This is a genomic window from Variovorax raffinosi, from assembly GCF_051216615.1.
GTDB lineage: Bacteria > Pseudomonadota > Gammaproteobacteria > Burkholderiales > Burkholderiaceae_C > Variovorax.
On sequence record NZ_JBPJZR010000008.1, the window covers coordinates 113,921 to 171,107 of the forward strand.

At 65.3% G+C, this 57,187-nt stretch carries 50 protein-coding genes and 1 tRNA gene (2 of these 51 cut by a window edge); 15 read left to right on the plus strand and 36 right to left on the minus strand.

Annotated features, from left to right (window positions below):
• From ACSFB7_RS23050 to ACSFB7_RS23065, 4 genes are all read right to left on the minus strand, one after another.
• Positions 1–617 carry the 5' portion of an ABC transporter substrate-binding protein gene (locus ACSFB7_RS23050; protein WP_435474723.1) on the minus strand. The gene continues 532 nt to the left of window position 1, outside the view, so the window shows 617 of its 1,149 coding nt (coding positions 1–617); the start codon lies at positions 615–617; its stop codon lies off the left edge, out of view.
• A gap of 102 nt (positions 618–719) precedes the next feature.
• On the minus strand, positions 720–1,916 hold the full coding sequence (locus ACSFB7_RS23055) for an ABC transporter substrate-binding protein (RefSeq protein WP_435474310.1): 1,197 nt from the start codon (positions 1,914–1,916) through the stop codon (positions 720–722).
• 67 nt (positions 1,917–1,983) lie between these two features.
• Positions 1,984–2,691, minus strand: coding sequence for an ABC transporter ATP-binding protein (locus ACSFB7_RS23060; protein WP_435474312.1), 708 nt, complete (start codon positions 2,689–2,691; stop codon positions 1,984–1,986).
• Positions 2,691–3,461 (minus strand): ABC transporter ATP-binding protein, encoded by a 771-nt coding sequence (locus ACSFB7_RS23065; protein WP_187110959.1) that lies wholly within the window; start codon positions 3,459–3,461, stop codon positions 2,691–2,693. Before ACSFB7_RS23065 ends, ACSFB7_RS23060 begins: the two co-directional genes overlap by 1 nt.
• A gap of 322 nt (positions 3,462–3,783) precedes the next feature.
• Between ACSFB7_RS23065 and ACSFB7_RS23070 the strand changes: the two genes are divergently transcribed.
• On the plus strand, positions 3,784–4,980 hold the full coding sequence (locus ACSFB7_RS23070) for an AGE family epimerase/isomerase (protein ID WP_435474314.1): 1,197 nt from the start codon (positions 3,784–3,786) through the stop codon (positions 4,978–4,980).
• Positions 4,981–5,088: 108 nt separating this feature from the next.
• Here the strand turns inward: ACSFB7_RS23070 and ACSFB7_RS23075 are convergent, their stop codons facing one another.
• From ACSFB7_RS23075 to ACSFB7_RS23090, 4 genes are read right to left on the minus strand one after another with little or no spacing between them, the layout of a single operon-like run.
• Positions 5,089–6,654 (minus strand): DHA2 family efflux MFS transporter permease subunit, encoded by a 1,566-nt coding sequence (locus ACSFB7_RS23075; protein WP_435474316.1) that lies wholly within the window; start codon positions 6,652–6,654, stop codon positions 5,089–5,091.
• A gap of 36 nt (positions 6,655–6,690) precedes the next feature.
• A complete protein-coding gene (locus ACSFB7_RS23080) occupies positions 6,691–8,025 on the minus strand; it encodes an HlyD family secretion protein (RefSeq protein ID WP_435474318.1) in 1,335 nt (444 codons plus the stop codon).
• 43 nt (positions 8,026–8,068) lie between these two features.
• Positions 8,069–9,544, minus strand: a complete 1,476-nt coding sequence (locus tag ACSFB7_RS23085) for an efflux transporter outer membrane subunit (RefSeq protein WP_435474320.1) — start codon at positions 9,542–9,544, stop codon at positions 8,069–8,071.
• A complete protein-coding gene (locus tag ACSFB7_RS23090; protein WP_435474322.1) occupies positions 9,537–10,073 on the minus strand; it encodes a MarR family winged helix-turn-helix transcriptional regulator in 537 nt (178 codons plus the stop codon). The genes ACSFB7_RS23085 and ACSFB7_RS23090 overlap by 8 nt, the downstream gene beginning before the upstream one ends.
• A gap of 76 nt (positions 10,074–10,149) precedes the next feature.
• Between ACSFB7_RS23090 and ACSFB7_RS23095 the strand changes: the two genes are divergently transcribed.
• Positions 10,150–11,934, plus strand: coding sequence for an ABC transporter transmembrane domain-containing protein (locus tag ACSFB7_RS23095; RefSeq protein ID WP_435474324.1), 1,785 nt, complete (start codon positions 10,150–10,152; stop codon positions 11,932–11,934).
• A gap of 21 nt (positions 11,935–11,955) precedes the next feature.
• Here the strand turns inward: ACSFB7_RS23095 and ACSFB7_RS23100 are convergent, their stop codons facing one another.
• From ACSFB7_RS23100 to ACSFB7_RS23225, 26 genes are all read right to left on the minus strand, one after another.
• Positions 11,956–12,420 (minus strand): DUF1178 family protein, encoded by a 465-nt coding sequence (locus ACSFB7_RS23100; RefSeq protein ID WP_435474326.1) that lies wholly within the window; start codon positions 12,418–12,420, stop codon positions 11,956–11,958.
• Positions 12,421–12,427: 7 nt separating this feature from the next.
• Positions 12,428–13,042, minus strand: a complete 615-nt coding sequence (locus ACSFB7_RS23105) for an NUDIX domain-containing protein (protein ID WP_435474328.1) — start codon at positions 13,040–13,042, stop codon at positions 12,428–12,430.
• A 9-nt stretch (positions 13,043–13,051) separates the two neighbouring features.
• Positions 13,052–13,357, minus strand: coding sequence for a DUF2818 family protein (locus ACSFB7_RS23110; protein WP_435474330.1), 306 nt, complete (start codon positions 13,355–13,357; stop codon positions 13,052–13,054).
• A gap of 13 nt (positions 13,358–13,370) precedes the next feature.
• On the minus strand, positions 13,371–14,858 hold the full coding sequence (nuoN, locus tag ACSFB7_RS23115) for an NADH-quinone oxidoreductase subunit NuoN (protein ID WP_435474332.1): 1,488 nt from the start codon (positions 14,856–14,858) through the stop codon (positions 13,371–13,373).
• A 24-nt stretch (positions 14,859–14,882) separates the two neighbouring features.
• Positions 14,883–16,358 carry an NADH-quinone oxidoreductase subunit M gene (locus ACSFB7_RS23120; protein ID WP_435474334.1) on the minus strand — a complete coding sequence of 492 codons (1,476 nt, stop codon included), beginning with the start codon at positions 16,356–16,358 and terminating at the stop codon, positions 14,883–14,885.
• A 25-nt stretch (positions 16,359–16,383) separates the two neighbouring features.
• Positions 16,384–18,417 carry an NADH-quinone oxidoreductase subunit L gene (nuoL, locus tag ACSFB7_RS23125; protein ID WP_435474336.1) on the minus strand — a complete coding sequence of 678 codons (2,034 nt, stop codon included), beginning with the start codon at positions 18,415–18,417 and terminating at the stop codon, positions 16,384–16,386.
• A 7-nt stretch (positions 18,418–18,424) separates the two neighbouring features.
• Entirely contained in the window at positions 18,425–18,733 is a 309-nt protein-coding gene (nuoK, locus tag ACSFB7_RS23130) for an NADH-quinone oxidoreductase subunit NuoK (RefSeq protein ID WP_093339357.1), read from the minus strand.
• On the minus strand, positions 18,730–19,389 hold the full coding sequence (locus ACSFB7_RS23135; RefSeq protein WP_435474338.1) for an NADH-quinone oxidoreductase subunit J: 660 nt from the start codon (positions 19,387–19,389) through the stop codon (positions 18,730–18,732). The genes nuoK and ACSFB7_RS23135 overlap by 4 nt, the downstream gene beginning before the upstream one ends.
• Before the next feature lie 38 nt (positions 19,390–19,427).
• Positions 19,428–19,949 carry an NADH-quinone oxidoreductase subunit NuoI gene (nuoI, locus tag ACSFB7_RS23140; protein WP_187110972.1) on the minus strand — a complete coding sequence of 174 codons (522 nt, stop codon included), beginning with the start codon at positions 19,947–19,949 and terminating at the stop codon, positions 19,428–19,430.
• A gap of 17 nt (positions 19,950–19,966) precedes the next feature.
• Positions 19,967–21,043: an NADH-quinone oxidoreductase subunit NuoH gene (gene nuoH / locus ACSFB7_RS23145; RefSeq protein ID WP_435474340.1), complete on the minus strand. Its 1,077-nt coding sequence runs from the start codon at positions 21,041–21,043 to the stop codon at positions 19,967–19,969.
• On the minus strand, positions 21,040–23,205 hold the full coding sequence (nuoG, locus tag ACSFB7_RS23150; protein WP_435474342.1) for an NADH-quinone oxidoreductase subunit NuoG: 2,166 nt from the start codon (positions 23,203–23,205) through the stop codon (positions 21,040–21,042). Before nuoG ends, nuoH begins: the two co-directional genes overlap by 4 nt.
• Positions 23,206–23,221: 16 nt before the next feature.
• Positions 23,222–24,562: an NADH-quinone oxidoreductase subunit NuoF gene (gene nuoF, locus ACSFB7_RS23155; RefSeq protein WP_435474343.1), complete on the minus strand. Its 1,341-nt coding sequence runs from the start codon at positions 24,560–24,562 to the stop codon at positions 23,222–23,224.
• Positions 24,562–25,110, minus strand: coding sequence for an NADH-quinone oxidoreductase subunit NuoE family protein (locus ACSFB7_RS23160; RefSeq protein ID WP_435474345.1), 549 nt, complete (start codon positions 25,108–25,110; stop codon positions 24,562–24,564). The genes nuoF and ACSFB7_RS23160 overlap by 1 nt, the downstream gene beginning before the upstream one ends.
• 10 nt (positions 25,111–25,120) lie before the next feature.
• Positions 25,121–26,374 carry an NADH-quinone oxidoreductase subunit D gene (locus ACSFB7_RS23165; protein WP_435474347.1) on the minus strand — a complete coding sequence of 418 codons (1,254 nt, stop codon included), beginning with the start codon at positions 26,372–26,374 and terminating at the stop codon, positions 25,121–25,123.
• A gap of 1 nt (position 26,375) precedes the next feature.
• Entirely contained in the window at positions 26,376–26,987 is a 612-nt protein-coding gene (locus tag ACSFB7_RS23170; protein WP_435474349.1) for an NADH-quinone oxidoreductase subunit C, read from the minus strand.
• 13 nt (positions 26,988–27,000) lie between these two features.
• On the minus strand, positions 27,001–27,480 hold the full coding sequence (locus tag ACSFB7_RS23175; protein ID WP_007837763.1) for a NuoB/complex I 20 kDa subunit family protein: 480 nt from the start codon (positions 27,478–27,480) through the stop codon (positions 27,001–27,003).
• 15 nt (positions 27,481–27,495) lie between these two features.
• On the minus strand, positions 27,496–27,855 hold the full coding sequence (locus ACSFB7_RS23180) for an NADH-quinone oxidoreductase subunit A (RefSeq protein ID WP_041943881.1): 360 nt from the start codon (positions 27,853–27,855) through the stop codon (positions 27,496–27,498).
• Between the two features lie 67 nt (positions 27,856–27,922).
• A tRNA-Leu gene (locus ACSFB7_RS23185) sits at positions 27,923–28,007 on the minus strand.
• 119 nt (positions 28,008–28,126) lie between these two features.
• A complete protein-coding gene (gene secG / locus ACSFB7_RS23190; protein ID WP_435474351.1) occupies positions 28,127–28,537 on the minus strand; it encodes a preprotein translocase subunit SecG in 411 nt (136 codons plus the stop codon).
• 39 nt (positions 28,538–28,576) lie between these two features.
• Positions 28,577–29,341, minus strand: coding sequence for a triose-phosphate isomerase (gene tpiA, locus ACSFB7_RS23195; protein ID WP_435474353.1), 765 nt, complete (start codon positions 29,339–29,341; stop codon positions 28,577–28,579).
• Between the two features lie 13 nt (positions 29,342–29,354).
• Positions 29,355–30,353, minus strand: coding sequence for an NAD(P)H-quinone oxidoreductase (locus ACSFB7_RS23200; protein WP_435474355.1), 999 nt, complete (start codon positions 30,351–30,353; stop codon positions 29,355–29,357).
• Positions 30,354–30,442: 89 nt separating this feature from the next.
• Positions 30,443–32,761, minus strand: coding sequence for a polyribonucleotide nucleotidyltransferase (pnp, locus tag ACSFB7_RS23205; protein ID WP_435474357.1), 2,319 nt, complete (start codon positions 32,759–32,761; stop codon positions 30,443–30,445).
• A gap of 205 nt (positions 32,762–32,966) precedes the next feature.
• Entirely contained in the window at positions 32,967–33,233 is a 267-nt protein-coding gene (gene rpsO / locus ACSFB7_RS23210) for a 30S ribosomal protein S15 (RefSeq protein ID WP_093128570.1), read from the minus strand.
• Positions 33,234–33,323: 90 nt separating this feature from the next.
• Positions 33,324–34,253, minus strand: coding sequence for a DMT family transporter (locus ACSFB7_RS23215; RefSeq protein ID WP_435474359.1), 930 nt, complete (start codon positions 34,251–34,253; stop codon positions 33,324–33,326).
• Between the two features lie 89 nt (positions 34,254–34,342).
• Positions 34,343–35,512 carry a pyridoxal phosphate-dependent aminotransferase gene (locus tag ACSFB7_RS23220; protein ID WP_435474361.1) on the minus strand — a complete coding sequence of 390 codons (1,170 nt, stop codon included), beginning with the start codon at positions 35,510–35,512 and terminating at the stop codon, positions 34,343–34,345.
• Between the two features lie 27 nt (positions 35,513–35,539).
• Positions 35,540–36,823, minus strand: coding sequence for a branched-chain amino acid ABC transporter substrate-binding protein (locus tag ACSFB7_RS23225; RefSeq protein WP_435474363.1), 1,284 nt, complete (start codon positions 36,821–36,823; stop codon positions 35,540–35,542).
• 124 nt (positions 36,824–36,947) lie between these two features.
• Between ACSFB7_RS23225 and ACSFB7_RS23230 the strand changes: the two genes are divergently transcribed.
• Entirely contained in the window at positions 36,948–37,319 is a 372-nt protein-coding gene (locus ACSFB7_RS23230) for an Hsp20/alpha crystallin family protein (RefSeq protein WP_435474365.1), read from the plus strand.
• Between the two features lie 188 nt (positions 37,320–37,507).
• Positions 37,508–38,263: an alpha/beta hydrolase-fold protein gene (locus ACSFB7_RS23235; RefSeq protein WP_435474367.1), complete on the plus strand. Its 756-nt coding sequence runs from the start codon at positions 37,508–37,510 to the stop codon at positions 38,261–38,263.
• Here the strand turns inward: ACSFB7_RS23235 and tsaD are convergent.
• A complete protein-coding gene (tsaD, locus tag ACSFB7_RS23240) occupies positions 38,202–39,260 on the minus strand; it encodes a tRNA (adenosine(37)-N6)-threonylcarbamoyltransferase complex transferase subunit TsaD (RefSeq protein ID WP_435474369.1) in 1,059 nt (352 codons plus the stop codon). The two genes, ACSFB7_RS23235 and tsaD, sit on opposite strands and share 62 nt — an antisense overlap.
• Before the next feature lie 113 nt (positions 39,261–39,373).
• Here tsaD and ACSFB7_RS23245 point away from each other — a divergent pair, with 113 nt between their 5' ends.
• The 10 genes from ACSFB7_RS23245 (at position 39,374) to cobA (ending at position 52,490) form a co-directional block, all read left to right on the plus strand.
• Complete coding sequence (locus ACSFB7_RS23245; RefSeq protein WP_435474371.1) at positions 39,374–40,654, plus strand: nitrate- and nitrite sensing domain-containing protein; 1,281 nt, start codon at positions 39,374–39,376, stop codon at positions 40,652–40,654.
• A 349-nt stretch (positions 40,655–41,003) separates the two neighbouring features.
• Positions 41,004–42,248 (plus strand): CmpA/NrtA family ABC transporter substrate-binding protein, encoded by a 1,245-nt coding sequence (locus tag ACSFB7_RS23250; RefSeq protein ID WP_435474373.1) that lies wholly within the window; start codon positions 41,004–41,006, stop codon positions 42,246–42,248.
• Positions 42,249–42,258: 10 nt separating this feature from the next.
• Entirely contained in the window at positions 42,259–43,203 is a 945-nt protein-coding gene (gene ntrB, locus ACSFB7_RS23255; protein ID WP_435474375.1) for a nitrate ABC transporter permease, read from the plus strand.
• Positions 43,200–44,009 carry an ABC transporter ATP-binding protein gene (locus ACSFB7_RS23260; RefSeq protein WP_394483632.1) on the plus strand — a complete coding sequence of 270 codons (810 nt, stop codon included), beginning with the start codon at positions 43,200–43,202 and terminating at the stop codon, positions 44,007–44,009. The genes ntrB and ACSFB7_RS23260 overlap by 4 nt, the downstream gene beginning before the upstream one ends.
• Before the next feature lie 29 nt (positions 44,010–44,038).
• Positions 44,039–46,495 carry a nitrite reductase large subunit NirB gene (nirB, locus tag ACSFB7_RS23265; protein ID WP_435474377.1) on the plus strand — a complete coding sequence of 819 codons (2,457 nt, stop codon included), beginning with the start codon at positions 44,039–44,041 and terminating at the stop codon, positions 46,493–46,495.
• Positions 46,496–46,509: 14 nt separating this feature from the next.
• Positions 46,510–47,289 (plus strand): type IV pili methyl-accepting chemotaxis transducer N-terminal domain-containing protein, encoded by a 780-nt coding sequence (locus ACSFB7_RS23270; RefSeq protein WP_435474379.1) that lies wholly within the window; start codon positions 46,510–46,512, stop codon positions 47,287–47,289.
• A gap of 9 nt (positions 47,290–47,298) precedes the next feature.
• Entirely contained in the window at positions 47,299–47,703 is a 405-nt protein-coding gene (gene nirD, locus ACSFB7_RS23275) for a nitrite reductase small subunit NirD (protein ID WP_435474381.1), read from the plus strand.
• A 15-nt stretch (positions 47,704–47,718) separates the two neighbouring features.
• A complete protein-coding gene (locus ACSFB7_RS23280; RefSeq protein ID WP_435474383.1) occupies positions 47,719–50,592 on the plus strand; it encodes a nitrate reductase in 2,874 nt (957 codons plus the stop codon).
• A gap of 186 nt (positions 50,593–50,778) precedes the next feature.
• Positions 50,779–51,684 carry a DNA-binding protein YbiB gene (ybiB, locus tag ACSFB7_RS23285; RefSeq protein WP_435474385.1) on the plus strand — a complete coding sequence of 302 codons (906 nt, stop codon included), beginning with the start codon at positions 50,779–50,781 and terminating at the stop codon, positions 51,682–51,684.
• Positions 51,681–52,490 (plus strand): uroporphyrinogen-III C-methyltransferase, encoded by an 810-nt coding sequence (gene cobA / locus ACSFB7_RS23290; protein WP_435474387.1) that lies wholly within the window; start codon positions 51,681–51,683, stop codon positions 52,488–52,490. Before ybiB ends, cobA begins: the two co-directional genes overlap by 4 nt.
• Positions 52,491–52,517: 27 nt before the next feature.
• Here the strand turns inward: cobA and ACSFB7_RS23295 are convergent, their stop codons facing one another.
• Positions 52,518–56,342, minus strand: coding sequence for a M48 family metallopeptidase (locus tag ACSFB7_RS23295; protein ID WP_435474389.1), 3,825 nt, complete (start codon positions 56,340–56,342; stop codon positions 52,518–52,520).
• A gap of 137 nt (positions 56,343–56,479) precedes the next feature.
• On the opposite strand from ACSFB7_RS23295, the gene ACSFB7_RS23300 reads away from it, so the two are divergent.
• Positions 56,480–57,187, plus strand: the 5' portion of a protein-coding gene (locus ACSFB7_RS23300) for a sterol desaturase family protein (protein ID WP_435474391.1). The gene runs 417 nt beyond the window's last position; only the first 708 of its 1,125 coding nucleotides appear in the window; it begins with the start codon at positions 56,480–56,482; its stop codon lies off the right edge, out of view.

Genomic DNA, 57,187 nt, shown 5'->3' on the forward strand with positions numbered 1-57,187 from the left:
AGCACCTGGGCCTTGGAGTTCTGCGCCTGCAGCAGGAACGAAGAGAAGTCGGAGGTGTTGAGCGGATGCTTGACGCTGCCCACCACCGTGCCGCCCTTTTCCTTCACGACGCGGGTGGCGTCGGCTTCGAGCGCCTGGCCGAAGGCGTAGTCGGCCGTCAGGAAGAACCAGCTCTTGTCGCCGCGCGCGATCACCGCGCTGCCCGTGCCCTTGGCCAGCGCCACGGTGTCGTAGGCGTAGTGCACGGTGTAGGGGCTGCATTGCTCGTTGGTGAGCGCCGAGCTGCCGGCGCCGTTCACGACGAAGACGCGCTTTTTCTCCTGCGCCACCTTGGCCATGGCCAGGCCGGTGCTGGAGGTGGTGCCGCCGAACAGCATCGTCAGGCCCTGCGTGTCGATCCACTCGCGCGCCTTGGAAGCGGCAATGTCGGCCTTGTTCTGGTGGTCGGCCTGCAGCAGCTCGATGGGCATGCCGTTGACCTTGCCGCCGAAGTCGTCGATGGCCATCTGGATGGCGATCGCGCCGTTCTTGCCCTCCACGTCCGCGTAGAGGCTCGACATGTCGGTGATGAAGCCGATCTTGAGCTTCTCCTGGGCCTGCGCGGCGCCGGCAGCCATGAGGCAGGTGGCGACGATGCAGGCGGAGGCGATGAGCGTGCGTTTCATGGAGTGATCCTCTTGTTTGTCTTCGGTGGAAAGGTCTGGCGCGGCTTCAGCCGTTTATTTCCAGAGGGCGCACTTGGTCTCGGCCTTGGTCGTGAAGACCTGGTCGCCCGGCAGCGTCTTGAGCACCTTCAGGTAGTCCCATGGCTTCTTGGATTCGGCGGGCGACTTCACTTCGACCAGGTACATGTCGTGGATGAAGCTGCCGTCGGCGCGGATCTGGCCCTTGCCGTAGAAGTCGTCGATCTTCATGCTCTTGAGCTGCGCCATCACCTTGTCGGAGTCGGTGGTCTTGGCGGCGGCCACGGCCTTCAGGTAGCTCATGGTGGCCGAGTAGTCGGCGGCCTGCACGTCGGTCGGCATGCGCTTGGTCTTCTCGAAGAAGCGGTTGGCGAACTTGCGCGATTCGTCGTTCAGGTCCCAGTACCAGCTGGTGGTGTGCAGCAGGCCTTCGGTGTTCTTCAGGCCCAGGCTGTGGATGTCGCTCAGAAAGACCAGCAGGCCGGCGGTCTTCATGGTCTTGTTGATGCCGAACTCCTTCGCGGCCTTGATCGAGTTGATCGTGTCGCCACCGGCGTTGGCCAGGCCCAGGATCTGCGCCTTGGAGTTCTGCGCCTGCAGCAGGAAGGACGAGAAGTCCGACGCGTTCAGCGGATGGCGCACGGCGCCCACCACGGTGCCGCCCTTTTCCTTCACGACCTTGGTGGTGTCGGCCTCGAGCGCATGGCCGAAGGCGTAGTCGGCCGTCAGGAAGAACCAGCTCTTGCCGCCACGATCGACCACCGCAGCGCCCGTGCCCTTGGCCAGTGCCACGGTGTCGTAGGCGTAGTGAATGGTGTAGGGGCTGCACTGCTCGTTGGTGAGCACCGAGCTGCCGGCACCGTTGTTGAAATACACGCGCTTCTTTTCTTCCGCCACCTTGGCGGTGGCCAGCGCCACGCCCGAATTGGTGCCGCCGAAGACCATCGTCACGCCGGCGGTGTCGATCCATTCGCGGGCCTTGGAGGCGGCGATGTCGGCCTTGTTCTGGTGGTCGGCCACCAGCAGCTCGATGGGCTGGCCCAGCGCCTTGCCGCCGAAGTCGTCGATGGCCATCTGGATGGCGGTGGCGCCGCCCTTGCCTTCCAGGTCGGCGTACAGGCTCGACAGGTCGGTCACGAAACCGATCTTCACTTTTTCCTGTGCCTGCGCTGCGCCTGCGCCCAGTGCGAGGATGCCGATGGCGGTGGCGATGAGGCCGAGTTTCTTGTTCATGCTGTTGTCTCCTGAAGGAATCTTTGTGGGACGGAAGGAACGGGTCTTGTGGACTTGTCTTTTCTTTTCAGACGCCGAGCAGCTCTGTGAGCACCGGCATCTTGGCTTCGAGTTCCGCCGCGCCGAATTTCTCGACGATGCGGCCGTGCTCCATCACATAGAAGCGGTCGGCCAGCGGCGCGGCGAAGCGGAAGTTCTGCTCCACCATGACGATGGTGTAGCCCTTGGCGCGCAGCATGGTGATCATCCGAGCCAGCGCCTGCACGATGACCGGCGCGAGGCCTTCGGAAATCTCGTCGAGCAGCAGCAGCTTGGCGCCGGTGCGCAGGATGCGCGCGACCGCCAGCATCTGCTGCTCGCCACCCGACAGGCGCGTGCCCTGGCTGTGGCGGCGCTCGGCCAGGTTGGGGAACATGGTGTAGATCTCTTCGACCGACATGCCCTGCCCTGCGCCCTTGAGTTCGGGCGGCAGCATCAGGTTTTCTTCGCACGAGAGGCTGGCGAAGATGCCGCGCTCTTCGGGGCAATAGCCGATGCCCAGGTGCGCGATGCGGTGCGTCGGCATGGCAATGGTCTCTTTGCCATTGACCTCGATGCTGCCCTTGCGCGCGCCCGTCAGGTCCATGATGGCGCGCAGCGTGGTGGTGCGGCCCGCACCGTTGCGGCCAAGCAGCGTGACGACTTCACCTGGCTGCACGACCATGTCGACGCCGTGCAGCACATGCGATTCGCCGTACCAGGCTTGCAGGCCCTTGATTTCGAGCGCGGCGGTCATCAGTGGGCTCCCTGCAGTTGGCCATCGGTGGTGCCCATGTAGGCTTCCATCACCTGTGGATTTGCGGAGACTTCGGCGTACGGGCCTTCGGCCAGCACCGCACCACGTTGAAGCACGGTGATGGTGTCGGCGATGGTGGAGACCACGCTCATGTTGTGTTCGACCATGAGGATCGTGCGTCCGGCCGACACGCGCTTGATGAGTTCGGCCACGCGGTGCACGTCTTCATGGCCCATGCCCTGCGTGGGTTCGTCCAGCAGCATCAGCTCGGGCTCCATCGCCAGCGTGGTGGCGATCTCGAGCGCTCGCTTGCGGCCGTAGGGAAGGTTCACGGTCTGTTCATCGGCGAGGTCTTCGAGGCCGACTTCAGCCAGCAGCTCGCGTGCTCTGGCATCCAATGGCTTGAGCGACTTCTCGCTCTTCCAGAAGTGGTACGAGGTGCCAAGCCGGCGCTGCAGGCCCAGCCGCACGTTCTCGAGCAGCGTGAGATGCGGGAACACCGCAGAGATCTGGAACGAGCGGATGATGCCGCGCCGCGCGATCTGCGCCGGGCGCTCGCCCGTGATGTCCTGCCCATTGAAGAGGATCGTGCCGGTGGTCGGCTCGAGGAACTTGGTGAGCAGGTTGAAGCAGGTTGTCTTACCGGCACCATTGGGACCGATGAGTGCGTGGATCGAGCCGCGCACCACCGACAGGTTGACCTTGCTGACCGCGGTGAACCCTTTGAATTCCTTGGTGAGCTGGCGTGTTTCGAGGATGACGTCGCTCATCTCGCGAAGTCGCCCGGGTTCGGCAAAAAGAAGTCGGTCATGCGGTCCATCTTGGCGCGCCACCATGGAGCGCGGACCGATTGTTCGTGGGCGCCTCCTGCTTGCATACTGGGGCAAATGCCTATGCTGCACTGCAACCTGCGCGAGCCGGGCTTTGTGCACGCACGCCGACTGTCGTCGTAACGACAATGACTCCACCCGCGCAAGAACATCCCGTGCTAGTGCCGCGCGGCTTGCGCCTTGTTGCGCTGCCAACGCCGTGTCTAGTCCGGGAAAGTCCAAGGCGAGCTTCGCGATGGCCTGCATAAACTGCACGAAGACCATGCCGAACTTTCGCTCTCCCGACTTCCTGACCGATCACATCCTGCACACGCTCTCGTTCTACGAGCCGCGCTGCATCGACACCTCGGGTGGCTTCTTTCACTTCTTCAAGGACGACGGCACGGTGTACGACCGGCGCACCCGCCATCTGGTGAGCAGCACGCGCTTCGTGTTCAACCATGCGATGGCCTATCGGCGCTTCGGCAATCCGGCGCAGCTTGCGGCGGTACGGCATGGCCTGGCGTTCGTGCAGCGCGCCCACGCACAACCCCAAGGCGGCTACGCATGGCAGATCGACTGGCACGAACAGCGCGCCACCGTGCAGGACGGCACGCATCACTGCTATGGCCTGGCCTTCGTGCTGCTGGCGCATGCGCATGCGCTGATGGCCGGCGTCGAGGATGCATACCCCGGCCTGGAACACACCTGGCAGTTGATGGAGCGGCACTTCTGGGAGCCGCTGCACCAGCTCTATGCCGACGAAGCCACCGCCGACTGGCGCGCGGGCACCTACCGCGGCCAGAACGCCAACATGCATGCATGCGAAGCCATGATGGCCGCCTTCGAGGCCACGCAGGAAACCCGCTACCTCGACCGCGCGCTGGCGCTGGCGCAATCGGTGACGGGCCGGCAGGCCGCGCTGGCCGACGGGCTGGTGTGGGAGCACTACCGAGAAGACTGGTCGGTCGACTGGGACTACAACCGCGGCGACAAGACCAACATCTTCAGGCCCTGGGGCTTCCAGACCGGGCACCTGACCGAATGGGCCAAGCTGCTGCTGCAACTGGAGCGCCACCTCGTGGCCGAGGGCCGTGAAGCCAGTTGGCTACTGCCGCGCGCCAGGCACTTCTTCGACACCGCCATGTTCCGTGGCTGGGACGCCGACAACGGCGGCCTGGCCTACGGCCTCGGCCCCGACGGCGTGGTGTGCGACGGCGACAAGTATTTCTGGGTGCAGGCCGAGAGCTTCGCCGCCGCCGCCCTGCTCGCGGTGCGCACCGGCGAGGCGAGCTACTGGGACTGGTACGACAGCATCTGGGCCTATAGCTGGGAACACTTCGTCGATCACCGGCATGGCGCCTGGTATCGCATCCTCACGCCGCAGAACGGAAAGATCAGCGACGAGAAAAGCCCGGCCGGCAAGACCGACTATCACACGATGGGTGCGTGCTACGACGTGCTGCGCGCCCTAGGGTGAATCGACATTCAAACGAGGCCGTTTGAATGCCGATTCACCCTAGCCATGTGAAAACCCCCAGGTCTTCTTGACGAAGCCTGGGGGTGATTGCTTTGCGTTAGTTGAGGCTCAGTGCGCGCCTGCTGCAGCGTCGCTGCTACCTGCACCGCCCTTTTGCGGCCGTGCCAGCCACACCAGCGGGATCAGCAACAGGAACAGGATCGCCGACGCATAGAAGATGTCGTTCGTCGCGAGCATGTAGGCCTGCTGGTCGACGATGCGGTTGATCTGCCCCAGCACCTGTTCGGTGCCGAACCCGTTGCTGGCAAGCCCGGCCATGGCACCCGTCGCCGCGTTGTTGCCCTGGTTGATCGCCTCCGACAGTTGCGCATGGTGCAGCGTCGCGCGGTTGTCCCACAGCGTGGTGGTGAGCGAAGTGCCCATCGCGCCGGCCGTGATCCGCAGGAAGTTCGACAACCCCGACGCGGCCGGAATGCGGTCGGGCGTGAGGCCCGACAGCGTGATGGTCACCAACGGAATGAAGAAGAACGCCATCGCGATGCCCTGGATGACCGTCGGGATGATGATCGTCACGAAGTCGGCCTGCGTGTTGAAGTTCGACCGCATCCACAGCACCAGCGCGAACACCAGGAACGAGAAGGTTGCATAGCGGCGCGGATCGATCTTGCCCACCGTGAGCCCCACGATCGGCGAGAAGAAGATCGCCAGCATCCCCACGGGCGCCATGATCATCCCCGCCTGCGTCGCTGTGTAGCCCATCCACTGCTGCAGCCACAGCGGCAGCAGCACCACGTTGCCGAAGAACAGGCCGTACGCCACGGCGGTTGCCACGGCACCCGACCAGAAGTTGCGGCGCTTGAACAGCGACAGGTCGACCACCGGGTGCTTGTCGGTCAGCTCCCAGATCAGGAAGAACGCGAAGCCGACCACGGCCACCACCGCCATCGTGATGATCTGCGGCGAATGGAACCAGTCGAGTTCCTTGCCCTTGTCGAGCATCAGCTGCATCGAGCCGACCCACAGCACCAGCAGCGCCAGGCCGATGGCGTCGATGGGCACCTTGTGCGTGGTGCTCTCGCGCTTGCGATAGAGCGTCCACGTGATGGAAGCCGCGACGATGCCGACGGGGATGTTGATGTAGAAGATCCACGGCCACGAAATGTTGTCGGTGATCCAGCCGCCCAGCAGCGGCCCCATCACCGGCGCGACCAGCGTGGTCATCGACCACATGGCCATCGCCAGGCCGGCCTTGGCCTTCGGATAACTCGACAGCAGCAGCGTCTGCGACAGCGGAATCATCGGACCTGCGACGAAGCCCTGCAGCGCGCGGAAGGCGATCAGCGTCGTCATGTTCGGTGCCAGGCCGCACAGCAGCGAAGCGACCATGAACAGGATCACGCTCGCCATGAACAGGCGGACCTGTCCGAAGCGCTGCGTCATGAAACCCGTGAGCGGCACCGCGATGGCGTTGGCCACCGCGAAGCTGGTAATGACCCAGGTGCCTTGCGTGGTGCTCACGCCAAGGTCGCCCGAGATGGCGGGCAACGACACGTTCGCGATCGACGAATCGAGCACGTTCATGAAGGTCGCCGCAGAAAGCGCGATCGTGCCCCAGACGCGGGCAGAGCCCTCGAGTGGAGCGTGCGCTATGTAAGCCGGAGCAGCGGTGGCCATTGCGCGAGCTGTCGTGGAGTTGGCAAGCCCGGGCGATCAGCCCGGCTGGCCTTGCACTGCCACCGATGCCGCGGCGGGCGCGGTCGCCGGTGCGGCCGAGCCCTTCGACGGGGCGGCGGCCGTGGCCGGCGCGCTGCGTCCGATGTTGGCTGCGACGATGCGCTCCACTTCGGCGTCGGCGCCGCGATCGAGCTGGCTGTACACCGCCGTCTGCGACAGCGCGGCGGCGCGCGGTGCGTCGGCGAGCATCTTGCCGCTCTTGGACGAGATGTCGATCTCGGCATCCATCGACAGGCCGATCCGCAGCGGGTTGGCCTTGAGCTGCTCGGGGTCGAGCGCGATGCGCACGGGCACGCGCTGCACCACCTTGATCCAGTTGCCGGTGGCGTTCTGTGCCGGCAGCAGTGCGAACGCGCTGCCGGTGCCCACGCCCAGGCCCGCGACCTTGCCGGTGTATTCGACCTTCTTGCCGTACACGTCCGCCGTGAGCTTCACGGGCTGGTCGATGCGGATGTTGCGCAACTGCACTTCCTTGAAGTTGGCGTCGACCCACAGTTGGTTGAGCGGCACGATCGACATCATCGGCGTACCAGCCGAGACGCGCTGGCCGAGCTGCACGGTGCGCTTGGCCACATAGCCGTCGACCGGTGCGGGCATGGCCACGCGCTGCGTGGCGAGGTAGGCCTCACGCACCTTGGAGGCGGCAGCCAGCACGCTCGGGTGCTGGGCCACGCTGGTGCCTTCGGTCAGCGACTGGTTGCTGACCAGGGCTTCCTTCGCGGCGACCACACCGGCCTGCGCCGCGGCGAGCGCGCTCTTGGCGGTGTCGAGCTGCGTTTCGGCGTGGTTGAGTTCTTCCTTCGACACGGCGCCGTTGCCCGACAGCGCGCGGCGGCGTTGCAGGTCATCCTGTGCCTTGGCGATGTCGCTCTGCGCCTTGACGATGTCGGACTGGCGCAGCGTGATCTGCGCGGCCAGCGAACCGTTGTTGGCGTACAGCGTGCGCACCTGGCGCACGGCTTGCGCCAGCGCGGCCTCGGCCTGCTCCAGCGCCACCTTGGCGTCGGCCGGGTCGAGTTGCACCAGCGGCTGGCCGGCCTTCACGAAGTCGGTGTCGTCGGCGCTGATGGCCATGACGGTGCCGCCGATCTGCGGCGTGATCTGGATGACGTTGCCCGACACGTAGGCGTTGTCGGTGTCCTCGTAGTGGCTGGCAACCAGCCATTCATAGAGGCCCCAGCCGCCGCCGGCGACGATCACCACGGCCGCCAATGCGGTCAGCGCGCGGCGGCGCTTGCCGTTGCCGGCAGGTGCTTCAGGTGCAACAGAGGCTGCGGATGCAGCGGGCGTCGGAGTGTTGTTATCGCTCATGGTGAAGTTCTTTCCGAAGACGAGGAAGACGGGTCAGTTCAATTCAGTTCAGGGCAGCCGTGGGGGCCGATGCGGTGGCCGTGCCCGGAGGCTGCCAGCCGCCGCCCAGTGCGCGCGCCAGGGCCACCTGCGTGTCGAGCGCACGTGCGGCGAGATCGACGGCCAGACGGCGTTGTGCGAGCACGGCGGTTTCGGCCGTCAGCACATTGAGGTAGTTGCCAAGGCCCGCGCGATAGCGCTGCACGGCGATGTCGTAAGCACCTTCGGCTGCGGTCTGCGCGGCGCGCTGTTCGGTCTGCTGGCGGGTGATCGACTGTGCGCTCGTGACCTGGTCGGCCGCATCGCGCACGGCATCGAGCACGGTGGCGTTGTAGCTTTCGATGGCCACGTCGAGGTCGGCCGACTTGCCGCGCAGGTTGGCGCGCAGCTTGCCGCCCTCGAAGATCGGCAGGCTGATGGCCGGGCCCACGCCCCACTGCTCGCTACCGGACTTCAGCAGCTTGCCGAAGCCCAGGCTCTGGAAGCCGACGAAGGCCGTGAGGTTCACGTTGGGATAGAACAGCGTCTTGGCATTGGCCACGTCGCTGGTGGCTGCTTCGACGCGCCAGCGCGCGGCGGCGATGTCGGCGCGACGGCCGAGCAGGTCGGCCGGAATGTTGGCCTGCAGCGCCATCGGCTTGACGCCGGCCAGCACGGGCGGCTTCAGCGATTGGGACACGTTGGGCTGGCCCACGAGCGCGTCGAGCGCATGTTGCTGCAGCGCGATCTGCTCGTTGAGCGCTTCGATCTGCTGGCGGGCTTCGGGCAGGCCGCCTTCGCTCTGGCGCAGTTCGAGGCGGGTGTCGAGGCCGGCGGACACGCGGTCGCGCACCAGCTTGAGGGTTTCGTCGCGTTGCGCCAGCGTGCGGCGAGCCACGGTGAGCTGGTCGTTCAGGCGCGCCCACTGGAAGTAGCTGCGCGCCACGTTGCTGGCGAGCAGCACGCGTGCTGCATCGGCGTCGGCGGCCGTTGCGTTGGCAGAGCCGATGGCTGCGTCGAGCGCGGTGCGGTTCTTGCCGAAGAAGTCGAGCTCCCAGCTCGCGCCCAGTTGCAGCAGGCCGATGTTCTGGATCGAGCCGCCCAGCGGTTCGGGGTAGATGTAGTTGCTGTTGAACTTCTGGCGGTTCAGGTCGAGCTCGCCATTGACCTTGGGCTTGAGGGCCGAGCCGGCGATGTCCGCCGAGGCTTGCGCGCGCACGAGGCGGGCGCGTGCCACCTGCAGGTTCGGATTGCCGGCCACGGCCTGGTCGATCAGCGTGTTGAGCTGCGTGTCGCCGAAGGCGAGCCACCATTGGCTGTCGAGCGCCGGCACCGCAACGGCGGCCGGGTCCGCGGCAATGCCGAGCGACGAGGCATCGCGCAGCTTGGCCTGCGAGCCGATGCCGGCCATGTCGGCACAGCCAGCCAGCGCGACCAGCAGCAACGCGGCGGCCACGACGGGGGTGCGACGCACAGCGCGCACGGCGAGGGAATCAGTCATTTTTATCTCCACGGGCCGCGAGGGCCTGCGCGTTGTCGAGGATGCGGCGCAAGTAGCCCTTGAGCTGCACCCATTCTTCAGTGGTAAAGCCTGCAAGATGTTCGTTCTGCACACGGCTGAGCACGTACGGCACTTCCTTGGCGGCGGCACGGCCTTCGTCGGTGAGTTCGATGTTGACCACGCGGCGGTCTTCGAGCGACCGCACGCGACGGCACAGGCCCTTGGCTTCGAGGCGGTCGAGCAGGCGCGTCATGGCGCCGGTATCGAGTTCACAGGCACGGGCCAGTTCGGCCACGGTGGTGGCCGCGCCGGTGTGCAATTTGTAGAGCGGCACCCATTGCGGGTAGGTCGGGCTGCCGGGTTCGCACATGCGGGTTTCCACCGACTGCCCCACCGCCGTCACGATGCGGCGCATCAGATAACCAATGCTCTCTTCGGCCCGATAGTTCTCGGCCCGGTAGAAGATATGGGGGCGACGCTCCGCTTCGGCGGAGGCCGACGGGGCTTCTTGGGGGTTTGCATCGCTCATGGCCGAAATATTAGCTGCCATGGCAGTTATTGTCAAGGCCGCCTTTGTAGGGGCAAGGGTTCTGTAGAATTGCCGGATGGCTTCCACCCCACCGTCTTCCATGGCCAAGGGCTCGCCCCGGTCTCTGTCGGGCCTGAGCCCTTTTCTTCGCCCCTACCGCATCCAGATCGTGCTGGCGGCCCTCTTTCTGGTGATGGCAGCGGTCACTACGCTGGTTTTCCCTATCGCACTACGCAGTCTGATTGACGGCGGCTTGATCAACCCCGACAAGGGCGCCCAGACGATGGCGCTGCGCGAGCACTTCGGCGCGCTCTTCGCGGTGGCCGTGGCGCTCGGCCTTTTCTCGGCCGCGCGCTTCTATACGGTGAGCTGGCTCGGCGAGCGCGTCACCGCCGACATTCGCAATGCGGTCTACGGCCACGTGCTGAAACAGAGCCCGGCGTTCTTCGAGACGACGCAGACCGGCGAAGTGCTGTCGCGCCTCACGGCCGACACCACGCTGGTCCAGACGGTCGTCGGTTCGTCGCTGAGCATGGGGTTGCGCAATGCCGTGATGGGCGTCGGCGCGCTGGCCGTGCTGGTGTGGACCAACCCTTATGTGATGGTGCAGGTGCTGGGCATCCTCGTGCTGGTGGTGCTGCCGAGCATGTGGTTCGGCCGTCGTGTGCGCAAGCTGTCGCGCGCCAGCCAGGACCGCGTGGCCGACTCCAGCGCGATCGCCGCCGAGGTGCTGAACGCGATCCCGGTGGTACAGAGCTACACGGCCGAAGGCCGCGAGGCCGCCCGCTTCGACGCGTCGACCGAAAACGCCTTTCGCACCGCCGTGCGCCGCACCCGGGCGCGGTCGGTGCTGGTGGCCTTCATCATCATCGCGACCTCGGCTGCCCTGCTCTGGGGCCTGTATCAAGGCACGCAGGCGGTGCTTCGCGGCGACATCACGGCCGGCCACCTGGGCCAGACCGTGGTCTACGTCGCGATCCTGGCCAGCGCGACGGCCGTGCTCGGCGAGGTGTACGGCGACCTGCTGCGCGCCGCCGGCGCGACCGAACGCCTGATGGAGTTGCTGCACGCACCCACGGCCATCTTTTCGCCGAAAAATCCGGCCGCTACGGCCGTCCCTGCTGCCGGAAGCGCCATCAAATTCGACGCGGTGACTTTTCACTATCCGTCCCGGCCGGGCACGCCCGCGCTGCGCGACTTCAGCCTGGACGTTGCGCCGGGCGAAACCGTGGCACTGGTGGGATCGAGCGGCGCGGGCAAGAGCACCGTGTTCCAGTTGCTGCTGCGCTACTACGACCCGCAATCGGGCCGCTTGCTGCTCGACGGCACACCGCTCGCCTCGCTCGCCCTGGACGACCTTCGCACGCGCATCGGCCTCGTGCCGCAGGATGCGGTGATCTTCTCGACCAGCGCCTTCGAGAACATCCGCTATGGCCGTCCCGAGGCGACAGCCGACGAAGTGCATGCCGCCGCCCGCGCGGCCTTTGCCCACGACTTCCTGCAGGCACTCCCCGAGGGCTACGACACTTTCCTCGGCGAGCGCGGCGTGCGCCTGTCAGGCGGACAGCGCCAGCGCATCGCGATCGCACGCGCAATTCTCAAGAACCCGCCGCTGCTGCTGCTCGACGAGGCCACCAGCGCGCTGGATGCGGAAAGCGAGCGCATGGTGCAGGCCGCACTCGAATCGGCGATGGAGGGCCGCACCACGGTCGTGATCGCGCACCGACTGGCGACTGTGCAGAAGGCCGACCGCATCGTGGTGCTGGACCACGGCGGCATCGTCGAACAGGGAACGCATGCGACGCTGGTCGCACAGGGCGGTGTGTACGCGCGCCTTGCGGCGCTCCAGTTCACGGCCTAAACGCCGGTCGGCCCAGGGCGGTTACTGCAGCGTTTCCTTGAGCGCCGCCGGAATCGGCAGCGGCATCACCGCAATGCCTTCATCGAGCAGCGCTTCGGTCTGCTCGGGCGTTGCCTGGCCGCGGATGCCGCGCTCTTCGGCCTCGCCATAGTGCATCTTTCTCGCCTCGTCGGCAAAGCGGTCGCCGACGTCCTCCGTCTTCGCCATGACCTCGCGCACGGCGCGCATCCAGCGGGCTTCGGGCGACAGGGATGCGGGAGAGTTCGAGGAGGAGTAAGAAGCAGGCGCGGCGGCCGCCGGCTCCTGTGGCGCCTTGGCATTGCCAAGATTGAGGCGCGGCGCGCTCAGCAGCTTGACGATGGCCGTGTCGCCACAGATCGGGCATTCGACCAATCCGCCGGCCAATTGGGTTTCGAAGGCTTCGTTGGACGCGAACCAGCCCTCGAAGCCATGGCCATGCGTGCAGCGGAGATCGAGAACCTTCATGCGCGGATTATCCCGCGCCGCCTTGCGAAGGCGCAGCCTGCCAGTCCAGAGCCCATGCACCCGACAGAACGTTCTGCAGCCACAGCGTGCAGGTCAGCGTCTTGGCGTCGGTCACGGTGCCGTTGCGGCACCAGCCGGCCAGCTCTTCAGGCGTGGCCGTGAACACGTCGAGAAACTCGCCATGGTCGAGCTGGCGCTCGCCGAGCGTGAGCCCGCGGGCAAAGTAGATGTGGATGATTTCGGTCGAGTACGCAACAGCCAGGTGCATCGCGCCGGCATGTGCCCACTCGCGCGCGGTGTAGCCCGTTTCTTCGAGCAGTTCGCGCTTGCCGCAGACGAAAGGATCCTCTCCCGCATCGAGCTTGCCGGCCGGAAACTCGACCATCACATGGCCGACCGGGTAGCGGAACTGACGTTCCAGCACCACGCGGCCGTCTTCGAGCATCGGAATCACCACCACGGCGCCGGGATGCACCACGTACTCGCGCGTGGCGCTGTGGCCGTCGGGCAGGCGGATGGTGTCGCGCCGGGCCTCCAGGAACTTGCCCTTGAACAGCTCCTCGCGGCTGGTGAGCTCTTCCTTGAGGTGCGAATCGGTGGTGTCGATGGGCGAAGAAGTCATGTCGGTCAGTCAGTGCCTGTGCTTCATCAAATAGCGCCAGGTGAAACCTGGAAAGGCCAGCACGATGAACAGCGCGCCAGTCACCGCGTAGAACTCCCAGCCCTGCGATGCGATCTGCCCTGCCCTGCGCTCGAACAACAGGCCAACGCCGCCAGCCAGAAAGTACAAGACCACCAGTTCGGCAAAGCGCACCGCAAGCGACTTGGCCCGGCTCGGCAGCGGCACCGCGCCGAACAAGCGCTCATTGAGAAATGGCAGGTTGGCGGCCACCAGGGCCACCAACAGCACGACCCAGACCGACGCGGATTGCGACACCGGGTGGGCCGCGTCAGTGCGCCAGCGTGGCCACGATCGCGTCGTAGCAGAGCGTCATCAGGCCGCCGGGCACGATGCCCAGGATCAGGATGAGCGCGCCGTTGATCGTCAGTACGGCACGCACGTCGCGCGGCGCCGACACGGTGGTCGCCGTGACGGGTGCATCGAAGTACATGACCTTGACCACGCGCAGGTAGTAGAAGGCGCCGATCAGCGACATCATCACGGCGAACACCGCAAGACCGATGTAGATGGCCTGGCCCGAGGCGATCAGCGCCTGCAGCACGGCCAGCTTGGCGTAGAAGCCCACCAGCGGCGGCAGACCGGCCAGCGAGAACATCGCGATGGCCATCACACCGGCATACAGCGGGCTGCGCTGGTTCAGGCCTGCGAGGTCGGTGATCTCTTCGCTCTCGAAGCCTTCGCGCGCCAGCAGCAGGATGATGCCGAAGCTGGCCAGCGTGGTCAGCACGTAGGTCACGACGTAGAACATCGAGGCGCTGTAGGCGAACTGTGCGTTGTAGGTGCCTTGGTGGTCCGAGCCGGCAACCATGCCCAGCAGCATGAAGCCCATCTGCGAGATCGTCGAATAGGCCAGCATCCGCTTCAGATTGCTCTGCGCAATGGCGGCCAGGTTACCGACCAGCAGCGAAGCAATGGCGAGCACGGCAAGCATCTGCTGCCAGTCGATGGCCAGCGGTTGCAGGCCGTCCACCAGCAGGCGGATGATGATCGCGAAGGCAGCCAGTTCAGGCGCCGCGCCGATCAGCAGCGTGATCGCGGTCGGTGCGCCCTGGTAGACGTCGGGCACCCACATGTGGAAAGGCGCCGCCCCCACCTTGAACGCCAGGCCGGCCACGATGAACACCAGGCCGAACACCAGCACTTGGTGGTTCACCTTGCCGCTTGCGATGGCCTTGAACACTTCGTTGACGTCGAGCGAACCGGTGGCGCCGTACATCATCGACAGACCGTAGAGCAGGAAGCCGCTGGCCATGGCGCCGAGCACGAAGTACTTCATGGCGGCTTCGCTGGCGATCGCGTTGTCGCGGCGCAGCGCAACCAGCGCATAGCTGGACAGCGTGAGCAGTTCGAGGCCCAGGTAGATCAGCAGGAAGTTGCTGCCCGAGATCATCACGAACATGCCAAGCAGCGCGAACATGCTCATGGTGAACATTTCGCCGCCGCGCAGCATGTCGCGGTCTGCCGCGTAGGGACGGCCGTAGACCAGCGTGACCATCAGGGCAACGGTGGCAAAGCACTTGAGCCAGTTGCCCATCGGGTCGCTGACGACCATACCGCCGAAACCGTAGGAGGTCTTGCCGTCGTAGGCCGCAAGGCCCGACAGCACGGCCACCACGGCCAGCGTGGCCAGCGTCAGCACGTAGGTGCGGGTGCGGCGATGGCTGGTAGTGGACAGGTCGACCAGCGCAATGATGCAGGTCATGACCAGCAGCACGATTTCGGGGTAGATCGTGACCCAGCTGAGTTTGTCAATCATCTAGTTCTCTTCTTCAGCGTGGAATCAGGGCAGCTTCGAAATCGCCGTGTGGCGCAGGAGCTCGACCACCGAAGCGTCCATCGCATCGGTGAAAGGCTTCGGATACAGGCCCATCCACAGCACGGCAATGGCCAGCAGCGACAGCATCAGGAATTCGCGGGCATTGATGTCCTTGAGTTCCTTGACGTGGTCGTTGCCGATCGGGCCGAGGTACACGCGCTTGTACATCCAGAGGGTGTAGGCCGCACCGAAGATCAGCGCGGTGGCAGCGCCAAGGCCGATCCAGAAATTGGCCTTGACGGCACCAAGGATGACCATCCACTCGCCCACGAAACCGGCAGTGCCCGGCAGGCCGCAATTGGCCATGGCGAACAGCAGCGCGAACGCGGCGAACTTGGGCATGGTGTTGACCACGCCGCCGTAGTCGGCGATCTGGCGCGAGTGCACGCGGTCGTACAGCACGCCGATGCCCAGGAACATGGCGCCCGACACGAAGCCGTGCGCAATCATCTGCACGATGCCGCCGGACACGCCCAGCTCGTTGAAGATGAAGAAGCCGAGCGTCACGAAGCCCATGTGGGCCACCGACGAGTAAGCCACCAGCTTCTTCATGTCCTGCTGCACCAGCGCAACCAGGCCCACGTAGATCACGGCGATCAGCGACAGCGCGATCATGAGCCAGGCCCATTCATGCGAGGCGTCGGGCGCGATCGGCATCGAGAAGCGCAGGAAGCCGTAGGCGCCCAGCTTCAGCATGATCGCGGCCAGCACGGCCGAGCCGCCGGTAGGTGCCTCGACGTGCACGTCGGGCAGCCAAGTGTGGACCGGCCACATCGGCACCTTCACGGCGAAGGCCGCGAAGAAGGCGAAGAACAGGAAGGTCTGCGCGGTGGAGCCCAGCGGCAGCTTGTGCCAGCTCAGGATGTCGAAGCTGCCGCCCGACTTGTTGTACAGGAAGATCAGCGCCACCAGCATCAGCAGCGAGCCGAGCAAGGTGTACAGGAAGAACTTGAACGCCGCGTAGATCTTGTTCGGGCCGCCCCAGATACCGATGATCAGATACATCGGGATCAGCGTGGCTTCGAAGAACACGTAGAACAGGACGCCGTCGAGCGCCGAGAACACGCCGATCATGAAACCCGACAGGATCAGGAACGCGCCCATGTACTGGTTCACGCGTTCGGTGATGACTTCCCAGGCGGAGATGACGACGATGACCGTGATGAACGACGTCAGCAGCACCAGCCAGAGCGACAAGCCGTCGACCCCGAGGTGATAGTTGACGTTGAAGCGCGCGATCCAGCCCGTCTTTTCGACGAACTGCATGGCGGCGGTCCCGTTCTGGAAGCGCGTGAACAGCGGCACCGTGACCAGAAAGCTCACGATGGCACCGATGAGCGCGACCCAGCGGACACCCCTGGCGTGCTCGTCACGGCCAAACGCCAGCAGCACGGCGCCGAATGCTATCGGCACCCAGATGGCAAGGCTCAACAAACCCATTTTTCTTTTTCTCCAGCGTTCAGGTTCAGCGTTTGAACCAGACGAAGTACGTCATCAGGATGAAGATGCCGAGCAGCATCGCGAAGGCGTAGTGATAGATGTAGCCCGACTGCATCCAGCGAACCACGCCGGCAATCCGGCCAACCACTTTCCACGAACCGTTGACGACGGCGCCATCGATCAGCGCCTGGTCGCCGCCCTTCCACAGACCGGTGCCGAGTGCACGCGTGCCGCGGGCGATGACGTTCTCGTTGAACCAGTCCATGTAGTACTTGTTCTCGAGCAGGCGGTAGATCGGGCCGCAGGCACGCTTGATCGCGGCCGGCAGCGCCGGGTTGATCATGTACATGTACCAGGACAAGACCACGCCAGCCAGTGCGAGCCAGAACGGCGCTGCCGTCAGGCCGTGGATGGCCATGGCCACGGGGCCGTGGAAGCCTTCTTCGAGTTCCTTCATGGCGTGATGCTTGACACCGTCCACGAAGATCGCGTTCTTGAAGAACTCGCCGAACAGCATCGGCTCGATCGTCATGAAGCCGATCACCACCGAGGGAATGGCCAGCAGCACCAGCGGCAGCCAGACCACCATTGGCGATTCGTGCGGCTTGTGGTCGTGGTGGCCATGGCCGTGATCGTCGGCGTGACCATGGTCGTCATGGTGCGCGTCGGGGTTCTGGTCGTAGCGTTCCTTGCCGTGGAAGACCAGGAAGTACATGCGGAACGAATAGAAGGCCGTGATGAACACGCCGGCCAGCACCGCGTAGTACGCGAAGTTCGCACCCCACAGGTGGCTTTCGTGCACCGCTTCGATGATGCTGTCCTTCGAGTAGAAGCCGGCGAAGAACGGCGTGCCGATCAGCGCGAGCGAACCCAGCAGCGAAGTGATCCAGGTGATCGGCATGTACTTGCGCACGCCGCCCATCCAGCGGATGTCCTGGTTGTGGTGCATGCCGATGATGACCGAGCCGGCGCCGAGGAACAGCAGCGCCTTGAAGAACGCGTGCGTCATCAGGTGGAACACCGCGACCGAGTAGGCCGAGGCACCGAGCGCCACCGTCATGTAGCCGAGCTGCGAGAGCGTCGAGTACGCGACCACGCGCTTGATGTCGTTCTGGATGATGCCCAGGAAGCCCATGAACAGCGCGGTGATGGCGCCGATCACGAGGATGAAGCTCAGTGCCGTGTCGCTCAGCTCGAACAACGGCGACATGCGTGCCACCATGAAGATGCCGGCCGTCACCATGGTTGCCGCGTGGATCAGCGCCGAGATGGGGGTCGGGCCTTCCATCGAGTCGGGCAGCCACACGTGCAGCGGGAACTGCGCGCTCTTGCCCATCGCGCCGATGAACAGGCAGATGCAGATCACCGTGATGAGCATCCACTCGGTGCCCGGGAAGGTGATGCCGGCCAGCATGTTGGCCTTGGCGAAGGCTTCGGTGTAGTTCAGCGTGCCGGCGTAGGCCGCGATCAGGCCTATGCCCAGGATGAAGCCGAAGTCGCCCACACGGTTGACCAGGAAGGCCTTCATGTTCGCGAAGATCGCGGTCGGCTTGTTGAACCAGAAGCCGATCAGCAGGTACGACACCAGGCCCACTGCTTCCCAGCCGAAGAACAGCTGGAGCATGTTGTTGCTCATGACGAGCATCAGCATCGAGAAGGTGAACAGCGAGATGTACGAGAAGAAGCGGTTATAGCCGTCGTCTTCTTCCATGTAGCCGATGGTGTAGATGTGGACCATCAGCGACACGAAGGTCACGACGCACATCATCATGGCCGTGAGGCCGTCGACCATGAAGCCGACTTCCATCTTCAGGCCGCCCACGACCATCCACTCGTAGAGGGTGGCGTTGAAGCGGGCACCGTCGACCACCACGCTCTTGAGCGTCATGGCCGAGATGATGAAGGCGACCAGCACGCCCAGGATGGTCAGCGAATGCGTGACCTTGCGGCCGATGTGATTGCCACCGAACTGGGTGCCGAACAGGCCTGCGACGGCGGCGCCGACCAGGGGTGCCAGCGGCACGGCCAGCAAGGTGGATGCGGAAAGGGTTGCGCTCATACTGCTATCAACCCTTGAGGGAGTTGAGTTCGTCGACGTTGATGCTCGACTTGTTGCGGAACAGCAGAACCAGCAAGGCCAGCCCGATGGCCGACTCGGCCGCGGCCACCGTCAGGATGAAGAACACGAAGATCTGGCCGTGCATGTCGCCCAGGAAATGCGAGAACGCCACGAAGTTCATGTTGACCGCGAGCAGCATCAGCTCGATGGCCATCAGCAGAACGATCAGGTTCTTGCGGTTCAGGAAGATGCCGATCACAGACAGCGCGAAGAGCATCGCGCCGAGCGAAAGAAAGTGTCCGAGCGTGAGCGTCATGCCTTGTTTTCCTTTGCCGCGTCCGCAGGTGCTGCTTCAGGCACGGGTTCAGCCGCACGCGTCACCGGCATCTGCACGATGCGTACACGGTCGCGCGCCTTCACGCGCACCTGGTCGGCCGGGTTGGTGTACTTGCTGTCCTTGCGGGTGCGCAGCGTCAACGCGATGGCGGCCACGATGGCCACGAGCAGGATGACCGCGGCAATTTCCAGCGGATAGAGGTATTCGGTGTAGAGCAGCTTGCCCAGCTCGAGCGTGTTGGAGCTGTTGGCGGCCATGGGGCCGGTGGCGGCACGCGGGGCTTCGCCCAGGCGGAAGCCGCCCATCAGCACAGCGGCCATTTCAAGCGCGATCAGCGCACCTACGCCGGCCGCCAGCGGGAAGTGCTTCCAGAAGCCCTCTCGCAAGCCGTCGACGTTGATGTCCAGCATCATCACGACGAAAAGGAACAGCACCATCACGGCGCCGACATACACCAGCACGAGCGAGATCGCGAGGAACTCGGCGCGCAGCAGCAGCCAGATGGCCGATGCCTGGAAGAAAGCCAACACCAGGTACAGCGCGGCGTACACGGGGTTGCGTGCGGTGATGACGCGGAAGGCTGCAAACAGCAGCACCGCGGCAAACAGATAGAACAGACCGGTCTTGACGTCCATTGGAATTCGAATTGGTACGGGGTTCGGGCTGGTCGGAATCAGCGGTACTTGGCGTCGGCCGCCTTGTTCGCTGCGATTTCTTTTTCGTAGCGGTCGCCCACGGCCAACAGCATGTCCTTGGTGAAGTACAGGTCGCCCCGCTTTTCGCCGTGGTATTCGAAGATGTGGGTCTCGACGATCGAGTCGACCGGGCAGCTCTCTTCGCAGAAGCCGCAGAAGATGCACTTGGTCAGGTCGATGTCGTAGCGCGAGGTGCGGCGCGAGCCGTCGTCGCGCACTTCGGATTCGATGGTGATGGCCAGCGCCGGGCAGACGGCTTCGCAGAGCTTGCAGGCAATGCAGCGCTCTTCGCCGTTTTCATAGCGGCGCAGTGCGTGCAGGCCGCGAAAACGCGGCGACAGCGGCGTCTTCTCTTCGGGGAACTGCACCGTGATCTTGCGGGCGAAGGCGTATTTGCCCGTGATCGCCAGGCCCTTGAACAATTCGAACAGCATGAAGCTGCTCAGAAAATCCTTGAGCGAGAACGGCGCGGACGGTGTTGCGGTGTGCGCAGCAGACATGGTGTTGGCGCTTCCTGTTATTTCCAGATGTTGAACGGCGTCTGCATCCAGCCACCGACCACGACCAGCCACACGAGGGTGACGGGAATGAAGATCTTCCAGCCCAGACGCATGATCTGGTCATAACGGAAGCGCGGGAACGTCGAGCGCACCCACAGGAACATGGTGACCACGCAGAAGGTCTTGGCGCCCAGCCAGATCCAGCCCGGAATGAAGCTCAGGAACTCGAACGGAGGCAGCCATCCGCCGAGGAACAACACGACGGTCAGGATCGAGACCAGCCACATGTTGGCGTACTCGGCCAGGAAGAACATCGCGAAGCTCATGCCCGAGTACTCGATCATGTGGCCGGCAACGATTTCGGACTCGCCTTCCACCACGTCGAACGGATGGCGATTGGTTTCGGCCAGGCCCGAGATGAAGTAGACGACGAAGATCGGCAGCAGCGGCAGCCAGTTCCACGACAGGAAGCCGACGCCCATGTTGGCGAACATGCCCTTGCCCTGAACGTTCACGATTTCGCTCATGTTCAGGCTGCCGGTGACCATCAGCACCACGACGAAGCAGAAGCCCATCGCGATTTCGTAGCTCACCATCTGTGCCGAGGCGCGCAGCGCGCCAAGGAAAGCGTACTTCGAGTTCGAAGCCCAGCCGGCAATGATCACGCCGTACACCTCGAGCGAGGTGATGGCCATCACGAACAGCAGGCCGGCATTGATGTTGGCCAGCGCCACATCGGGGCCGAAGGGAATCACGGCCCATGCGGCGAGCGCCGGCATGATGGTCATGACCGGGCCGAGCAGAAACAACCCCTTGTTGGCGACCGTCGGAAGAATGATTTCCTTGGTCATCAGCTTGAGCGCGTCGGCGATCGGCTGCAGCAGACCCAGCGGGCCGGTGCGGTTGGGGCCGATGCGGATCTGCGTGAAGCCGATGGCCTTGCGTTCCCACAGCGTGAGGTAGGCCACGGCCAGCATCAGCGGGATCACGACCACGATGATCTTGATCAGCGTCCAGATCACGGGCCAGACCGCGGCGGTCCACCAGCCTGCGGCGACCAGCCCCTGGCCGAAGCCATGAATTGCGTCGATCATGCCAGTGCCTCCTCGGCACGCGCCGGTGCTGCAGTCGATGCATTGCGCGCGTCGGCCGTCAGTTGCAGCGACGGCGCGCGGCGAACGATCGAGTCGAGCTGGTAGATGCTGGCAACCACGGGAGCCGAAGCAGCGCCGTTGGAAGCCACAGCATTCGCAGCCGTCGCGTTGTTCAGGGCAGCAGCCGGCACGGTACCGCCCTCACCCACCGTCTTGAGCACGTCGGCGGTCGATTCGAATGCGAAGCCCGGCAGGCCCAGCAGATTGGCCAGCACGCGCAGCACCTTCCACGCCGGACGCGCTTCGCCTTGCGGCTTCACGACGGCATGGAAACCTTGCAGGCGGCCTTCGGCATTGACGAAGGTACCCGGCGTCTCGGTGAACGGAGCAATCGGGAGCAGCACGTCGCTGAACGCCAGGTTGGCCTTGAAGGGGCTCAGCGTGACGACCATCTGTGCATTGCCGATGACGTCCGCAGCGGCAGCGCCGGCGGCCGAGTCGAACACGGGTTCGGTGTTCAGCAGCAGCACGGCCTTGAGGCCGGAGCCGGCGGCGAGCATGCGGCCGGCATCGAGGCCGCCGTTCTTCGGGAATGCGCCGACGAGCTGCGCACCCACGGTGTTGGCCGCTTCGGTCAGGTAGCCGACGGTGGCACCGGTTTGCGCACCGATCCAGTTCGCCAGGGCCAGCAGGCTGCCAGCTTGTGCGTGGTGGGCGGCGGCGTTGCCGAGCAGGATGGCCTTGCGTTCGCCGCTCAGCAGCGAGGCTGCGATGGCTTGCGCGGCGGCGTCGGGTGCGTTCTTCGGTGCCAGCGGCGCAGCGGTGCCATTGGTTTGGCCGATGGCGGCAGCCACGGCTGCCAGCGCTTCGACCCATTGGTCGGCATCGACGATCGACGCTTGTGCCACATCGATGGCCCAGGCGTTGCGATCGGCCATCAGGCTCGCCGAGGTGATCACCGACAGCGCGGCGCCCTTGCGCACGGCCTGGCGAATGCGCTGTGCGAACAGCGGATGTTCCTTGCGCAGGTTCGAGCCGACGACCAGCGCGCGCTGCACTTGCGTGAGCGAAGCGATCGAGGTGCCGAGCCAACGCACGCCTTCGAACGCCGTGAATTCGGCATTGCGCAGGCGGTAGTCGATGTTGTCGCTGCCGAGTTCACGCGTGAGCATGGCCGCGAGCTGCAGCTCTTCGAGCGTGCTGTGCGGGCTGACCAGCGTGCCGATGCTTTGTGCACCGTGGTCGGTCTTGATCTGCTTGAGGCCATTGGCGACGTATTCGAGCGCCGTCTGCCAGTCGACCTGCTGCCACTGGCCGCCCTGCTTGAGCATGGGCTGCGTCAGGCGTTCCGGACCGTTGAGCGCTTCGTAGGAGAAACGGTCGCGGTCGGCAATCCAGCATTCGTTGACGTCTTCGTTCTCGAGCGGCACCACGCGCATCACGCGGTTGTTCTTGACCTGGACGATCAGGTTGGCACCGGTGGAGTCATGCGGGCTCACCGACTTGCGGCGCGACAGTTCCCAGGTGCGGGCGCTGTAGCGGAACGGCTTGCTCGTGAGCGCGCCGACCGGGCAGATGTCGATCATGTTGCCCGAGAGTTCGGAGTCGACCGAGTCGCCAACGAAGGTTTCGATTTCGGAATGCTCGCCACGTTGCGTCATGCCGAGCTCCATCACGCCGGCCACTTCCTGGCCAAAGCGGACGCAGCGCGTGCAGTGAATGCAGCGGCTCATTTCTTCCATGCTGATCAGCGGGCCGACGTCCTTGTGGAACACGACGCGCTTTTCTTCTTCGTAGCGCGAAGAAGAACCGCCGTAGCCGACGGCCAGGTCTTGCAACTGGCATTCGCCGCCCTGGTCGCAGATCGGGCAGTCCAGCGGGTGGTTGATCAGGAGGAATTCCATGACCGACTGCTGCGCCTTGATGGCCTTCTCGCTCTTGGTGCGAACGATCATGCCCTGCGTGACGGGCGTGGCGCAGGCCGGCATCGGCTTGGGCGCCTTTTCCACGTCGACCAGGCACATGCGGCAGTTGGCCGCAATGCTGAGTTTCTTGTGATAGCAGAAGTGCGGAATGTACGTGCCCGCCTTGTCGGCCGCATGCATGATCATGCTGCCTTCGGTCACGTCGACCTTCTTGCCGTCGAGTTCGATTTCAACCATATATGTGTTTCTCGGCTCAGGCCTTGACCGGGGCTTGGGGGACGTAACCCGGAATCAGGGCCTCGAACTCGTGGCGGAAGTGCTTGATCATTGCGCGCACCGGCATGGCCGCTGCGTCGCCGAGGGCGCAGATGGTGCGGCCCATGATGTCGCCAGCGACGGAGTCCAGCAGTTGCAGATCGCTGGGCTTACCCTGTCCGTTGTGAATGCGGTCCACCACGCGGTAGAGCCAGCCCGTGCCTTCGCGGCAGGGCGTGCACTGGCCACAGGACTCGTGCATGTAGAAGTACGAGAGGCGCTTGAGCGATTCGACCATCGAACGGCTGTCGTCCATGACGATGACCGCGCCCGAGCCCAGCATGGAGCCGGCCTTGGCGATCGAGTCGTAGTCCATGGTGCAAGCCATCATGATGTCGGCCGGCAGCACCGGCGACGACGATCCACCAGGGATCACAGCCTTCAGCGTGCGGCCCTTGCGGACACCGCCAGCCAATTCGAGCAGCTTGGAGAACGGCGTGCCCATGGGCACTTCGTAGTTGCCCGGCAACTCGACGTCACCGCTCACCGAATAGATCTTGGTGCCGCCGTTGTTCGGCTTGCCGCATTCGAGGTAGGCCGGGCCGCCATTGCGGATGATCCAGGGCACCGCCGCGAAGGTCTCGGTGTTGTTGATGGTGGTCGGTTTGCCGTACAGGCCGAAGCTCGCCGGGAACGGCGGCTTGAAGCGCGGCTGGCCCTTCTTGCCTTCGAGCGATTCGAGCAGCGCGGTTTCTTCGCCGCAGATGTAGGCACCGAAGCCGTGGGCGGCGTGCAACTGGAAGTTGTACGTGCTGCCCATGATCTTGTCGCCGAGATAGCCGGCGGCGCGTGCTTCCTCGAGGGCTGCCTCGAAGCGGTCGTAGCTCTCGAAGATCTCGCCGTGGATGTAGTTGTAGCCGACGCTGATGCCCATTGCATAAGCAGCAATGGCCATGCCTTCGATCACGATGTGCGGGTTGAACTGCAGGATGTCGCGGTCCTTGCACGTGCCCGGCTCGCCTTCGTCCGAGTTGCAGACGAGGTACTTCTGGCCCGGGAACTGGCGGGGCATGAAGCTCCACTTCAGGCCGGTCGGAAAACCTGCGCCGCCACGGCCGCGCAGGCCCGAGGCCTTGACTTCGGCGATCACCTGATCGGGCGTGAGGCCCTCGGTCAGGATCTTGCGCAGCGCCTGGTAGCCGCCGCGCGCTTCGTAGTCGGCCAGGCGCCAGTTGGTGCCGTCGAGACCGGCATAGATCTGCGGCTCGATGTGACGGTCATGGAAGCAGGTCTGGACGCCGGTGGCCTGGAACTGCTGGAGCACTTGTTCGGGTGACATCACGAAGCCTCCCCTTTGGTGGCCGGCACGGCAGTGCGCAGGCCGTCGATCAGCTGGTCGAGCTTCTCGTTGCTCATGAAGCTGCACATGGTGCGGTCGTTGACCAGCATCACGGGCGAATCGGCGCAAGCGCCCAGGCATTCGCTTTGCTGCAGCGTGAACAGGCCGTCGGCCGTGGTCTCGCCCATCTTGATGCCGAGCTTCTTCTCGAGATGTACGAGAGCCGTGACGCCGTCGCGCAACTGGCAAGGCAGGTTGGTGCACACGTTGAGCTTGAACTTGCCCACCGGGTGCTGGTTGTACATGTTGTAGAAGGTCGTCACTTCATGCACGGCGATGGCGGCCATGCCGAGGTACTCGGCAATCTCGCGCTCGCGCTGCAGGCTGACGTAGCCTTCGTCCTGCTGGACGATGGCCAGGCAGGCCATCACGGCGGATTGCTTGCCTGCTTCGGGGTACTTGGCGACTTCGCGCGCAAAGCGCTCGAGAATCGCAGGTTTCAACGGCGCCGAAGGCGCCGTGTCATGGTGGGTCGAGGAAGTCGTCATTCGCTCTTTCTCACCTGTCGATCTCGCCGAACACGATGTCCATCGTGCCGATCACCGCGACAGCGTCGGCGATCATGTGACCGCGCGACATTTCGTCGAGGGCGGCGAGGTGCGGGAAGCCAGGGGCGCGGATCTTCAGGCGGTACGGCTTGTTGGCGCCGTCGCTCACGAGATAGATGCCGAACTCGCCCTTCGGATGCTCGACGGCGGCATACGCTTCGCCTTCGGGCACATGGAAGCCTTCGGTGAAGAGCTTGAAATGGTGGATCAGCTCCTCCATGTTCGCCTTCATCGATTCGCGCGCAGGCGCGGCGACCTTGTGGTTGTCGGTGATGACCGGACCGGGATTCACGCGCAGCCATGCAGAGCATTGCTGGATGATCTTGTTGGCCTGGCGCATTTCTTCGACGCGCACGAGGTAACGGTCGTAGCAGTCGCCGGTCTTGCCGACCGGCACGTCGAACTTCATCTGGTCGTAGACGTCGTACGGCTGCTTCTTGCGCAGGTCCCATTCGATGCCCGAGCCACGCAGCATCGGACCGGTGAAGCCGAGGTTGAGCGCGCGCTCTGGCGTCACAACGCCGATGCCCACGGTGCGCTGCTTCCAGATGCGGTTGTCGGTGAGCAGCGTCTCGTACTCGTCGACCATCTTCGGGAAGCGCTTGCAGAAGTCGTCGATGAAGTCGAGCAACGAACCCTGGCGGTTTTCGTTCAGACGCTCGATTGCCTTCGCGTTCTTGATCTTGCTGACCTTGTACTGCGGCATCGCATCCGGCAGGTCGCGGTAGACGCCACCCGGACGGAAATACGCCGCGTGCATGCGCGCGCCGGACACGGCCTCGTACATGTCAAACAGGTCTTCACGCTCGCGGAAGCAGTAGATGAGCATGTTCATCGCGCCGCAATCCAGACCGTGCGCACCGAGCCACAGCAGGTGGTTCAGCAGACGGGTGATTTCGGCGAACATCACGCGGATGTACTGCGCACGGATCGGCACTTCGAGGCCCATCATCCGCTCGATGGCGAGGCAGTAGGCGTGCTCGTTGGACATCATCGACACATAGTCGAGGCGGTCCATGTAGGGCAGCGACTGGATGAAGGTGCGCGATTCGGCGAGCTTTTCGGTCGCGCGATGCAGCAGGCCGATGTGCGGGTCGGCGCGCTGGATCACTTCGCCGTCCAGCTCCAGCACCAGGCGCAACACGCCGTGTGCAGCAGGATGCTGGGGACCGAAGTTGAGTGTGTAGTTCTTGATTTCGGCCATATCAGTGCAAACCGCCGCCGTAGTTGTCTTCGCGAATCACGCGCGGCGTGATTTCTCGCGGCTCGATCGATACCGGCTGGTACACGACGCGCTTTTGCTCTTCGTCGTAACGCATTTCAACGTGACCCGACACCGGGAAGTCCTTGCGGAACGGGTGACCGATGAAACCGTAGTCGGTCAGGATGCGACGCAGGTCGTCGTGACCGTCGAACACGATGCCATAGAGGTCGAAGGCTTCGCGCTCGAACCAGGTGGCCGCGTTCCAGACGGGCTGGAGGGAGTCGACCACGGGCAGGTCTTCGTTGGGCGCAAACACCTTCAGGCGCACGCGCTGATTGAGGCTCACGGAAAGCAGGTGCGTAACGACGCAGTAGCGGTCGCCCTGCCACTCGCCTTCGCGGTAGTCGGAATAGTCCATGCCGCAGAGGTCGATCAACTGCTCGAAGCGGCAGCCTGGCGCATCGCGCAGGATGGTTGCGGCATCGATGTAGTCGGTCGAGCCGACCACCACAGTCACCTCGCCCAGCGCGAGCGTCACGCTCTTGGCCTTGGCGCCCAGCGCCTCGGCAATGGTCGCGCGCAGCACTTCCGGTGAAATTGCAAAGTCAGTCATCGTCGGCAATCTCTCAGGCGCGGGCAATGGTGTTGGTGCGGCGAATCTTCTGCTGCAACTGGATCACGCCGTAGAGCAGCGCCTCGGCGGTGGGCGGGCAGCCCGGCACGTAGACGTCGACCGGCACGATGCGGTCGCAGCCACGCACCACCGAATAGCTGTAGTGGTAGTAGCCACCGCCATTCGCGCACGAGCCCATCGACAGCACCCAGCGCGGCTCGGGCATCTGGTCATAGACCTTGCGCAGAGCGGGCGCCATCTTGTTGCACAGCGTGCCAGCCACGATCATCAGATCGGACTGACGCGGGCTGGGACGGAACAGCATGCCGAAACGATCGATGTCGTAGCGGGCAGCGCCCGCGTGCATCATTTCCACCGCACAGCATGCGAGGCCGAAAGTCATCGGCCAGAGAGATCCGGTCTTCGCCCAATTCACCACCGAGTCGTAGGTCGTGGTGACGAAGCCTTCTTTGAGAACGCCTTCAATGGCCATTTTGTAGCTTCCTTGTCATTCCCAGTCGAGCGCGCCTTTTTTCCACTCGTAGATGAAGCCCACGACGAGGATGGCGAGAAAGATCATCATGGCCCAGAAGCCGACAGCACCAATCTCCTTGAGCGCAATGGCCCACGGAAAGAGAAAGGCAATTTCGAGATCGAACAGGATGAAGAGAATCGCGACGAGGTAATAGCGCACGTCGAACTTCATGCGCGCATCCTCGAAGGCTTCGAAGCCACACTCGTAGGGAGCGTTCTTCGCAGCGTCGGGCCGATTGGGGCCCAGGATGTATCCGATGACTTGGGGGGCGACGCCTACGCCGACTCCGACCAAAATGAACAAAAGGACGGGAAGGTAGGAATCGAGGTTCATCGAGAAATTTTTCACCGCTTGCCACCGACAGAAGAACCTCTGGATGAGATTTCCTGCCGATGAGATTTGGTGCGGTCGGCGAGACTCGAACTCGCACAGCTTTCGCCACTACCCCCTCAAGATAGCGTGTCTACCAATTTCACCACGACCGCGGTTTTTGCTATTCAGATGGCATGAGGTACCTGTTAAGGCATTTGGCTTTCTGAACAGCTTTAGAGTTTACCCTGAAATGAAGCCGTTTCTGGTTGGCGGCTGCACGAAAACTCTTTGATTATTTGTTGGGAATCTGACCCGCACCCGAAACAGGGGCTGCAGGAGCCGAAGCAGAGCCTGCAGGAGCCGCCGCACCAGGAATTTCACCAGCCGCGCCAGGGGCAGGTGCAGCAGGCGCCGCAGGAGCACCCACGGCAGCGCGCTCGAGAAGACTGCCACCGCCTGCGGGACGTGCGTGGCTGAAGTAAGCCAGCAGCAACGTGCACGTGAAGAACACGGCCGCAAGCACAGCCGTGGTGCGCGAAAGAAAGTTCGCACTGCCGCTGGCACCGAACAAGCTACCCGCACTGCCGCTGCCGAAGGCTGCGCCCATGTCGGCACCCTTGCCGTGCTGGATCAGGATCAGGCCGATCATTGCCAGGGCCGTCAGCATTTGCACGCCGACCAGAAGGTTGAGGACCACGTTCATTCGTTCTTACTCCTAATTGATAGCAGCCGTTGCGCGCGCTCAGCGCGCAGCGGCAGAAATGATCTGCAGAAAGTCAGGGGCCTTGAGCGACGCGCCGCCAATGAGGCCGCCGTCGATGTCGGCCTGCGCGAGCAGTTCCGCGGCGTTGGCCGCGTTCATGCTGCCGCCATAAAGAATGCTGATGCCGGCCGCATGCTCGCTCGCGGCATGGTGCAACTGGGCACGCAGCACGGCATGCACCGCCTGCGCCTGCTCCGGCGAGGCCGTCTTGCCCGTGCCGATGGCCCAGACCGGCTCATAGGCCACGACGATTTCACTGATGCAGTGGCCATTCACATGAATCACCGCAGCCAGTTGGCGCTTGACGACCTCTTCGGTCTGCCCTGCTTCGCGCTGCGCCAGCGTCTCGCCGACACAGACGATGGGCGTGATGCCATTCGCCAGCGCAGCAGCCGCCTTCGCAGCCACCACCTCGTCGGTTTCGCCGTGGTATTGCCGACGCTCGGAATGCCCGACGATGGCATAGCGCACGCCGAAATCCTTCAGCATCGCCGCCGACTGTTCGCCGGTGAATGCACCTTGCGGATGCGCCGAAACGTCCTGCGCACCGAGTGCCAGCGCCGTCGAACCCGCCAGCAGCGATTGCAGCTGGGCAAAGTACGGCGCAGGCGCGCACAGCGCGACATCGCAGGCCGCCGGGCTAGCCGCCAGACCTTGCTGCAATGCCTTCACCAGCGCCTCGTTGGCAGCCAGGCCGCCATTCATCTTCCAGTTGCCGGCGATCAGTTTCTTCTTGGTTGTCATCGCGTTCTTCTTGTCACCATGTCAGCACGATCTTGCCGATGTGCTGGTTCGATTCCATCAGCGTGTGAGCCTGGGCCGCGCCACTGGGTTCACCCGCAGCCGCAAAAGTGCTGTGAATCACGGGCTTGATTGCGCCGCTTTCGAGCAACGGCCAGACCTTCTCGCGCAATGCCTTGGCGATGGCGCCCTTGAACGCCACCGGCCGCGGCCGCAATGTCGAGCCGGTGATGGTGAGCCGCCTGCGCAGCACGAGGCCCGCATTGATCTGCGCCTTCACCCCGCCCTGCACCGCGATGATCACGAGCCGGCCATCTTCGGCCAGGCACTCGATCTCGCGCGCCACGTACTCGCCTGCAACCATGTCGAGGATCACGTCCACGCCCTTGCCACCGGTGAGCTTCTTCGCTTCTTCGGCGAAGTCGCTCGTGCGGTAGTTGATGGCGTGGTCGGCGCCGAGCTTCTTGCAGGCTTCGCACTTGTCGTCGCTGCCTGCGGTGACGATCACGGTGGCACCCAGCGCCTTGGCGATCTGGATGGCCGTAACGCCGATGCCGCTCGAGCCGCCCTGGATCAGCAACGTCTCGCCCTTTTGCAGGCGGCCGCGCTCGAACACATTGCTCCAGACGGTGAAGAAGGTCTCGGGCAGTGAAGCCGCATCGACATCGCTCCAGCCCTTGGGCACCGGCAGGCATTGCGCCACAGGCGCCACGCACAGCTCGGCGTAGCCGCCACCGGCGATCAGCGCACAAACGCGATCACCGACCTTGAAGCCCGCCTCGGCCAACGCCGCGGCATCGCCCGACACGATCTCGCCAGCCACCTCGAGGCCCGGCAGATCGGATGCGCCGGGCGGCACCGGATAGTTGCCCATCCGCTGCAGCACGTCGGGACGATTGACGCCACTCGCCGCAACGCGGATCAGCAGTTCGCCCGCACCCGCTACCGGGTCGGGACGATCGGCCACGCGCAGCACCTCAGGGGCGCCGAACGAAGTGATTTCAATGGCTTTCATGGTCTTTCGGCCTCCAACGCCCGCATGTGGGGCGAAGCTAGCTGTTCAAAAGATAGCAACGGCAGGGAAAACCTGCCGCTGCGCCCTTCTTACTCCTGAGGCTCGCGCGGTGCTTGCGATTGCTGCTCGCCGGCCGGAGCCTGCGATGGCTGGTCGTTGCGCGGCTGTTGCTGCTGGTCGTTGAAGCGCGGTGCGCGCTCGCCACGATCACCACCACGGTCGCCACGGTCCGAACGCTCACGGCGGTCGCCGCCACGGTCACCGCGATCGCCACGGTCTTCACGCGGCGGGCGCTCGCTGTATTCCATGCCGGCCGGACGCTCGGTCAGCGCCTTCATGGACAGCTTGACGCGGCCCTTTTCGTCGGTTTCCAGAACCTTGACCTTCACGATCTGGCCTTCGCTCAGATAGTCGGTCACCTTCTCGACGCGTTCGTGCGCGATCTGGCTGATGTGCAGCAGGCCGTCCTTGCCGGGCAGCAGGTTGATGAGCGCGCCGAAGTCCAGGATCTTGGTGACCGGGCCTTCGTAGACCTTGCCGATTTCGACTTCGGCGGTGATCTGCTCGATGCGCTTCTTGGCCAGCTCGGCTTTTTCCGGATCGGTCGAAGCGATGGTGATGGTGCCGTCTTCGTCGATGTTGATCGTCGTGCCGGTTTCTTCCTGCAGGCCACGGATGACCGAGCCGCCCTTGCCGATCACGTCGCGGATCTTCTCGGGGTTGATCTTCAGCGTGGTCAGGCGCGGTGCGAAGCTGGAGACTTCGGCCTTGGCCTCGCCCATGGCTTCTTGCATCTTGCCCAGGATGTGCATGCGCGCTTCCTTGGCTTGCGCCAGTGCGACCTGCATGATTTCCTTGGTGATGCCCTGGATCTTGATGTCCATCTGCAGCGCGGTGATGCCGTTGGTCGTGCCGGCCACCTTGAAGTCCATGTCACCCAGGTGATCTTCGTCGCCCAGGATGTCGGTCAGCACCGCGAAGCGGTTGTCTTCCTTGATCAGGCCCATGGCGATGCCGGCCACGTGCGCCTTCATCGGCACGCCGGCGTCCATCATCGAGAGGCAGCCGCCGCAGACCGAAGCCATCGACGAGGAGCCGTTCGACTCGGTGATTTCCGAGACCACGCGCACGGTGTACGGGAATTCTTCCTTGGTCGGCAGCACGGCGACGAGCGCGCGCTTGGCCAGGCGGCCGTGGCCGATTTCGCGGCGCTTGGTCGAGCCCATGCGGCCCACTTCGCCGGTGGCAAAGGGAGGCATGTTGTAGTGGAACAGGAAGCGGTCTTCGTATTCGCCGGCCAGCGCGTCGATGCGCTGTGCGTCACGTTCGGTGCCGAGCGTGGTGATGACCAGCGCTTGCGTTTCACCGCGCGTGAACAGGGCCGAACCGTGGGTGCGGGGCAGCACCGAGTTGCGGATCTCGATGGGGCGCACGGTGCGCGTGTCGCGGCCGTCGATGCGGGGCTCGCCCGACAGGATCTGGCTGCGCACGATCTTCGATTCGATGGAGAACAGCAGGTCGTTGACCTTGCCTGCATCGAACGGCTCGCCGCTTTCCTTGAGCGACGCCATCACGCTGGCGTTGGCTTCGCGCAGGGCTTGCGTGCGGGCTTGCTTGCTGCGGATCTGGTACACGGCGCGCAGCTTTTCTTCGGCCAGGCCCTTGACCTTGGCGACGAAGACTTCGTCTTCGGCAGGTGCTTGCCAGTCCCACACGGGCTTGCCGGCGTCGCGCACGAGGTCATGGATCGCGTTGATCGCGATGCCGGCCTGTTCGTGGCCGAACACCACGCCGCCGAGCATGATTTCTTCGCTCAGTTGCTGGGCTTCGGACTCGACCATCAGCACGGCAGCCTGGGTGCCGGCGACGACGAGGTCCATCTGCGAATCCTTGCGGGCCGTCTGGCCCGGATTCAGCACGTACTGGCCGTTGATGTAGCCCACGCGAGCGGCGCCGATCGGGCCGCTGAACGGGATGCCGGAGATCGACAGCGCGGCGCTCACGCCGATCATGGCGGCGATGTCGGCGTCGACTTCAGGGTTGAGCGACACGGTGTGGATGACCACGTGCACTTCGTTCAGGAAGCCTTCGGGGAACAGCGGGCGGATCGGGCGGTCGATCAGGCGGCTGGTCAGCGTTTCGTGTTCGCTGGGCTTGGCTTCGCGCTTGAAGAAGCTGCCGGGGATCTTGCCCGCGGCGTAGGTCTTCTCGATGTAGTCGACGGTCAGCGGGAAGAAGTCTTGACCGGGCTTGGCCGACTTGGAGGCGACCACGGTCGCCAGGATCACGGTGCCGTCGATGTCGACCAACACGGCGCCATTGGCCTGGCGGGCGACTTCGCCCGTTTCCATGACGACAGTCTTGTCGCCCCACTGGAAGGACTTGGTGACTTTGTTGAAGAGGCTCATGTTTGCTCCTGTTTTAGTAGCGGGTCGCACAGGACCCGCAAGGGACGGAGGCTTCTCAGAACACGATGCCATTCCAGCGAAGCTCGGGGCGAACTTCATTGGAATGACACAGCTTCGCTCTGTTTTGGCACTCCGAAAGTGGATCGCGAAGTAAAAAACGCCTGAGCTAGCGGACTAACCCAGGCGTTTTTTCATGCGATTCGGTTTACTTGCGCAGACCCAGCTTGGCGATCAGCGCGGTGTAACGCTCGGCGTTCTTGGACTTGAGGTAGTCGAGAAGCTTGCGACGGCGGCTCACCATGCGCAGCAGGCCGCGACGACCGTGGTGGTCCTTGGCGTGCGTCTTGAAGTGGGGGGTGAGTTCGTTGATGCGGGCGGTCAGCAGTGCGACTTGCACTTCTGGGCTACCGGTGTCATTGGCTGCACGGGCGTTGTCTTTGACAACTTCGGCCTTGATGGAGGCTGCGATCATGTTGAATTTTCCTTGTTCCGGGATGTTTGACTTGCGATAAGGACTGGAACTGCCCTTGTCGTGCGCCTTGCGGCATGCAAAGCCTCGGGATTATAGCTCGGCGGGCTTGAGGGGGCTTTCGGGGCGTTTCCCACCTCTTCCATCGAGCGAAGCCAGCCCCACCGCACCCAGCACGCAAGCAGCCCCGCCGATCTGCGCCAGACTGATACTTTCACCCAACCAGAGAGCCGCCAGTATCAGCGCAGAAACCGGCAGGAGCGCAGTGAAGAGCGCCGCTTCCGCCCCCTTCAACCGGGCCGATCCGGCAAACCAGAGAACAAAACCCAGCACCGTCGGCACCAACGCGTAGTAGGCAACGCCGATCAGGGCATCGTTCGGCAAGGGGTGTTCCCAGGCTTTCTCGAACAGCGCCGGCACCGCCGACAGCAACAACCCGAAGACCGTCATCAGCGTCGACAGCGCCAGCGGCCGCACCGGCACCCGCAGGCGCTTGTTGAGCAGGATGAACATCGCCTCGCAGACGACCGCGCCCAGCACCAGCAGATTGCCGACCATTGCCGCAGGGGATTTTGAGTCCCCCACCGAACCCGCCCCCGGCCAGCTGATCGCCAGCACCCCCGCCGTCGCCAGCACGATGCTGCCCACCAGATACCGCCCCGGCCGCTCGCGCAAGGCCAGCACCGCCACCAGCGCCGCAACCGCCGGCAGCGTCCCGGCCACCACGCCCGCGCTCGCAGCCGGCGCCCAGCGCACGCCCATGATCAGCAGCACCGTGTAGCCGACGCTGCCCAGCCCCGCCTGGCACAGAAGCAGCACGAGGTCGCGCCGATCAGGGCGGGGCCATGCAGTACGGGCCAGCCGCAGCAACAGAAGAAACACCGGCAGCGCCATCGCAAAGCGCAGCGCGGTTGCGGTGAACGGCGGCAGGCCGCCCGCGATGACCTTGCTGGCGACCACGGTGCTGCCCACCGTGACCATCGCCAGGGCGCACAGCACCATTCCCTTGAGTCGTTCCGACATGCATGACCTTTCGCTTTCGATGAAAGAAAGGTCGAGCTTCGCGGGCCGCTCGCGCCGCGTATTGAACGAAATTGCAGCAGACAGCCGGATCAGGCCTTGCGCGGCTGCTCCGCCAGCCAGTTGCGCAGGCGCTCCACGCCCTTCACCAGCCGCTGCGGATCTTTCGAGGCAAAGCACCAGCGCAGCCAGCCTTGCGCTTCGGGTGCAAAGGCATTGCCCGGCGCGAGGCCCAGGCCCGCCTCGACCACCAGCCGCTTGGCGACTTCGAACGAGTCGTCGAAGCCTTCGAGCCGGAAGAAGGCGTACATGCCGCCCTTGGCCGATGCCACCTGCACGCCCGGCACGGCCGCCAGCAACGGAACCAGCGTGTCGCGGCACAGCTTCAGGTGCGCCACCACGCGCGGCGTGATCTCGCTGGTGTGTTCGATGGCCGCGATGGCGGCCCGCTGCGTGAACACGCTGGCGCACGAGGTGTTGAACTCGATCAGCTTGCCGATGCCCTCCACCATTGCTGGCGGCAGCACCAGCCAGCCGAGCCGCCAGCCGGTCATGAGGAAGCTCTTCGAGAAGCTGTGCGTGACGACAAGGCGGTCGTCGGGCTTAGAGATGTCGAGAAAGCTCGGCGCGCAGCCATTCGGCGTCGGCTCGAAGTACAGCCGCTCGTACACCTCGTCGGCCAGGATCCACGTGCCCGTCTGGCGGCAGTGGTCGAGCACGGCCTGCTGCTCTTCGCGCGTCATGGTCCAGCCCGTAGGGTTGTTGGGCGCGTTGACGATCAGCAGCTTTGTCTTCGAAGTGACTGCCTTACGCAACGCGGCCAGATCGAGCGTCCACTGCCCCGCCACCGGCACCAGCGGCACGGTGCGCACATGTGCGCCCATGATCGCGGGCTGCGCCGTGAGGTTGGGCCACACCGGCGTCACAGCCACCACGTCGTCGCCCGCATCGACCAGCGCCTGCACCGCCAGCATCAGCGCGCTCACGCCGCCCGACGTGACGGCGATGCGCGAGGCATCGACCGCCGGGTGCAGCGCACTGGTGTAGCGCGCGATCGCCTCGCGCAGCTCGGGCAGGCCGAGGTTGTGCGCGTAGAAGGTTTCGCCGCGCTGCAGCGACTCGATGGCTGCCTGGCGGATCACCTCGGGCGTGACCTCGTCGCTTTCGCCGAACCAGAAGGCCAGCACGTCGTCGCGGCCCATGCCGGCGTTTGCGACTTCGCGGATCTTCGACGCTTCGAGGTTGTGGATGGCTTCACGCATGTCTTGTGGTCCTGTTCTTCATCATCATCAAGGTCTCTTCATCTTGCACGAGGTGGGCAGTTCGGCGCGCTCTGGGGCGATGGTCTTGATCACGCGAAAGCCGTAGCCCGAGCCTTCGACATCGAACTGCACGCCGGGCTTGCCCTGCCTGTCCATCACGCCGACCACCAACTGCTGTTGGAACTGGTGGTCCGTCGCACGCATGCGGCCACGCTGGCCGTACAGGCTGACATCGGCCTGCTCCAGCGCACGCGCCACCGCCACGGCATCGACACTGCCTGCGCGCTCGACGGCCTGCACCAGCGCTTCGATCAGCAATTGCAGCCGCATGTGCACGTAGTCGTCGGCCGGCTTCGGAAAGCGCGTACGGAACGCGCGGTAGAAGGTTTCCGACTGCGAGGTCTGCACGTTGGGCAGCCAGTCGGCCACCGCCACCACGCGGCCGATGCCCGCATCACCGATGGCCGCCGGCGCGCCGAGTGCATTGCCGTAGAAGGTATAGAAACTGCCGTTGAAGCCCGCTTCGCGTGCGGCCTTCACGAGCAGCGTGAGGTCGTTGCCCCAGTTGCCGGTGATCACGGCCTGCGCACCGCTCGCGATGATCTTCGTGGCGTAGGGCGCGAAGTCTTTCACCTTGCCCATCGGATGCAGTTCGTCGCCGACGATCTCCACGTCGGGCCGCTGCACGCCGAGTTGCCGGCGCGATTCGCGCAGCACCGCCTGGCCGAAGCTGTAGTCCTGCCCGATCAGGTAGACGCGCTTGAGCGCGGTGTCGTCCTTCACCGCGCTCATCAGCGCGGCCACGCGCATGTCGGCGTGCGCATCGAAACGGAAGTGCCAGAAGCTGCAGCGCTCGTTGGTGAGTGCCGGATCGACCGCCGCGTAGTTCAGGAAGATCACGCGCCGCGCGGGGTCGCGCTCGTTGTTCTTGTCGATGGCGTCGACCAGCGCCGAAGCCGTGGCCGACGAGTTGCCCTGCAGCACGATGCGCGCGCCATCGTCCATGGCCGCGCGCAACGCGGAAAGCGCTTCCTCGTTCTGTCCCTTGCTGTCGTAGCGGTCCAGTTGCAAGGGCCGCGCACCGCCGGGCAGCTTGACGCCGCCACGCGCATTCACGCGCTCCACCGCCCACAGCAGATTGCGGAACACCGCCTCGCCCGTGTTGGCAAACGGGCCGCTCATGCTTTCGATCAACGCGAGGCGAATGGGTGCCGGCTGCGGTGCCTGCGCGAGTGCTGCGAAGGGCCTCGCGCATAGCGCCAGCGCTGCGAATTTCAAGGCCTGGCGGCGCCAAATAAAGGAGGGATTCATTGTCTTGAAACGCTTGCCGATGCGCCTAGATGAGATGTCAAGCGGCACTCAGGATTGAATGGCCGCGCAGTGTACGGGACACACATTCCTTGTCCCCATTGTGTTCATCCAGGAGCTTTTCATCATGTTCTTCGCACCCACGCTTCGCACCGCCCGCTTCACCCCGCGCACGCACGACCACGCCTTCGAGCGCTTCGTGAACGACGCCTTCGCCGGTGCCCGCCGCTCCCCGCTCGTGGAGCAGGACGACAAGAGCTGGACCCTCTCGCTCGACGTGCCGGGCCTCTCGCGCGAAGACCTGTCGATCAGCATCGAAGGCACCGTGGTGCGCATCGACAGCAAGGCCGAAGCCAAGCGCCAGTTCAAGGCCGCCTACGAGCTTCCGCAGGACATCGACGTGGCCACGAGCACCGCCAAGCTCGAGAACGGCGTGCTCACGCTGAAGCTCGGAAAGCTCGTGCAGGCAAGCCAGGCTTTTCAGTTGCAAATTGACTAACTTTGCAGAAGCCCACAAGAGGAAAATGTTAGTAGCGGCTTGTTTTTGACTTTAAACAAGCACCCTACTCACAATAGCGCCGAACAACGTCACATGATGTGACGTTTTCTTAGTACTTTCTTCTTCGTGGGCGTCTTGTAAACGCATCGAATCCCGACGGTGCGGATCGGGTGCCCTCCAAAGGCACCATGAAAACGCACTTTCAGTCCGCCAACGACAACCATCGCTCGGACACGCTCCTGATATTTTTGCCCGGCGCGTACCTCAAGCCCGAAGAATTCGAGCGCGAAGGTTTCATCAGCGCCGTCAGAGAGCGCCACCTCGCCGCCGACTCCCTGCTGGTCGACGCGGACGTTTCCTACTACTACGACCAGACGCTCAGCGAACGCCTGCATGCGGACGTCATCGAGCCGCAGCGCGCGAAGGGCTACACCTCGATCTGGCTCGTGGGCATCTCCATCGGCGGCTTCGGCGCATTGATCCACGAACTGGCACGGCCGGGCTCGGTGGATGGCATCGTTGCATTGGCCCCGTACCTGGGCCGTCGGGTGCTGGGCGCGGAGATCAAGAAAGCCGGCGGCCTGCGCACCTGGCAGGCACCCACCGGGCCGCAGCCCGACGAAGAACCCGACCGCAAGCTCTGGCCCTTCTTCCAGCAGTACCTGGAAGCCAAGCCTTCCAAGGACCTGCCGCAGCTCTACCTGGGTTTCGGCCTGGCCGATCGCTTTGCCAGCAACCACAAGCTGCTGGCGGATGCCCTGCCTCCGGGACGCGTGTTCACCACCGAAGGCGGCCACGACTGGCCCGAGTGGCGCCAGCTCTGGCGCAATGTGCTCGATGTGCTGCCGCTGCCTTCGCTCGGGCGCGCACGCCACCAACCGGTTACGCGGTTTCCGGCAGCGACGCCTCGGCCGTCAGCGATGCCATTGGCCATCGCGGCTTGACGTCGAAGGCATAGCGCTCGCTGGCCTGCGACAGGCCCGACTGCAGCCGCATGGCGGCGGCCATGGCGATCATGGCGCCGTTGTCGGTGCACAGGTGCAGCTCGGGGTAATGCACGCGCACACGGCGCTTGGCGCACGCGGCGTTCAGTTGCTCGCGCAGGTTCTTGTTCGCACCCACGCCGCCGGCCACCACGAGCCGCTTGAGCCCCGTCTGGTCGAGCGCGGCAAGCGACTTCTTCAAGAGCACCTCGACGATGGCCGCTTGCGTGGACGCCGCCAGATCGGCCTTGTTTGCTTCGAGCTGATCGCCCAATTTCTTTGCCTGCGTGAGCACGGCCGTCTTCAGGCCGGCAAAGGAAAAATCGAGATCGCCGCTGTGCAGCAGCGGTCGCGGCAGCTTGAATGCCGTGGGGCTGCCGCCCTCGGCCAGCTTCGCGAGCCAGGGGCCGCCGGGATACGGCAGGCCCATGAGCTTGGCGCTCTTGTCGAAGGCTTCGCCGGCCGCGTCGTCGATGGTTTCGCCGAGCAGTTCGTAACGGCCCACGCCATCGACCCGCATCAGTTGCGTGTGACCGCCCGAGACCAGCAGCGCGACGAACGGAAACTCCGGCGGATCGGCGCTAAGAAACGGCGACAGCAGATGCCCTTCGAGGTGATGCACGCCCAGCACCGGCTTGCCCAGCGCCACGCCCAGCGCGCAAGCCACGCCCGCGCCCACGAGCAGCGCGCCCGCAAGGCCTGGGCCTCGCGTGTAGGCCACCACGTCGATCTCGCTCAGGGAGCGGCCGGCCTCGGCCATGACGGCCTCGGTCAGCGGCAGCACGCGGCGGATGTGGTCGCGGCTGGCCAATTCGGGCACCACGCCGCCGTAGGCCTGGTGCATGGCGATCTGGCTGTGCAGAGCGTGCGAACGCAGCAGCGGCAGCGCGTCGCCGAATGATTCGACCAGCGCCACGCCGGTTTCATCGCAGGATGATTCGATTCCCAACAAGAGCATGGCGCCGAGTGTAGGTGGCGCCCGCCGGGCACGCCCGCCAAGGGGCAAGCGGCGCCCTTGAGGCACGGATGTTGCAGTGACCCTGTGCCCCTGCTCCCCGCGCGCCTCCCACCATGAAATCCGGACTGAATTTTCTGATCGCCGCCCGCCGCTGCGAGATCGACGAGCTGGACCAGCTCGCCCGCACCAGCGACCTGGTCGGCGTGATCGGCCGGCTGGTCCATGCGCTGCAGCGCGAGCGCGGCATGTCGAATGTGTTCCTGGCCTCGCGCGGTGGCCGCTTCGCCGAGCAGCGCGATCCGCAGATTGCCGAATGCCTGGCGCTCGAACAGGAAGTGCGCGCCGGTTTCGACCAGCTCGAAACCGAGGCTCAACATCGCGCCGGCCCCGGCAACGGCGCCCGCCTCTTCAGCCGCATCGCCTGGGTGCTGCCGGGGCTGGACGCGCTGCCCGCATTGCGCCGCCGCGTCGGCGCACTCGAACTGAAGCCGGCCCAGGCCACCGCCGCCTTCGCCAAGCTCGTCGCCGGACTGCTGTCGGTGGTGTTCGAGGCGGCCGATGGCGCCACCGACCCCGAGATCTCGCGCCTGCTGGTGGCGATGTTCAATTTCATGCAGGGCAAGGAGTTCGCTGGCCAGGAGCGTGCCTTCGGCGCTGCTGCGCTGGCAGAGAACCGCAGCAGCGAAGCGCAGCGCCTGCAATGGCTGCACCTGATCGAATCGCAGGAGCGCTGCTTCCAGGTCTTCACCGATTTCTCCGATGCGGCGCTGCTCGCGCTCTGGCGCGAGAGCCAGTCCGATGCCACGCTGGCCGAGCTGGAACGCATGCGCCGCATGGGCGCCACCTCCGCGCCGGCCACGCCGCCTGGCATGGCGGACGCCCAACTGAGCCAGGCATGGTTCGACTGTTGCACCCGCCGCATCGACGCCATGAAGACCGTCGAAGACCGCCTGGCCGCCGACCTGCGCGCGCTGTGCGGCCACAAGACCGCGCAGGCGCGCAGCGAACTGCAGAAGTACCAGGAAGTGCTCGGCACGCTGGCCCCGCAAGCCGACGGCGCCATGTTCTTCGACGATGCCGATGCGCAGGCCGCCGCGCCCGCCCAGTTCGGCCGTCACCTCGAACGCTCGGTGCTCGACATGGTCCAGGAGCAATCGCACCGGCTGCAGGCCATGGGCGATGAACTCGAAACCGTGCGCGCCTCGCTCAACGAACGAAAGATCGTCGAACGCGCCAAGGGCCTGCTGATGGCGCACCGGCGCCTGAGCGAGGAAGAGGCCCACAAGATGCTGCGCCAGACCGCGATGAACCAGAACCGGCGCCTCGTCGACGTGGCCGAGTCGGTGCTGGCGATGGCCGACTACCTGCCGCTCGACACGCCACCTGCGCGCTGAGGCCCGAACGCGGCTCGAGTTGGTGCAGTGCACAACAAGCGTGCATGCCGAGCCTCCAGAGCCGAAAAGCCGCATCACCCGCAACCGTTCTGCACCACCAGCTACTCTTTTCATAGCAAATCAGTCACCCGTCAGCTTGGCACACAGCTTGCAACACTGAAGCCATAGACCACCAGGTCTTCAGGCAGGCGACACCCAATGGCGGGTGTCACCCACCGAACCGGACAAAGGCGTCCTTATCCGCAGGGGCTCGTTTTCGAGCAGCCCCCGCGCGGTGAGGACGCCTTTTTTGTTTTTCGCTTTGCTTTTGTTTTTGTCATCTGTCCCGCCTTCAACCGGAGCCCGCCCCATGACCGACCTGCTCAAAACCCGCCTCAGCCGACGCCGCGTCCTGCAAGCCGCCGCCATCGGCGCCGTGGGCATCGACCCCGCGCTGCGCGCCGCCGTCTGGGCCCAGGGCTCGGACAAGCCAGAAAAGGAAGAAGTGAAGATCGGCTTCATCCCGCTGACCGACTGCGCCAGCGTGGTGATGGCCTCGGTGCTGGGCATCGACAAGAAGTACGGCGTGAAGATCGTGCCCAGCAAGGAAGCGAGCTGGGCCGGCGTGCGCGACAAGCTGGCCAACGGCGACCTCGACATGGCGCATGTGCTCTACGGCCTGGTCTACGGCATGCACCTGGGCCTGAGCGGCCCGAAGAAGGACATGGCCGTGCTCATGACCCTCAACAACAACGGCCAGGCGATCACGCTGTCGAAGAAGCTGGCCGACAAGGGCGCGGTCGATGCCGCCTCGCTCGCCAAGCTCATCGCCACCGAAAAGCGCGAATACACCTTCGCCCAGACCTTCCCCACCGGCACGCACGCCATGTGGCTCTACTACTGGCTCGCCTCGGCCGGCATCGACCCGTTCAAGGACGTGAAGAACATCACCGTGCCGCCGCCGCAGATGGTGGCCAACATGCGCGTGGGCAACATGGACGGCTACTGCGTCGGCGAGCCCTGGGGCCAGCGCGCCATCATGGACGGCATCGGCATCACGGCCATCACCACGCAGGACATCTGGAAGGACCACCCCGAGAAGGTGCTCGGCTGCACCGCCGAGTTCACGAAGAAGTACCCGAACACCGCGCGCGCCGTGACCGCCGCCATCCTCGAAGCCGGCAAGTGGATCGACGCCGGCCTGCAGAACAAGAACAAGATGGCCGAGACCATCGCCGACAAGAGCTACGTCAACACCAGCGTGGACGCCATCAACCAGCGCATCCTGGGCCGCTACACCAACGGCCTGGGCAAGAGCTGGGACGACCCCAACCACATGAAGTTCTACAACGGCGGCGCCGTGAACTTCCCGTACCTGTCGGACGGCATGTGGTTCCTCACGCAGCACAAGCGCTGGGGCCTGCTGAAGGAACACCCCGACTACCTGAAGGTGGCCACCGAGATCAACCGCATCGACATCTACAAGCAGGCCGCCGTCGCCACGCAGACGCCGGTGCCCAAGGAAACGATGCGCACCAGCAAGCTGTTCGACGGCTCGGTGTGGGACGGCAAGGACCCGAAGAAATACACAGAGTCGTTCAAGCTTCATGCATAGGGAGAACAACATGGTCAGCGCCGTCTTTCATTCGCCCCTGGATGCGTCCATCCCTGCCCCTCTGCCGCGTGCGGGAGAAGGCCGGGCCGAGGGTGTGGCCCGTGCCGAGGCCGCCCCTCACCCCAACCCTCAGCCCAAGGGGGAGAGGGAGCAGAAGCAACGCACGCCGATCGACCTGCGCGCCTTCTGGATGCGCGTGCTGCCGCCCCTCGCCGGCTTCGGCCTGCTGGTGCTGATCTGGGAACTGGTGGCCATGAACAGCACCACCGGCTTTCCCACGCCGTACACCACCTGGCAGCAGGCGCTCACGGTGTTCAGCGATCCGTTCTACAGCAAGGGGCCGAACGACCAGGGCGTGGGCTGGAACGTGCTGTCGTCGCTGCAGCGCGTGGCGCTGGGCTTCGGCCTGGCGGCGCTGGTGGGCATTCCGGCGGGCTTTGCCATCGGGCGCTTCGAGTTTCTCTCGCGCATGTTCAACCCGCTGATCAGCCTGCTGCGCCCGGTGTCGCCACTGGCCTGGCTGCCCATCGGCCTGCTGGTGTTCAAGGGCGCCAACCCGGCCGCCATCTGGACCATCTTCATCTGCTCGATCTGGCCGATGGTCATCAACACCGCCGTGGGCGTGCAGCGCGTGCCCAGCGACTACATGAACGTGGCGAAGGTGCTGAACCTGAGCGAATGGAAGATCCTCACCAAGATCCTCTTCCCTGCCGTGCTGCCCTACATGCTGACCGGCGTGCGGCTCGCGGTCGGCACCGCATGGCTGGTGATCGTGGCGGCCGAGATGCTGACCGGCGGCGTCGGCATCGGCTTCTGGGTGTGGGACGAGTGGAACAACCTCAACGTCGCCAACATCATCATCGCGATCTTCGTGATCGGCATCGTCGGCCTGGTGCTGGAGTTCGCGCTCATCAAGCTCGCTACCGCGTTCACGTTCGAAGAGGTGAAGTCATGAACGACGACTCCAAGTACATCGAGATCCATGGGGTCGAGCAAGCGTTCAAGACGCCCAAGGGCCGCTTCCTCGCGCTGCGCGACATCCACCTGAACGTGGCCAAGGGCGAGTTCATCACGCTGATCGGCCACTCGGGCTGCGGCAAGTCGACGCTGCTGAACCTGATTGCCGGTCTCACCACGCCCACCGAGGGCGTGCTGCTGTGCGCCAACCGCGAGATCAAGGGCCCCGGCCCCGAGCGCGCGGTGGTGTTCCAGAACCATTCGCTGCTGCCCTGGCTGACCTGCTTCGAGAACGTGTACCTCGCGGTCGAGCGCGTGTTCGCTGCATCGGAAACCAAGGCCCAGTTGCGCGAGCGCACCGATGCCGCTCTCGCGCTGGTCGGCCTCACGCCTGCCGCGCAGAAGCGCCCCGGCGAAATCTCCGGCGGCATGAAGCAGCGCGTGGGCATTGCACGGGCGCTGTCGATGGAACCCAAGGTGCTGTTGATGGACGAGCCCTTCGGCGCACTCGACGCCCTCACCCGCGCCAAGCTGCAGGACGAACTGCTGGCCATCGTGCAGAAGACGCAGAGCACCGTCGTCATGGTCACGCACGACGTCGACGAAGCCGTGCTGCTGAGCGACCGCATCGTGATGCTCACCAACGGCCCGGCCGCCACCATCGGCGACGTGCTCGCGGTGGACATCGCCCGCCCGCGCAACCGTGTGGCGCTGGCCGAAGACCCGGCCTACGTGCACGCCCGCAAGGCCGTGATCGACTTTCTCTACACGCGCCAGGCGCATGTAGAGAAAACCGCAGCCTGAGCCACCCCGTCCGCCAGGAGCAAAACACCATGGACATGCGCGTGAAAAAACAAAAGCTCGTGATGGTCGGCAACGGCATGGCCGGCGTTCGCACCCTCGAAGAGCTGCTGAAGATCGAGCCCGACCTCTACGACATCACGGTGTTCGGCGCCGAGCCGCATCCGAACTACAACCGCATCCTGCTGTCGCCCGTGCTGGCGGGCGAGCAGACGGTGGACGAGATCATCCTCAACCCCTGGAGCTGGTACGAAGAGAACGGAATCACGCTGCATGCCGGCAAGAAGGTGGCCACGGTCGATCGCGTCAAGCGCGTCGTGCGCGCCGAGGACGGCACCGAAGCCGCCTACGACCGCTTGCTGCTGTGCACCGGCTCCAACCCCTTCATGCTGCCCGTGCCCGGCGCGAAGCTCGATGGCGTGATCGCCTACCGCGACATCGCCGACACCAACCTGATGATCGAGACCGCGAAGACGCACAGGCATGCGGTGGTCATCGGCGGCGGCCTGCTCGGCCTCGAAGCCGCCAACGGCCTCATGAAGCGCGGCATGCAGGTCACGGTGGTGCACGTCATGCCCTGGCTCATGGAGCGCCAGCTCGACGAGGTGGCGGGCAAGCTGCTGCAGAAGTCGCTGGAAGACCGGGGCATGAAGTTCCTGATGGGCGCGCAGACGCAAGAACTGGTCGGCGATGCGGAAGAAGGCAAGGCCGGCCGCGTCAAGGCCATCCGCTTCAAGGACGGCACCGAAGTCCCCACCGACCTCGTCGTGATGGCGGTCGGCATCCGCCCCAACACCACGCTGGCCGAGAGCATGCGCCTGCACGTCAATCGCGGCATCGTGGTGACCGACACCATGCAGACCGTGACCGATGCGCGCATCTACTCGGTGGGCGAGTGCGCGGCGCACCGGGGCATCGCCTACGGCCTCGTGGCACCGCTGTTCGAGCAGGCCAAGGTGGCGGCCAACCACCTGGCGCTGTTCGGCATCGGCCGCTACACGGGCTCGCTCACCTCGACCAAGCTCAAAGTCACGGGCATCGACCTGTTCAGCGCGGGCGACTTCCAGGGCGGCGAAGGCAGCGAAGAGATCGTGATGAGCGACCCCTTCGGCGGCGTCTACAAGAAGCTGGTCATCAAGGACGACAAGCTGGTCGGCGCCTGCCTCTACGGCGACACGGTGGACGGAAGCTGGTACTTCAAGCTGCTGCGCGACGGCCGCAGCGTGCACGACATCCGCGACAAGCTGATGTTCGGCGAATCGAACATCGGCGACACCGGCCACGAGGGCCACAGCAAGGCCGCGAGCATGCCCGACGACGCCGAGGTCTGCGGCTGCAACGGCGTGACCAAGGGCACCATCTGCAAGGCCATCAAGGACAAGGGCCTGTTCACGCTGGACGAGGTGAAGAAGCACACCAAGGCCAGCGCGAGCTGCGGCTCGTGCACCGGGCTGGTCGAGCAGATCCTGATGTTCACCGCCGGTGGCGACTACTCCGCCACGCCCAGGAAGAAGGCCGTGTGCGGCTGCACCGACGTGAGCCACCAGGACGTGCGCGACGCGATCCGCAAAGAGCACTACCTGACGCACGACGAGGTGTACCGCAACCTCGGCTGGCGCACGCCCAACGGCTGCGCCACCTGCCGCCCGGCCATCAACTACTACCTGATCAGCACCTGGCCAAAGGAAGCGAAGGACGATCCGCAGAGCCGCTTCGTCAACGAACGCAGCCACGCCAACATCCAGAAGGACGGCACCTACTCGGTCATCCCGCGCATGTGGGGCGGCCACACCACGCCCGACGAGTTGCGGCGCATTGCCGATGCGGCGGACAAGTACAAGATCCCGACCGTCAAGGTCACGGGCGGCCAGCGCATCGACCTGTTGGGCGTGAAGAAGGAAGACCTGGCCAATGTCTGGAAAGACATCGGCATGCCCAGCGGCTTTGCCTATGCCAAGTCGCTGCGCACGGTGAAGACCTGCGTGGGCAGCGAGTGGTGCCGCTTCGGCACGCAAGACAGCACGCAGATGGGCAAGGACCTGGAGCGCGCGCTGTGGGCCATGTATTCGCCGCACAAGGTCAAGCTGGCCGTGTCGGGTTGCCCGCGCAACTGCGCCGAAGCCGGCATCAAGGACGTGGGCGTGATCGGCGTCGACTCGGGCTGGGAGCTGTACGTGGGCGGCAACGGCGGCATCAAGACCGAGGTGGCGCAGTTCCTCGTGAAGGTCAAGACCAGCGAGGAAGTGATGGAGTTCTCGGGTGCCTTCCTGCAGCTCTATCGCGAAGAGGGCTGGTACCTGGAGCGTACGGTGCACTACATCTCCCGCGTGGGCCTGGACTACGTGAAGAAGAAGATCCTCGAAGACGCCGAAGGCCGCAAGGCGCTGTGGGAGCGGCTGCAGTTCGCGCTCGACGGCGAACCCGATCCGTGGTTCGAGTCGGCGCAGGCGTCGGTCGACGTGCGGCAGTTCACGCCGATCGCGGCATGAATGGAGTGCGTGGTTTGAAACGACGTGTCTTCATCGCTTCCGCAGCCTTGGCCAGCATGGGAGTCCGCGCGCAGGTGGCGGACCTCAACGACGCCATCAACAAGGCGGGCCGCCAGCGCATGTTGTCGCAGCGCGCGAGCAAGGCCTATCTGGCGCTGGTGCAGAACGTCGAGTCGCGCAATGCGCAGCAGGTGCTGGACCGGTCGATCGTGCTGTTCGAGCGCCAGTTGGCCGAACTCAAGACCTTCGCGCCCAGCCCCGCCATTCGCGGCACCTACGACGCGCTCGGCGGCGCATGGAACGACTTCAAGCGCGAGCTGACCGGCACCGCGCCGAGCCGCGACGAAGCCGCGCAGGTCGTCAAACTGGACGCCGCGGTGCTTGCGCTCGCCCACCAGGGCACCACGCAGTACGAGGCGGCCTCGGGCAAGCCGGTGGGCCGGCTGGTCAACATCGCGGGCCGCCAGCGCATGCTGTCGCAACGCATGGCCAAGTTCTACCTGGCCGGCGCCATGCGCATCGACCCGGCCGGCAGCGCGGTCGAGATCGGCAAGGCGCGCACCGAATTCGTTGCCGCGCTCGAGTTGCTGCGCAACGCACCCGAAGCCACCGCGCAGATCAAGGAAGAACTGGTGCTGGCGGATGCGCAATGGATGTTCTTCAACCGTGGCCTGCAGCGCCTGGAAGGCGCCGGCGCATCGCCCGGCCTGATGTCCGACGTGTTCGTCACCAGCGAGAACCTGCTGGCGATCATGGACCGCGTGACCGGCTTGTACGCCGACCTCAAGACCTAAGGAGGCCCCATGAGCGAATGGAAAACAATCTGCCGCATCGAAGACATCCCGGTGTTGGGCGCGCGTCGCGTGTCGCGCCCTTCGGGCGTGGACGTTGCCGTGTTCCGCAACGCCGAGAACGAGGTGTTCGCCCTGCTCGACCGCTGCCCGCACAAGGGCGGCCCGCTGAGCCAGGGCATCGTGTTCGGCAACAGCGTGGCTTGCCCGCTGCACAACTGGGCGATCGGGCTGGACGACGGCTGCGCGAAGTCGCCCGACGAAGGCTGCACGCCGCGCTTTGCGGTGAAGCTGGAAGACGGCGTGGTGCATCTCGATGCGCGCGAGCTGGCGACGCATGCGGTGGACCTGCCGCGCCCGGTCGCTGGTCCGAAGGCTTTCGCGGTGTTGTCCCCTCTCCCCCTGGGAGAGGGCTAGGGTGAGGGCCGCGGCGTGAGCACGAACAACAGCGTGTCCGTCGGGCACGCCGCGAGCCCCCTCCCCAACCCTCCCCCGGGAGGGGAGGGAGCAAGAAGGGAAACCCGCTCCACCTGCCCTTACTGCGGCGTGGGCTGCGGCGTCATCATCGAATCGAACGGCGACGAGATCACCGGCGTGCGCGGCGACCCCGACCACCCCGCCAACTTCGGCCGCCTCTGCACCAAGGGCTCGACGCTGCACCTCACGGCCAGTGCCACCGTCACGCGCCAGACCCGCCTGCTGCAGCCGATGCAGCGCACGGCACGCGGCGAAGCGCCGATGGTGATCTCGTGGGACACGGCGCTGGACAACGCCGCCGGCAAGTTCGCACAGGTGATCCGCGATCACGGCCCCGACGCGGTCGGCTTCTATGTCTCGGGCCAGTTGCTGACCGAGGACTACTACGTCTTCAACAAGCTCGCCAAGGGACTGATCGGCACCAACAACGTCGACACCAACTCGCGCCTGTGCATGAGCAGCGCGGTCGCCGGCTACAAGCAGACGCTGGGCGCCGATGCGCCGCCGGCCTGCTACGACGACCTGAAGCATGCGCAGTGCCTCTTCATCGTGGGCAGCAACACGGCGTGGGCGCATCCGATCCTGTTTCGCCGCATCGAGGACGCGAAGGCCGCGAACCCGCCGCTCAAGATCATCGTGGCCGATCCGCGCCGCACCGACACGGTCGAGATTGCCGACCTGTTCCTGCCGATCCAGCCCGGCACCGACGTGATGCTCTTCAACGGCATGCTGCACCTGATGCTGTGGGAAGGCTGGATCGACACGGCCTACATCGCGGCCCACACCAGCGGCTTCGATGCGCTGAAGGCGACGGTGCGCGAATGCACGCCGGACAAGGTGGCGCAGGTCTGCGGTATCGGCAAGGACGACCTGCTCGAAGCGGCGCGCCTCTTCGCCACCTCGCCCGCCACACTGAGCCTGTATTGCCAAGGCCTGAACCAGTCGTCGAGCGGCACCGCGAAGAACGCGGCGCTGATCAACCTGCACCTGGCGACCGCGCAGATCGGCAAGCCGGGCGCCGGTCCGTTCTCGCTGACCGGCCAGCCCAACGCGATGGGTGGGCGCGAAGTCGGCGGCCTTGCCAACCTGCTGAGCGCGCACCGCGACCTGGCCAACCCGCAGCATCGCGCCGAGGTTGCGGCGCTGTGGGGCGTGCCCTCGGTGCCCGAGAAGCCCGGCAAGACGGCGGTCGAGATGTTCCAGGCCGCCGCCGATGGCGAGATCCGCGCGCTGTGGATCGCCTGCACCAACCCCGCCCAATCGATGCCCGATCAGGCCACCGTGCGCCGCGCGCTCGAACGCGCCGAATTCGTCGTGGTGCAGGAAGCCTTTGCCACCACTGCCACCTGCACCTTCGCCGACCTGCTGCTGCCCGCCACCACCTGGGGCGAGAAGGAAGGCACCGTGACCAACAGCGAGCGCCGCGTCTCGCGCGTGCGACCGGCCGTTGCAGCGCCGGGTGAAGCACGCAACGACTGGTCGATTGCGGTGAGCTTCGCGCAACGGCTCGAAGCGCTGCTGGGCCTTCGCAAGCCCACGCTGTTCCCTTACGAGACCGCCGAATCGGTCTGGAACGAACACCGCGAATCCACGCGCGGGCGCGACCTCGACATCACCGGCATGAGCTACGCCATGCTCGAAGCCGCCGGCCCGCAGCAATGGCCGCTGAAGGAAGGCGAAAGCACCGGCCGCGCACGCCTGTACGAAGACGGCGTGTTCCCCACGCCCGATGGCCGCGCCCGCTTCGTCGACACCGTCTACAAGCCGGTGGCCGAAGCGCGCGAGGCCCGCTACCCCTTCTCGCTCAACACCGGCCGCCTGCGCGACCAGTGGCACGGCATGAGCCGCACCGGCACGGCCGGGCGCCTGTTCGGGCACGTGTCGGAGCCGGTGGTGCAGATGCATGCACAGGACATGGCGCGGCGACAGCTCAAGGAAGGCGAGCTGGTGCACGTGACGTCCAAGCGTGGCTCGATCCTGCTGCCCGCGCGCGCCAGCGGCGAGGTGGGTCTGAACCAGGCCTTCATCGCGATGCACTGGGGCGAGGAATACCTGAGCGGCTGTTCGTCCAGCGGCACGCGGCTGGCCGGCATCAACGCACTGACGACACCGGCCTACTGCCCCACGTCGAAGCAGCCCGAGCTGAAGCACACGCCGGTGAAGATCCTCAAGGCCGAGCTGCCGTGGTCGCTGCTGGGCATGGCCTGGCTGCCTGCCGACAGCGCACTGAGCGCGCACCGTGCGTTGCAGCCGCTGATGGCGTTGTTTCCGTTCGCGACCTGCGTGCCGTTCTCGGGCAACACGCCAGGCGCGGAACGCAGCGGGATCCTGTTTCGCGCCGCTGCGCACGATGCGCCGGCCGATGCGCTGCTGGTGCAGATCGAAGCCCTGCTCGGCCTGCAAAGCTTCGACACCCTGCGCTATGCCGACCGTCGCCGTGGCCAGCGCCGCTCGGCGCGGCTCGTGCGCCGCAGCGACGACAGCGCGGGCCTCGAAGCCTTTTTGCTCGCCGGCGACACCAGCGCCGAAGCCTGGATCGCCACGCTGCTGCGCGAGGAACTGCCGGCGCAAAGCTATGGCCGCCTGCTGCTGTCGCCCGGTGCGCGCGCGCCGCTGGCGGTGCAGTCGCGCGGCAAGCCGGTGTGCACCTGCTTCAATGTGACCGACCTGGCCATCGAGGCGGAACTCGGTCGATGCAGTGGCACGCCGGACGAACGGCTTGCGGGTCTGCAAGGTGCGCTGAAATGCGGCACGAACTGCGGGTCGTGCATTCCGGAACTCAAGCGGATGGTGCGGGCGACGCCGGTCGAGGCGGAGGCGGCGCTGTGACGGTTCGCCGCGCTCGACGGTCTTGTTCCCTCTCCCCTCGGGGAGAGGGTCAGGGTGAGGGGGCAGCAGCGCGCCCATCGCCCACGCCGTTATCCCTCACCCCAGCCCTCTCCCCAAGGGGAGAGGGAGCAATGCATAAGCCAACTCACATTCCGGCATAAGCGTTGCAGGACAATCGCCCCACCCATGGGAATCAGCCAATACATCAAGGAAATCGGCCGCGGCGCGCGAGGCGCCAAGCCGCTCACGCGCGAACAGGCCACCGACCTGTTCGGCCAGGTGCTGGACGGCACCGTCACCGACCTGGAAATCGGCGGCTTCTGCCTGGCCATGCGCATCAAGGGCGAGACGCCGGAAGAAATGGCCGGCTTCCTCGACGCCACGCATGCGCGGCTGCACCACATCCCCGCCACCGATCGCCCGCTGATCGTGCTGCCCAGCTACAACGGCGCGCGCAAGCTGCCGGTGCTCACGCCGCTGCTGGCGCTGCTGCTGGCGCGCGAAGGCCTGCCGGTGCTGGTGCATGGCAGCGCGAGCGAAACCTCGCGCGTGCTGGCGTCGAACGTGCTCGCGGCGATGGACATGCCGCCGCTCACGGCCATCCGCGCCATCGCTTCGGGCGAAGTGGCCTTCGCCCCCACCGAGCTGCTGAACCCCGCGCTCAAGCGCCTGCTCGACGTGCGCCGCGTGGTCGGCCTGCGCAATCCAGGCCACAGCGTAGTCAAGCTGATGCAGCCCACCACCGGCCCCTGCGTGGTGGTCGCAAGCTACACGCACCCCGAATACGCCCGCACCATGGGCGAGACCTTCGAGCTGATGGGCATGACCGCCCTGCTCTCGCGCGGCCTCGAAGGCGAAGTGGTGTCCGACCCGCGCCGTACCGCGCAGATCGACGGCTTCGTCCGCGGCGTGCGCACCGAACTGCAGGCGCAGGCCAGCGGCACCGTTGCCGACGTGCCGGGCCTGCCGAAAGAAATCGACGTCGCCACCACGGCCGGCTACACGCGCCGCGTGCTGGACGGTGAGCTTCCCGTGCCCGAGGCCATCGCGACGCAAGTCAGGCACATCACGCAACTGGCATCCCACGCATGAACACCCCATCCACCTTTCTCATCACCGGCCGCTGCACGCTGGTGGGCGCCGGCCCCGGCGACCCGGAACTGCTGACCGTCAAGGCCGTCAAGGCGATCCAGGCGGCCACCGTGCTGCTGGTGGACGACCTCGTGAACGACGAGATCCTGGCCTATGCGCGGCCCGACGCACGCATCGTGCACGTGGGCAAGCGCGGCGGCTGCAAAAGCACGCCGCAGGCTTTCATCGAGCGGCTGATGATCACCGCGGTGCGCGAAGGCGAGACCGTGGTGCGACTCAAGGGCGGCGACCCGTTCATCTTCGGCCGGGGCGGCGAAGAGGTGGAGCACCTGCGTGAAGCCGGCATCGAATGCACCGTGGTCAACGGCATCACGGCCGGCCTGGCCGCCGTGACTGCGCTCGGCGTGCCGCTCACGCACCGCGACCACGCGCAGGGCGTGGTGTTCGTCACCGGCCATGCCAAGACCGGCGCTGGGGCTTCCGAAGACCCGACCGATTGGCGCGCGCTGGCCGCGACCGCGTACAACGCGCGGCTCACGCTCGTGATCTACATGGGCGTGGCAGGTGCGGGCCACATCGAACGCGAACTGCTGCAGGGCCTGCCGGGTGACACGCCCGTGGCGGTGATCCAGCATGCGAGCCTGCCGCACCAGCGGCACATCGCGACCACGCTCGACAAACTACAGAGCGGCATCACGGAAGCCGGCCTTGCGAGCCCGGCGGTGATCGTGGTGGGTGACGTGCTGCGCGGGTTGGCAGCGGCGGCGCTGCCGGTGCCGCAAGCGGCGGGCCGCTTCGGCACCTGACCTCGCCTCACCTGCGCACGGCGCCGCTCACCCGAAGTACGGGTGCTCCGAGACGAAGAGCGCCCGCTTGACGAAAGTACGCCACTGCGCCGGCGCACGGTTGCCCAACGCGACGAGGCCCGCGCTGTAGGCATGGGCACGCAACTGCGGCGTCACGCCGGCGAGCGTTCCCTCTGCGTAGCGCGCGTCCTTGCCGGCCTCGATCGCCGCCACGAACGCGCGCAACTTGGCGGCGTCCTCAGGCAACAGGTTCTTCAGGAGTTCCAGCGGCTTGTCGGTCGATCGGCCATGCCGGATGGCCAGTCCGACGGCAGGCCAGAGCGCATCGAAATCGCTCACGGTCACCGACTGGTATGCCTCCAGTGCCTTGGTCACCTGCTTCTGGCTGGCGCCATCGGAAGCCCCGACGAACAGCACCAGCCGAAGTTGCCGGGCTTCAGTACCCATCTCGAAGGCCCTGTCCAGGCGCCCCCGGCTCATTTCGAAATAGGCACGGCCGGCGCCTTCGGGTGGTATGTCCTTGCCGGCCTCCAGCATCTGCTGGATCTTCAGGAATTCGGACTTGGCCGCGAGGTCGTCGATCGACACGGTCTCGCCCTGCTCGATGCGCCGGACCCGCGCCAGGTCGGCGGCCGCGTTGTTGCCGAGGAAGGGCGAGTTCGCACCCGCTCTTTCGTAGGCGCGGCGCGCCTCGGACCACGCCTGCTCGCCGGCCCACACATGCCCTGCCGCATAGGAGAACCAGGCGCTCTCGGGGTGCTCGGCCGCGCCCTTCTTGTAGGCCGCATCCTTGACTTGCGGGTTGCCGATGCAGCGCACCACCAGGTAGGCCAGATCGCTGTTGGCAGGGTTGGCCTTCGCAAGCGCACGGTGTCGCTCGCAGACGCGCTCGCGCGCCTCGGGTGCGGTGGCAAGCTCCTGCTGCGCGCGCAGCGAGACGACTTCGAGCGGCGCACGGTCCAGGCGCGCGGCGATGACTCGCGCATGGCTCTCGGGCAGTTGCTGCTCGCCGGCGGCCAGCCAGTCCAGCAGATAGGCCGATTGGGTCGAATCCCAGGTTGAGTGCGCTTCGATCATGGCCTTCCGGTCGCTCTCGCTCGTCACCAAGCCCAGGTAGCTGTTGGCGGAGCGGCTATCGGGAAAGCTGATGACCGAGCGCGTGCCACCGCCGCCCTTGGTACTGATCTGCCGCGGCGGCGCCTCGAAGAGTGCATCGGCCGACTGGAACGACCAGCGCGGCGCGCCCAGAGGCCGGTCGGGCGGAGCCACGGCGTTGCCGTACACCGCCGTCCACGCGACCATCGGCGCCGCCCCGGCCACGTTGTAGACATAGCGCACCCCGATCAGCTCCGGGTTGGCCGAGAACGATTCGATCTCCTGCCCTTCGACCGTGCGCGCGCCCAGCGTGATCTTCTTGTCGGCTTCCACCTCGAAGCTGCGCTTGCCGCCCGGCGGCAGCGTCGCGCTGCTGCCGCCGACGCGCACCTTCACCTCGCGGTCGAGCCCGTTGTACGCAATCACGCTGGCGCTGCCCAGCGTGGTGCTGACGCCCATGAGGCTGGCGATCACGCCACCGGCCACGGCAAAGCGCGCGGCGCCGGCCCACCAGCCATCGGCCGTCTGGAAGCGCGACCACGCATCGAGCTTCTTCTGGCGCGGGCGCTCCTGGCCGTTCGTCAGCGTGGCGTAGGTGCCTGGCACCACCGGCGCGGGCGGCACCTCGCCGGCCGGCGCCTGCGACAGGGCCACGTCGCCCAGCCGCGCATCGGTGCGCAGCAACTGGTCGAGCGCCGCGCGCCGCAGGCTGCCGAGCGCGCGCACCATCGGCCTGACCCAACTGTCCGAAGCCTTGAGCCACTCGTTGATGTTTTCGCGCGTGGGGTAGCCGAAGTTGAATTCACCCACCATCGCCGACCAGCTCTCGCGCCCCATCAGGGCCAGCGCGTCGGGTCCGGCCTCGATGCCGGGCGCGTCCTTCGCGATCTCGGCCATGCCGGTGAAGAGCGCGCTCGCGTTCGCCACCACGCGCTGGGCCTCGGCCTCGTTGGTCTTGCGCTTGGCGGTGACCATGGCCAGGGTGTTGAGCATGGCCGACTGCAGGTCGATCAGGTTCGCTTCGACGTGCTCGGCGTAGTGCAGCAGTCGCAGCTGGGCCAGCCAGCCGGCCTCCCATTCGGGCCCGAGCACAGCGGCCAGCGCGCGTGCGGTGGAGCGGCAGAGGCGGTCGTGCGCTTCGAGTTCGCGCTCGACCTCGGTGATGTCGCGCGCCACCTCGTCGATGGCGCCCGCCAGCTCGCGCTTCTTGATCGCCTTGCCGCGATGCTCCAGGCGCGGCCCTTCGCTGCGGGCGATGCCATCCTGCACCGCCACCAAAGCGGCGCGTTCGTGCAGCAGCGCATCGAGCCGCTCGAGCGCGCCCGACAGCGATTCCGGATAGAGCCCGGGCAGCGCGGCCGCGGCCTGCGAGGCACCGATGCGGTCGAAGAGTTGTTCGGCCGTGTGCTGCGAACGGGTGACGGCCCGCCCGAGGTACACGCCGCGGTAGCGCCGCTTGTACGACTCGCGGTTGTATTCGGCGTCGAGCGCCTCCTGCATCGCTTCGCGCGTGGCGGTCTCGGGCGGCGGAACGACGTGGCTGATCAGTTCGCGGCAGATGCGCTCGCGAAAGGCCTGGGCTTGGTCGAACAGCGCCCAGGCGGAGTCTTCGCGGGTCTCGGCCGCCAGGTAGACCTTCTTCGCGTTGTCCTCGCGCTCGTGGCTGGCCGGGTGCGTGGCCCACATGCGCGACACCGACACCCGGTCGCGCTTGAAGATGCGATGCGCCGCGCGGCCGTCCGCCGGCACGGGCGGCGGAACGCCGTAGCCGGGGTCGTCGTAGATCACCCGCAGCTTCTGCAGGATGGTCGACTGGATGTCATAGAGGTCCGGCGCGGCGCGGCCCTTGTGCAACTGCTGGTTGGCGAATTCGAGGGCCCGGTCCCAGGCGGTGTCGGCGGCCTGCATCTTGTAGAGCGCGTCGATCAGCGCATCGCTGCCCGCCAGGCTCACCGACACGCGGTCGGCCTGGAACTCCATCTCGCGCGACAGGGCGCGGTCGGCCAGCACCACGACGCGGAACAGGCTGTCGACCACCGAGCGGATCGACCACACCAGCAGCGAGAACAGCCAGCCGATCCACGCAATGCGCACGTCGGTGCGCGAGAGGCCTTCGAGAAAGCGGTCGAGCCCGTCGCGCTTGGCCACGATGTGCGCGGCGATCTGCTGCGCCAGGTAGACCCAGCGGCCGACTGCCATGCTGCGCTGCGCGAAGTGCCCGAACTCATGCGCCAGCACCGCCTTGAACTCGGAGACGGTCAGCACGTTCACCAGCGGCAGGCCGATCTCCAGGTTCTTCTTCGAGGGAAGAAAGAAGTTGAGCAGCGAGAGGTCGTAGAACACCGCCGCATTGACCCGCGACGACACGTACACCTTGGCGGGTCGCGGTGCGCGGGCTTCGTCGGCGAGCCGGTGGAGGAAGGCAAAGAGCTGGGGATGCTCGGTCGCGGTGATTTCGGTCAGGCCGCCCATCTGTCCGCGCCGCACGAACACCAGCGCCTTCAGCATGAACACCGCGAGGAACGCCGCGCCGAGGCCCACGAGCGTCAGAAGCATTCCGTCGCGCGAGCCGTAGATCGAGGCACGTATGGAAAAGTATGCTTTCCAGGCCAGCCAGCCCGAGAACAGAAGATAGGCCGCCACGAACGCCAGCAGCGCCACCATCGCAAACCAGGCGTGCCGCCGGTAGGCGGGCGATGCTTTGGCGAGCTGATTCCCTGCGTCGGCGGGGCCCGCCGGATAAAGCTGATCCACCATGGTTTTTCCCTCTTCCTCACACAACAAATCGTCGTTCTTCGGACCTGCGGATCACATCGCTGGTCCATGCCACCGATAATTCCACTTCGCTGTGTGCGGATTCTTACATCTGCAAAAGAAACAAATAGAGGGGAAAAGTGCTCGAGAAACTCAATGAATTCACGGAAGGCCACGGCGAACTGCGCCGCGGCCAAGGACTGGTCACGGGAACGATTGCGCTGAGCCTGGGCATCCTGTGTTTTCTGGGTGTACTGGCCTTCCACTTTCCGCAGTACCTGACCACGCCGGAGTTGCGCAAGAGCTACAACGTCGACGTCATGCGCTACATCCTGCTGGTGGCCCTGGTGATCTCGGGCGGGCTGTCGCTGGTCAACATCATCTTCAACCGCTCGCGCTGGCTCTCGTCGGCCGCATTCCTGCTGGTGGCTGCCTCGGCGCTGCTGGGCGGGCACAAGGTGCCGGTGCACGACTTCGCGGACCACACGCCGTACATCGGCCTGGACTGGTTCATCCTCGACCTGCTGGGCTCGTCGCTGATCTTCATCTTCATCGAGAAGCTGTTCGCGCTGCGCAAGGACCAACCCGTGTTCCGCGAGGAGTGGCAGACCGACTTTCATCACTTCGTGGTGAACCACATGATCGTGGGCTTCGTGCTGCTGGCGACCAACCTGCTGGTGCACAAGCTCTTCGGCTGGGCCGCCAACGACGGCATCCGCGGCTGGATCGGCAACCTGCCGTTCTGGGCCGGCCTGCTGCTGATCGTCCTGGTGGCCGATCTCGTGCAGTACTGGACGCACCGCGCGTACCACGAGGTGCCGGTGCTGTGGCGCCTGCATGCGGTGCAC

Coding starts and splice junctions, on each gene's coding strand:
- ACSFB7_RS23250 (WP_435474373.1), top strand. CDS start 41,004: ATGACCGACCTGCTCAAAACCCGCCTCAGCCGACGCCGCGTCCTGCAA.
- ACSFB7_RS23220 (WP_435474361.1), bottom strand. CDS start 35,512: ATGCGTGAAGCCATCCACAACCTCGAAGCGTCGAAGATCCGCGAAGTC.
- tpiA (WP_435474353.1), bottom strand. CDS start 29,341: ATGACAACCAAGAAGAAACTGATCGCCGGCAACTGGAAGATGAATGGC.
- ACSFB7_RS23065 (WP_187110959.1), bottom strand. CDS start 3,461: ATGAGCGACGTCATCCTCGAAACACGCCAGCTCACCAAGGAATTCAAA.
- ACSFB7_RS23105 (WP_435474328.1), bottom strand. CDS start 13,042: ATGACTTCTTCGCCCATCGACACCACCGATTCGCACCTCAAGGAAGAG.
- ybiB (WP_435474385.1), top strand. CDS start 50,779: ATGGGAATCAGCCAATACATCAAGGAAATCGGCCGCGGCGCGCGAGGC.
- ACSFB7_RS23175 (WP_007837763.1), bottom strand. CDS start 27,480: ATGGCCATTGAAGGCGTTCTCAAAGAAGGCTTCGTCACCACGACCTAC.
- nuoL (WP_435474336.1), bottom strand. CDS start 18,417: ATGAGCGCAACCCTTTCCGCATCCACCTTGCTGGCCGTGCCGCTGGCA.
- nirD (WP_435474381.1), top strand. CDS start 47,299: ATGAGCGAATGGAAAACAATCTGCCGCATCGAAGACATCCCGGTGTTG.
- ACSFB7_RS23080 (WP_435474318.1), bottom strand. CDS start 8,025: ATGAGCGATAACAACACTCCGACGCCCGCTGCATCCGCAGCCTCTGTT.
- ACSFB7_RS23070 (WP_435474314.1), top strand. CDS start 3,784: ATGCCGAACTTTCGCTCTCCCGACTTCCTGACCGATCACATCCTGCAC.
- cobA (WP_435474387.1), top strand. CDS start 51,681: ATGAACACCCCATCCACCTTTCTCATCACCGGCCGCTGCACGCTGGTG.
- nuoN (WP_435474332.1), bottom strand. CDS start 14,858: ATGATTGACAAACTCAGCTGGGTCACGATCTACCCCGAAATCGTGCTG.
- nuoG (WP_435474342.1), bottom strand. CDS start 23,205: ATGGTTGAAATCGAACTCGACGGCAAGAAGGTCGACGTGACCGAAGGC.
- nuoI (WP_187110972.1), bottom strand. CDS start 19,949: ATGTCTGCTGCGCACACCGCAACACCGTCCGCGCCGTTCTCGCTCAAG.
- tsaD (WP_435474369.1), bottom strand. CDS start 39,260: ATGCTCTTGTTGGGAATCGAATCATCCTGCGATGAAACCGGCGTGGCG.
- pnp (WP_435474357.1), bottom strand. CDS start 32,761: ATGAGCCTCTTCAACAAAGTCACCAAGTCCTTCCAGTGGGGCGACAAG.
- ACSFB7_RS23225 (WP_435474363.1), bottom strand. CDS start 36,823: ATGAATCCCTCCTTTATTTGGCGCCGCCAGGCCTTGAAATTCGCAGCG.
- secG (WP_435474351.1), bottom strand. CDS start 28,537: ATGAACGTGGTCCTCAACCTTCTGGTCGGCGTGCAAATGCTGACGGCC.
- ACSFB7_RS23060 (WP_435474312.1), bottom strand. CDS start 2,691: ATGACCGCCGCGCTCGAAATCAAGGGCCTGCAAGCCTGGTACGGCGAA.
- ACSFB7_RS23135 (WP_435474338.1), bottom strand. CDS start 19,389: ATGGACGTCAAGACCGGTCTGTTCTATCTGTTTGCCGCGGTGCTGCTG.
- ACSFB7_RS23160 (WP_435474345.1), bottom strand. CDS start 25,110: ATGACGACTTCCTCGACCCACCATGACACGGCGCCTTCGGCGCCGTTG.
- ACSFB7_RS23100 (WP_435474326.1), bottom strand. CDS start 12,420: ATGAAGGTTCTCGATCTCCGCTGCACGCATGGCCATGGCTTCGAGGGC.
- nuoK (WP_093339357.1), bottom strand. CDS start 18,733: ATGACGCTCACGCTCGGACACTTTCTTTCGCTCGGCGCGATGCTCTTC.
- ACSFB7_RS23230 (WP_435474365.1), top strand. CDS start 36,948: ATGTTCTTCGCACCCACGCTTCGCACCGCCCGCTTCACCCCGCGCACG.
- ACSFB7_RS23085 (WP_435474320.1), bottom strand. CDS start 9,544: ATGACTGATTCCCTCGCCGTGCGCGCTGTGCGTCGCACCCCCGTCGTG.
- ACSFB7_RS23260 (WP_394483632.1), top strand. CDS start 43,200: ATGAACGACGACTCCAAGTACATCGAGATCCATGGGGTCGAGCAAGCG.
- ACSFB7_RS23095 (WP_435474324.1), top strand. CDS start 10,150: ATGGCTTCCACCCCACCGTCTTCCATGGCCAAGGGCTCGCCCCGGTCT.
- nuoF (WP_435474343.1), bottom strand. CDS start 24,562: ATGTCACCCGAACAAGTGCTCCAGCAGTTCCAGGCCACCGGCGTCCAG.
- ACSFB7_RS23245 (WP_435474371.1), top strand. CDS start 39,374: ATGAAATCCGGACTGAATTTTCTGATCGCCGCCCGCCGCTGCGAGATC.
- ACSFB7_RS23165 (WP_435474347.1), bottom strand. CDS start 26,374: ATGGCCGAAATCAAGAACTACACACTCAACTTCGGTCCCCAGCATCCT.
- ACSFB7_RS23075 (WP_435474316.1), bottom strand. CDS start 6,654: ATGGCCACCGCTGCTCCGGCTTACATAGCGCACGCTCCACTCGAGGGC.
- nirB (WP_435474377.1), top strand. CDS start 44,039: ATGGACATGCGCGTGAAAAAACAAAAGCTCGTGATGGTCGGCAACGGC.
- ACSFB7_RS23090 (WP_435474322.1), bottom strand. CDS start 10,073: ATGAGCGATGCAAACCCCCAAGAAGCCCCGTCGGCCTCCGCCGAAGCG.
- ACSFB7_RS23120 (WP_435474334.1), bottom strand. CDS start 16,358: ATGGGTTTGTTGAGCCTTGCCATCTGGGTGCCGATAGCATTCGGCGCC.
- ACSFB7_RS23215 (WP_435474359.1), bottom strand. CDS start 34,253: ATGTCGGAACGACTCAAGGGAATGGTGCTGTGCGCCCTGGCGATGGTC.
- ACSFB7_RS23295 (WP_435474389.1), bottom strand. CDS start 56,342: ATGGTGGATCAGCTTTATCCGGCGGGCCCCGCCGACGCAGGGAATCAG.
- rpsO (WP_093128570.1), bottom strand. CDS start 33,233: ATGATCGCAGCCTCCATCAAGGCCGAAGTTGTCAAAGACAACGCCCGT.
- ACSFB7_RS23180 (WP_041943881.1), bottom strand. CDS start 27,855: ATGAACCTCGATTCCTACCTTCCCGTCCTTTTGTTCATTTTGGTCGGA.
- ACSFB7_RS23200 (WP_435474355.1), bottom strand. CDS start 30,353: ATGAAAGCCATTGAAATCACTTCGTTCGGCGCCCCTGAGGTGCTGCGC.
- ACSFB7_RS23170 (WP_435474349.1), bottom strand. CDS start 26,987: ATGACTGACTTTGCAATTTCACCGGAAGTGCTGCGCGCGACCATTGCC.
- ntrB (WP_435474375.1), top strand. CDS start 42,259: ATGGTCAGCGCCGTCTTTCATTCGCCCCTGGATGCGTCCATCCCTGCC.
- ACSFB7_RS23055 (WP_435474310.1), bottom strand. CDS start 1,916: ATGAACAAGAAACTCGGCCTCATCGCCACCGCCATCGGCATCCTCGCA.
- nuoH (WP_435474340.1), bottom strand. CDS start 21,043: ATGATCGACGCAATTCATGGCTTCGGCCAGGGGCTGGTCGCCGCAGGC.
- ACSFB7_RS23235 (WP_435474367.1), top strand. CDS start 37,508: ATGAAAACGCACTTTCAGTCCGCCAACGACAACCATCGCTCGGACACG.